A 54,641-nucleotide genomic window follows, 5' to 3' on the forward strand; every position below is an offset into this window, starting at 1 on the left:
CGGGCTCAGGCGCGCCCGGCGGCGGCGCTCCAGCTCGGCCTCGGAGGGAGGGGCGCGGTGCGGGTCCAGCGTCTCGACCACCTCGGCGGCGAGGCGCGCCAGCGGCGTCGCATCGCCCTCGATGGTGAGCGCGAGGAAACTGCCGATGCGCGTGAGCGCGAGGCCGGAAAGGGTCACCGGCTTCAGCCGCGCCGCCAGCGCCGCGAGATCGGCCTGCAGCGCCTTGATGTCGCCGGTCAGCCGCATCGGCGGCTTGAGGGTGCCATGGAAGCCGTACTTGCGCGGCGTCTCGGTGATCTCGGCGATCGGGCGCGGCAGGCCCGGCAGCGGCGGATGGGCAACGAAGGCACCGCGCGCGGGGTCCCAGCCCAGCCAGGCGGCGGCGAACTCGGCCAGCGGCCCCGGTGGCGGGGCGACGTAGATGGCGTAACGGGAATAATCATGCATGGCGCGCGTCATGACAGCGTCATGTCACAGAAGCATGACGGCGCAAAGAGCGCCAAGAGAAAGAGGTAGACCATGGCACGGACCATCCTGAGCAATGCGCGGATCGTGCTCGAAGACGAGGTCATCGCCGGCACGCTGGTGATGCATGAGGGGCGCATAGAGGCGATCGATACGGGCCATGCCACCGTGGCCGGGGCCGAGGACTGCGACGGCGATCTGCTGATCCCCGGACTGATCGAGTTGCACACCGACAACCTCGAGCGTCACATGCAGCCGCGCCCCAAGGTGACCTGGCCGCATGCGGCGGCGATCCTTGCGCATGATGCCGAGCTGGCGGCCTGCGGCATCACTACGGTCTTCGATGCCATGCGCGTCGGATCGGTGGTGACCGATGCCAAGTCGAAATACGGAAAATATGCCCGCGCGCTGGCCGGAGAGCTGCTCGAGGCGCGCCGCCGCGACATGCTCAAGATCAGCCACTTCCTGCATCTGCGCGCCGAGACCTGCTCGGAAACACTGCTCGAGGAACTTGCCGAATTCGGTGCCGAGGACCGCGTGGGCATCCTGTCGCTGATGGACCACACGCCCGGACAGCGCCAGTTCCGCGATATCGAGAAGTACCGCGACTACATGTGCGGCAAGCACGGGTTGAGCGCCGAGGACTTCGACGCCCATGTGGACAATCTCACCCGGCTGCGCGGCACGCTCGGCGCGGCCCATGAGGCCGGCGCGGTGGCGGCGGCGCGGCGTCTCGGCGCGGTGCTGGCCAGCCATGATGACACCACTGCCGAGCATGTGGCGGTCAGCAAGGGGCACGGCGCGCGCCTTGCCGAGTTCCCCACCACGGTCGAGGCGGCGCGGGCCTGCAAGCAGATGGGCATCGCGGTGATGATGGGCGCGCCAAACCTCATCCGGGGCGGCTCGCATTCCGGCAACGTCGCGGCGGAAGAGCTGGCGCGGCACGATCTTCTGGACATCGTGTCGTCGGATTACGTGCCGGCGGCGCTGATGGGCGCGGCCTTCCTGCTCGCGGATCTCTGGGACGACCTGCCGCGCGGACTCGCCACGGTGAGCGCCGCGCCCGCCGCTGCCGCGGGGCTCGTCGATCGCGGCCGGCTCGCGCCGGGGCTGCTTGCCGACGTGGTGCGGCTGCGCCGGATCGAGGGCCAGCCCTGTCTGCGCGGCGTCTGGAGCCACGGGCGGCGCGTCGCCTGACGCGCGCCGGATATGCGTATTTGAAAAGAGAAGAAGGGTAGGGGCGCGGCCCCTGCCTTTCATCTTCCCGCAAATGCTCGGGGGCGAGGCGCACGGCGCCGAGGGGGCAGCGCACGAAAAAGGGGCCCCGCAGGGCCCCTTCGTCTTGTCCCGGATCAGCGGGATCAGCCGTCGTAATCGACCTCTTCCACCAGCCGCAGCGCCGCGCCGCGCTGTTCGGCAAGGGTCATCAGGTTGGTGTCGTCGGCGGTGAAGCTGCCCCAGCCCTTGACCAGATCGTCGGCCTCGGTGCCGGGCGCGATCGGGTACTCATAGTTGGCGTGGGCGTAGATCTCCTGCGCCTCGGGGGAGGTCAGGTATTCCATCATCTTCAGCGCGTTCTCGCGGTTCGGCGCTGATTTGGTCATCGCGACGCCGGAGATGTTCACATGGGTGCCGCCGTTCTCGAAGACCGGGAAGAGCACGTTGACCGAGTCGGCCCATTCCACCTGCTCGGGATCGTTCAGCATCTGGCCCATGTAGTAGGTGTTGCCGAGGCTGATGTCGCATTCGCCGGCCCAGATCGCCTTGACCTGCGCGCGGTCGTTGCCCTGCGGGCGACGGGCGAGGTTGTCCTTCAGACCCTGCAGCCACTCATTGGCATATTCCTCGCCGTGGTGGTGGATCATCGCCGCCACCAGCGCGACGTTGTAGTCATGCGTGCCGGAACGGGTGCAGATGCGGCCCTTCCACTTGGGGTCGGCGAGGTCCTCGTAGGTGGTGATCTCCGACGGATCGACGCGGTCCTTCGAGGCATAGACGATGCGCGCGCGCGTGGTCAGGCCGAACCACTGTCCGTCGGGGTCGCGGTACTGCGCCGGCACGTTCTCTTCGAGCACGGCGCTCTCCACCGGCTGGGTGACGCCGGCCTGCACGGCGGCGGCGAGGCGCGAGATGTCGACGGTGAAGATGAGATCCGCGGGCGAGCGGTCGCCCTCGGCGACGAGGCGCTCTTCGAGGCCCTTGTCGATATAGGCGACGTTCACGTCGATGCCGGTGGCTTCGGTGAAGGCGTCGGTCAGCGGCTGCAGCAGCTCGGGCTGACGGTAGGAGTAGAGATTCACCTCTTCGGCCAGCGCGGGTGCGGCAGTGGCGATCAGGGCGAGGGCGGTTCCGAGACGCAGCATCAAAGTCCTCCGGTCATGCAAGTCGGGTTTGGCTATTCGCGAGGGGCCAATTACCCGAGCGAAATTATCAGATCAATGCCCTATCGGAAAGATCAGGAATTGCTCTCCGGCTGCGTCCCGTTGGCGCGGGCGGATTTCTGCGCCTTCTCCGCGGCCTTGGCCTCGTCCCAGAGCGCATCCATCTCTGCGAGATCACTGTCCTCGGGGCGCTTGCCGCGGGTTTCGAGCGCTGCCTCGATCGACTTGAAGCGGCGGGTGAACTTGGCATTGGCGCGGCGCAGCGCCTGCTCGGGGTCGATCTTCATGTGCCGGGCGAGGTTGGCCATGACGAAGAGCAGGTCGCCGAATTCCTCCTCGGCGTGGTCGGGGTCGGTGGCCTCGCGCAGCTCCTGCGTTTCCTCGATCAGCTTGTCGATGACCTCGTCGGTCGAGGGCCAGTCGAAGCCGACGCGCGCCGCGCGGTTCTGCAGCTTCACCGCGCGCAGCAGCGCCGGGAGACCCAGGGCCACGCCGTCCAGCACGCCCTTTTCCGCCTTGGCGGCGCGTTCGGCGGCCTTGATCTTTTCCCAGTCGGCGGTCTGCTGCTCGGGGGATTTCTCGTTGCTCTCGTCGCCGAAGACATGCGGGTGGCGGGTGACCATCTTGTCGGACATGGTGTTGGCCACGTCTTCGAAGCTGAAGAGGCCGCGCTCCTCGGCCATCTGCGCGTGGAAGACCGACTGGAAGAGCAGGTCGCCGAGCTCGCCCTTCAGCTCGGCCCAGGCTTCGCGCTCGATGGCGTCGGCGACCTCGTAGGCTTCCTCGATCGTGTAGGGGGCGATGGTGCCGAAATCCTGTTCCAGGTCCCAGGGGCAGCCGGTCTCGGGGTGCCGCAGGCGGCGCATGATTTCCAGCAGGCGCGGCATGCCGCCCCTGGGATCGTGGATCAGGTCGTCACGCGGATCGAGGGTCATGGACATCTCCGGCAAATCGGTATTTGACCTTTTCCTGCTGCAAAGACCTTCAGGAGTCCACCCATGCCCATCGTGAACCGGATCGCGGATTACGCCGACGAGATGCGTACCTGGCGCCGTCATCTGCACCAGAATCCCGAGCTGAGCCTCGATTGCCACGGCACCGCGGCCTTCGTCGTGGCACGGCTGCGCGAGTTCGGGATCACCGAGATTCACGAGGGCATCGCCCAATCCGGCGTCGTGGCCATCATCGAGGGGCAGGGCGAGGGCCCAGTGACCGCGCTGCGTGCCGACATGGACGCGCTGCCGATGGACGAGGAGACCGGCGCGGAGCACGCCAGCCTCGTGCCCGGCAAGATGCACGCCTGCGGCCATGACGGGCATACCGCCATGCTGCTGGGCGCGGCGAAGTACCTGTCCGAGACGCGCAACTTCGCGGGCAAGGTGGCGCTGATCTTCCAGCCCGCCGAAGAGACCATCGGCGGCGGCCGGATCATGGTCGAAGAGGGCATCATGGACCGCTTCGGCGTTTCCGAGGTCTATGCCATCCACACCGACCCCTCGCTGCCGCTGGGCACCATGGCGACCACCCGCGGACCGATCATGGCGGCGGTCGACGATTTCGAGCTGGTGCTGACCGGCAAGGGCGGCCACGCGGCGCATCCCGACCTCTGCATCGACCCCGTGCCCTGCGCGTTGGCGATTGGACAGGCGCTGCTCTCGGTGCCGTCGCGCAATGCCGATCCGCTGAAGTCTCTGGTGGTCTCGCTGACCACGGTGCAGGGCGGCTCGGCGACCAATGTGATCCCCGAGACGATGCGGCTTGCCGGGACGATCCGCAGCTTCGATCCCGAGATTCGCGCCATGGCCGAACGCCGCCTGCGCGAGATCGTCGAGGGTCAGGCCATGGCCTATGGCGTCACCGCGGCGCTGGATTTCCAGCCGAACTATCCGCCGACCGTCAACCACGCCGCGCAGACCGATTTCGCGGTGAAGGTCGCCCAGGGCGTTGTCCCCGAGGTGCTTGACGAGATCGCGCCCTCGATGGGGGCCGAGGATTTCTCCTACATGCTCGAGGCGCGGCCGGGCTCCTTCCTCTACCTCGGACAGGGCATCGGTCCGTCGGTGCACCATCCGAAGTTCGATTTCAACGACGAGGCAGCGCCGCTTGGCGCCTCCTATTTCGTGAAGCTGATCGAAACTCGGCAACCCTTGCGGGCGTAAGGCTTTTCGGTCTTCATTGCGGGCAAGACCCCCCGGCCACTCCGGCCGGGGCGCGACCCGAGGAAAGACCGCGAATGCCCGTCATCAATTCCATCGCCGCCGACGCCGAGACGCTGAAGGCATGGCGCCGTCACCTGCACCAGCATCCCGAGCTGCAGTACGACTGCCACGAGACGGCGAAATTCGTGGTGGAAAAGCTCAAGGGGTTCGGCATCACCGAGATCCACGAGGGCATCGCGCAATCGGGCGTGGTGGCGATCATCGAGGGCCGAGGCACCGGGCGCACCATCGCGCTGCGCGCCGACATGGACGCGCTGCCGATGGAGGATCTGTCTGGCACCGATTATGCCTCGAAGGTTCCGGGTGTGGCGCATACCTGCGGCCATGACGGTCATACCACCATGCTGCTCGCCGCCGCCAAGTACCTTGCCGAGACGCGCAAGTTCGCCGGCCGCGTGGCGCTGATCTTCCAGCCCGCCGAAGAGGGCGGGGCCGGGGCCAAGGCGATGATCGACGAGGGGATCATGGACCGCTTCGACGTCTCCGAGGTCTATGGCATGCACAATGCGCCGGGCGACGCGCAGGGCCACTTCCTGACCACCGCCGGTCCGCTGCAGGCCTCGGCCGACGAGTTCCGCATCGACATCACCGGCAAGGGCGGCCACGGCGCCTCGCCGCAGGAGTGCATCGACCCGATCCCGGCGGGGGCGGCCATCGTGCAGGCGATGCAGACGATTGTCAGCCGCAACGTCAACGCGCTCGACCGGCTGGTGGTCTCGGTGACCGAATTCCACGCCGGCACCACCTTCAACATCATCCCCGGCACCGCCTACCTGACCGGCACCGTCCGCTGCTTCTCGCCCGAGACGCGCGACCTTGCCGAGCGCCGCATCCGCGAGATCGTCGATCTTCAGGCGCAGGTCTACGGCTGCACCGCCGAGCTGACCTACGATCGCGGCTACCCGGTCACTGTGAACCACCCCGAGCAGGCGGCCTTTGCCGCGGCGGTGGCGCGCGAGGTCGTGGGCGTCGACAAGGTTACCGACGATTGCGATCCGATCATGCCTGCCGAGGACTTCTCCTATATGCTCGAGGCGCGCCCCGGCGCGTACCTGTTCCTCGGGCAGGGCGACACTTTCGGCTGCCACCATCCGAAGTACGACTTCAACGACGAGATCGCGCCGATCGGCGCCAGCTTCTTCGCGCGGCTGATCGAGACCGCGCTGCCGCTTCAGGAGTGATCCCATGGCCCTCGAGGACGCGAAATCCCAGATCGACCATGCCTTCACCCGCGCCGAGCTGAAGGGGCCGAGTTTCGAGAACGTCTTCGGAGGCGCGGCCTCCTTCCTGCGCCGGCGCTACACCAAGGACCTTGCGGCGGCCGACATCGCGGTGACCGGCGTGCCCTTCGACCAGGCGGTGACCAACCGCACCGGCACCCGCTTCGGCCCGCGGGCGATCCGCGAGGCTTCGCTGCTGCAGCCCTGCGACGCGCCCTATGGCTGGGGATTCGACGTGCTGTCGGAGTTCGCCATCGCCGACTACGGCGATCTTGCCTTCGACTATGCCAACGTTCCGGCCTTTCCGGCGACGCTGGAGGCGCATGTTTCGGGCATCCTCGCAACGGACACCGCGGTGGTGACGCTGGGCGGCGATCATTCGATCACCCTGCCGATCCTCAAGGCCCATGCGGCCAAGTACGGGCCGCTTTCGGTGATCCAGTTCGATGCCCATACCGATACCTGGGCGGACGATGACTTCGGTCGGATCGACCACGGCACCTTCCTGTACAAGGCGGTGAAGCTGGGCCTCGTGGACCCTGCGCGCTCGGTGCAGATCGGCATCCGCACCGACAACCCCGACACGCTGGGTTTCAATATCATCGACGCCCGCACCCTGCACCGCATCGGCCCCGAGGCGGCGGCAGCCCGCGCGCGCGAGATCGTGCGCGGCCATCCGGTCTACCTGACCTTCGACATCGACGCGCTCGATCCGGCCTTTGCGCCGGGCACCGGTACGCCGGTCTGGGGTGGGCTGACGAGCCATCAGGCGGCGGTCTGCCTGCGCGAGTTGGCGGGGATCAACATGGTGGGGGGCGATGTCGTCGAGGTCTCGCCGCCCTTCGACACGACCGGCGCAACGGCCATCGCCGGGGCGCATGTGGCGACCGAACTGCTGTGCCTCTGGGGCTGGACCCGGCGCGGAACGACGGGCGCTGCATAGGCACAATCTTGCGAGCCGGGCGTGATGTGCTTTGATCGCGCGCGGAATTCGTGAAAACAGGACCCATCCGCCGTCCTAGGCGCGGCGGGCGGACAATGACGAAAGGAACGCGTGGTGCGCATGATATTCTGGGCTGTGCTTCTGCTGGGGATTGCCGGGCTGGCATGGATTAGGCTCGCACCCTCGGACCCCGCGGTCTGGAACGTCGATCCGCAGGTGAGCGCCGATCAGGATCTCGCCAGCGGCGTGCGCCGCCGCATTCAGGGGGGCACGGAAACCTTCGAACGGCTGCATCGGATCATCCTCGAGAGCCCGCGCACCGAGGTGCTGGCGGGCAGTCCCGGCGAAGGGCGCGCGACCTACGTGTCGCGCTCCAAATGGATGGGCTTTCCCGATTACACCACCGTGCAGCAGAACGAGGGCCAACTCGGGCTCTACGCGCGCCAGCGTTTCGGCCAGTCCGACATGGGGGTGAACAAGACCCGCGTCGATGGCTGGCTGGCGCGGCTGGCGGCGCAACAGGACTGAGGCGGCAAGGTCCTTCGAAGGACCTTGCAAATCTCTTTCAAGAGATTTGCTCCCGCGCTTGCCGCGGGAGCGTTCCGGGTGCCGGTCACTCCGCTGCGTAGCGCGCGGCGTTCTCGGCAAAGGGTGCCATCTGCTCTGCGAGCGCCTCGGTGAAGGCCGGTCGGGCCGTGCAGTCGGAGAGAAAGACGTCCAGCTTCGGGAATTGCGAGACGATCGGCGTGTCGCGCAGCCCTCGCAACACCGTGGCCATCAGCAGATCGGCGACGGTGAACTGCGCGCCGGCGAGCCAGTCCCGCCCTTCCATCGCTGCCTGAAGCTGCCCCAGCCGTCGCTCGACCGCCTTGCGGACCTCGCGTTCGATCGTCTCGGCCGCGGCCTTGTCGACCGGCAGGCGGTTCAACTGCTGGTACATCAGGATCGGCGGCTCGACGGTGTTCAGCGCGGCAAAGACCCAGCTCAGAGTGCGGGTCCGCCCGGCGGCATCCTCGGGAAGCAGCGCGCCGCCGCTGGCCTCGGCGATGCGCCACAGGATCGCGCCGCTTTCGAACATCGGCGTGTCGGCTGTGGTGAGCACCGGCACCTGGCCGAAAGGCTGGCGCGCCAGATGCGCGGGCGCGCCTTGGGTGCCCATGGCGAGCAGTTCCACCTCGTAGGGCAGGGCGGCTTCCTTCAGCGCCCAGCGGACGCGCAGGTCTCGCACCAGGCCCTGGGCAAACGGTGGAACCCAGTCGAAGGCGGTGACGGTCAGCGGGGCATCGGTCAAATCGGCGGGCATCGGGGCGACCCTTTCAGAAAGCTTGCGGGAGAAGAGAGCGAGTATCAATGCTTACGTTGATATCAACATATGTGGCCCCGGTCAAATCTTCCCGTCCCCGAGGGGGGCGGTCCGGCGATTGCCCGCTCTTGACCGCCGCGCGGCAATCGGGAAAGGAGGTCGGCATGATCCCCGCAGACCGCCTTCACCAGATCCGTGACCGTTTCGAGTATGTCCAGGCCTGCATGGCCGAGGGCCGCGGCGACATTGCCGCGCTGGGGCGGGAGTATGCAGACCTCAAGCCCGTGGTTGACCAGATCGCCGAGTGGGAGACGCTCCAGGCCGATCTCGCCGAGGCCGAGGAGATGCTCTCCGATCCCGAGATGAAGGCGCTGGCCGAGGAGGAGCTGCCGCAGCTGCGCGCCCGCATCCCCGAGGCCGAGCACGCGCTGCAACTGGCGCTGCTGCCGCGCGATGCCGCCGACGCCCGGCCCGCCATCCTCGAGATCCGCCCCGGCACCGGCGGCGACGAGGCGGCGCTCTTCGCCGGCGATCTCGCCCGCATGTACCAGCGCTACGCCGAGACCCGCGGCTGGCGCTGGGAGGTGATCGAGGAGCAGATGTCCGAGCTGGGCGGCATCAAGGAACTGGTGGTGCGGATCGAGGGCGAGAACGTCTTTGCCCGGCTGAAGTTCGAAAGCGGCGTGCACCGCGTCCAGCGTGTGCCCGAGACCGAGAGCGGCGGGCGCATCCATACCTCGGCGGCGACCGTGGCGGTGCTGCCCGAGGCCGAGGCGGTGGACATCGAAATCAACGCAAACGACATCCGCATCGACACCATGCGCAGCTCGGGGGCGGGCGGCCAGCACGTCAACACCACCGATTCCGCCGTGCGCATCACCCACATCCCGACGGGCCTCGTGGTGACTTCCTCGGAGAAGTCCCAGCACCGCAACCGCGAGATCGCCATGAACGTGCTGCGCGCGCGGCTCTACGACATGGAGCGGCAGAAGGCTGCCGACAGCCGTGCCTCGGACCGCAAGGCGCAGGTGGGCTCGGGCGACCGCTCGGAGCGCATCCGCACCTACAATTTTCCGCAGGGCCGGATGACCGATCACCGCATCGGCCTGACGCTGTACCGGCTCGAGTCGATCCTCGGCGGCGATCTCGACGAGATCATCGACGCGCTGACCGCCGATGCGCAGGCGGCGCTGCTGGCGGAGATGGCATGACCACGGGCTCGGCACTGCTTGCCCGCGCCACCGCGCGGCTGGTCGAGGCGGGGGTGGCCGACCCCGGCCGCGACGCCCGGCGGCTGATGGCGCATGTGCTGAAGGTGCCGCCGGGGCGGCTGACGCTGTTCCTGCCCGAGCCGATCGCGCCCGAGCACGCGGTGATCTTCGACGCGCTGATCGACCGCCGCGCGGCGCGCGTGCCGGTCTCGCACCTGATCGGGCGGCGGCAGTTCTACGGTCGTGAGTTCCTCGTCACGCCCGAAGTGCTCGACCCGCGCCCCGAGACCGAAATCCTGATCGAGGCGGCGCTTTCCGGCACCTTTGCGCGCGTGCTTGATCTCGGCACCGGCTCGGGCTGCATCCTGCTGACGCTGCTGGCCGAACGCGAGGGGGCCTCGGGCATCGGCACCGATCTCAGCGAGAAGGCGCTCGAGGTGGCCTTCTGGAACCGCAACGCGCTGTCGCTCGAGCCGCGCGCCGCGCTGGCGCAGGGCGACTGGTGGGGCGCTCTGGGGCGGGCGCCCGAGCGCTTTGACCTGATCGTCTCGAACCCGCCCTACATCGCGCTGTCCGAGATGGCAGAGCTGTCGCCGGAGGTGCGCGACCACGAGCCGCGCATGGCCCTGACCGACGAGGGCGACGGGCTCGCCGCCTACCGCGCCATCGCCGCCGGGGCCTTGGAACATTTGCTTCCGGGCGGACGGCTGCTGGTCGAGATCGGCCCTGCGCAGGGGGCAGATGTGGCGGCGCTCTTCGAAGCGGAGGGGCTTTGCGACGTCGCGGTCATCACCGATCTGGACGGGCGCGATCGGGTCGTCAGCGGGCGGCGTCAGGCGCTTTGAGCGGTCATTTCGCCGCTCGTGCGGGGAAATCGGCCGGAGCAACGTGATTTTTCTCTTGTAACGCCGGTCGTGAAATGGTTAGCAGGAGGGGTCGGAGCGGTGGATGCCTCACAGCGGTCCCGCTCGACGTTAACCCGACATTGGAGTGATCACGGTCAAGACCGCGCCGAAAAGGTGCAGCGCCGCGATCACAGGGACAGTCAGACACAAGGCTGATAGCAGACAAGATGCGATCCTCGAAATCCCGCTCGCGGTCGAAGAACAACCGCAACCGCAATACTCTTGGGAACGTCGTCAACCGCGTGTTCGACAGTTCGGGCCCGGAGGGCAAGGTGCGCGGCACGCCGCAGCAGATCATCGACAAGTACAACCAGCTTGCCCGCGACGCGGCGCTCGGCAACGACCGTGTCGCCGCCGAGAACTTCCAGCAGCACGCCGAACACTACATGCGCCTTCTCTCCGAAGCGCAGAAAGAGGCCGACCAGCGCCGCGAGCAGCAGGAACGCGAGAACCGCGAGCGTCAGGCGCAGCGTGATCGTGACCGCTCGGACCGGGACCAGCCGCGCGGCGAAGGCCGGGGCGAGGGCGGGCAGTCGGGTGGCAGCCAGCAGCCGGAGGTCAGCTTCGACGCACCGCCGCCGCGCCAGCCCGAGGTCGAGCAATCCGGGCTGCCGGGCATGGGGGACCAGCCCGACGTTCTCGGCGGCAGCAGCGAAGACGAGGACGACAGCGGCCTTGTCGAGACGCCGGAAAGCCGGGCCGAGACCAAGCCCAAGCCGCGCGCCCGCCGCGCCAAGAAGGACGAGGGCGGTGCCGCCCCCGCCGACGCAGGTGCCGAGACGCAACCGGCCGAGAAGCCCAAGCGTCCGCGCAAGCCGCGCAAGAAGCCCGAGGAAGCCGCGACCGACGGCGGTTCGGCGTCCGGCGCGGCCGAGTGATCCGGGGCTGATGGCCCTGTATGCAAGACTTCTGAAGGCCCCGCCGCATGGACGGGGCCTTTTGCTTGCGCCGCGTGGACCGGGCGCAGGGACGCGGGGGCCGGCATGACGCTGCACGTGGCGCTGCTGCGCGGGCTGAACGTCGGCGGTGCCAACGCGCTGCCGATGGCCGAGCTGCGGGCGCTCTGCGAGGGGCTGGGCTGGCGCAACGTGCAGAGCCACCTGGCCTCGGGCAATCTGATCTTCGAGGCAGAGGGAACGCGGGACGAGCTTGCCGCCCGCCTGCGCACCGCGCTGGCGGGGCGGGGGCTCGATGTGCCGGTGCTCGTGCTGCCACCCGCCGAGCTCCGTCGCGCGGTGACCGGATGCCCCTTTTCCCCGGCCGCGCCGAAGCTGGTCCACGCGGGTTTCCTGTACGGGCAGGCGGCAATCGATCGCGACCTCTTCGCGCGGCTCGCGGAACCGGGCGACGGACTGGAAGAGTCGGGCGGTCTTCTCTGGCTGCACACGCCCGGCGGCTTTGGCCGCTCGAAGCTGGCGCAGCGGCTCGAGGCGATTGCCGGTGTGCCGCTCACCGCGCGCAATCTGTCGTCGCTCGGCAAGCTCGTGCTGATGCTGGACGCTAGGGAAGAGACGCGCTAGAAGCCTTGCATGACCCTGCGCATCACCACCCTGATTTGCTGCATTACCCGCTGATTTCTTCGGCGGGCCGGTCTTCTATTCCAATCGAGAGACGAAGTTGCTAATCCCGCCGCGACCGCCGCGAAGGAGCGCGACATGACCATCTCGCTGACCAACACGAAGACCCGCCGCAAGGAGGTCTTCACGCCGATCGATCCCAGCAATGTCCGCATGTATGTCTGCGGGCCCACGGTCTACGACCGCGCGCACCTCGGCAACGCCCGCCCGGCCATCGTCTTCGACGTGCTGGCGCGGCTGCTGCGCCACGAATACGGCGCGGATCACGTGACCTACGTGCGCAACTTCACCGACGTCGACGACAAGATCAATGCCACCGCGCAGGCGCGCAAGGCGGCGGGCGATGCGCGCAGCCTCGAGGCGCTGATCGCCGAGCGGACGGAAGAGACGATCGGCTGGTACCTGCAGGACATGGGCGCGGTCGGTGTGGCCGAGCCCGACCACATGCCGCGCGCGACGCAGTTCATCCCGCAGATGGTCGCGATGATCGAGGGGCTGATCGCGGACGGGCATGCCTACGAGGCCGAGGGTCACGTGCTCTTCGCCGTCGAGAGCTACAAGAATTATGGCGCGCTGTCCGGCCGCTCGGTGGACGACATGATCGCCGGGGCGCGGGTCGAGGTCGCGCCCTACAAGCGCAACCCGATGGATTTCGTGCTGTGGAAGCCCTCTGCGGATGACTTGCCGGGCTGGGACTCGCCTTGGGGCCGGGGCCGTCCGGGCTGGCACATCGAGTGCTCGGCCATGTCCTTTGAACTGCTCGGCGAGAGCTTCGACATCCACGGCGGCGGCAACGACCTGATGTTCCCGCACCACGAGAACGAGATCGCCCAAAGCTGCTGCGCCCACCCGCATGGCGACTTCGCCAAGGTCTGGCTGCACAATGAGATGCTGCAGGTCGAGGGCAAGAAGATGTCGAAGTCGCTCGGCAACTTCTTCACCGTGCGCGACCTGCTCGACGGCCACGACGGGCAACCGGCGGTGCCGGGCGAGGTGATCCGCTTCGTCATGCTCTCGACCCATTACCGCAAGCCGATGGACTGGACCGCCGAGAAGGCGGCGCAGGCCGAGGCGACGCTACGTGGCTGGCGCTCTGTGACCGAGGGCGCCGTTCCGGGCGCGGCGGATGGCGAACTGGTGGCGCTGCTGTCGGACGACCTGAACACCTCGGGAGCGCTGACGCGGCTGCACAAGCTGGCCAAGGACGCGGCGGGCGATGCCGGCGCGGCAGGCGCGCTGCTGGCCTCGGCGCAGCTGCTGGGCCTGCTGACCGACGAGCTGGGCGATTGGGTCAGCGCCGGGCCGGACCTCTCCGGCCTCGCCGACCACCTCGCGGGGGTGCGCGCGAACGCCATGGAAACCAAGGATTTCTCCGAGGTCGACCGGCTCAAGACTGCGCTGATCGAAGCCGGGGTCGAGGTGCGCATGTCGAAGGCGGGGGTCGAGCTTCTGCCCGGCGCCGGCTTCGACGCCGCCAAGCTGGAGGGTCTGCTGTGAGCAAGGAACGTCTCTACATCTACGACACCACGCTGCGCGACGGGCAGCAGACGCAGGGTGTGCAGTTCTCCACCGCCGAGAAGCACCGCATCGTCGCGGCGCTCGACTCGCTGGGGGTGGACTACATCGAGGGTGGCTGGCCCGGCGCCAACCCCACGGACAGCGCCTTCTTCGACGAGGTGGGCCAGACCCGTGCCACTGTCACCGCCTTCGGCATGACCAAGCGGGCGGGGCGCTCGGCGGCCAATGACGACGTGCTGGCGGCGGTGCTGAATGCCGGCACGCCCTCGGTCTGCCTTGTCGGCAAGACCCACGAGTTCCATGTCACCACCGCGCTCGGCATCACGCTGCCGGAGAACCTCGAGGCGATCTCGGCCTCGGTGGCGCATTGCGTGGGGCTCGGGCGCGAGGCGCTGTTCGACGCGGAGCATTTCTTCGACGGCTACAAGGCCAACCCCGGCTATGCGCTGGACTGCGTGAAGGCCGCGCTGGACAATGGCGCGCGCTGGGTGGTGCTTTGCGACACCAACGGCGGCACGCTGCCCGAGGAGCTGGGCCGCATCGTGCGCGAGGTGATCGCCGCGGGCGTGCCCGGAGACAAGCTCGGCATCCACACCCACAACGACACCGAGAACGCCGTGGCCTGCACGCTGGCGGCGGTTGATGCGGGGGTGCGGCAGTTGCAGGGCACATTGAACGGCCTCGGCGAGCGCTGCGGCAATGCCAACCTCACGACGCTGATCCCGACGCTGCTGCTGAAGGAGCCCTATGCGTCGCACTACGAGACCGGGGTGAGCCTTGACGCCGTCGAGGGCATCACGCAGGTCAGCCGGATGCTCGACGAGATCCTCAACCGCGTGCCGATGCGGCAGGCGCCCTACGTCGGCAGTTCCGCCTTCGCCCACAAGGCGGGGCTGCACGCCAGCGCGATCCTCAAGGACCCCACCACCTACGAACACATCGATCCGGGCGTGGTGGGCAACCGCCGGGTCATCCCGATGTCGAACCAGGCCGGGCAGTCCAACCTGCGCCGCCGCCTCGCCGAGGCGGGGCTGGAGGTCGAGACGGGGGATCCGGCGCTGGGGCGCATCCTCGAACGGATCAAGGCCAAGGAGGCCGAGGGCTACACCTATGACACCGCGCAGGCGAGCTTCGAGCTGCTGGCGCGCGAGGAGCTGGGTTGCCTGCCCGAGTTCTTCGAGGTGAAGCGCTACCGGGTGACCATCGAACGCCGCAAGAACAAGTACGACAAGATGGTCTCGCTTTCGGAAGCGGTTGTGGTGGTCAAGATCGGCGGTGAGAAGAAGCTGTCGGTCTCGGACAGCCTCGACACCGAGGGGCACGACCGCGGCCCGGTCAACGCGCTGTCGAAGGCGCTGGCCAAGGACCTCGGTCCCTACCAGTCGGTGATCGACGACATGCGGCTGGTGGATTTCAAGGTGCGCATCACCCAGGGCGGCACCGAGGCGGTCACCCGCGTGATCATCGACAGCGAGGATGGCTCGGGACGGCGTTGGCAGACCGTCGGGGTCAGCGCCAACATAGTGGATGCCTCCTTCGAGGCGCTGCTCGATGCGGTGCGCTGGAAACTGATCCGCGATTGCGACGGGGCGGTGTGTGCAGCTCAGTGACGACCTGATCGCCTGCGCCGGGCTGATCGAGCGCGGCGACCCTGACCGGTTCGCCGCCGCCATGGCCGCGCCGCCCGAGGCGCGGCGCGTGCTCTTCCCGCTCTATGCCTTCAACCTCGAGGTCGCCCGCGCGCCCTGGGTGACGCAGGAGACGATGATCGCCGAGATGCGCCTGCAATGGTGGCGCGACGCCCTGGACGAGATCGCCAAGGGCGGCGAGGTGCGGCGGCACGAGGTGGTGACGCCGCTCTCGCAGGTGCTCGACCGGGACATGGCGACGCGCCTCGACTTGCTTGTCGGCGCGCGGCGCTGGGACATCTACCGCGACCCCTTCGAGGACCAGGAACACTTGGCGCGCTACCTCGAGGAGACCTCGGGGCTGCTGCTGCTGGCGGCGGGTCGGGCGCTGGGGGGGATCGACGAGCAGGTGGCGCTGGACGCGGGGTACGCCTTCGGCCTCGCCGCCTTCCTGCGCGCGGTGCCGGAGCTGGAGAGCAAGGGCCGGGTGCCGCTGCTTGACGGCCGACCCGAGGGCGTATCGGCGCTGGCGCGCGGCGGGCTCGAACGGCTGAAGCGGGCACGAAGGGGCTTTGGCGCAGTGCCGAAACCCGCTCGCCCCGCGCTTCTCGCCGGATGGCAGGCCGGGCCGCTGCTGGCGCTGGCGGCGAAGGAGCCGCAGCGCGTGGCCGAGGGGGCGCTGGACCTGTCCGAGTTTTCCAGGCGCGCGCGGCTCATGGCGGCGGCCTTCACCGGGCGGGTCTGAGCCGCCGGTCCCGTCCTGCCCCGTGATGTGCTATGATGCGGGGGTAGGGGAAGCGCATGAACCTTCCAGCGATCACCCTTGCCGTCGTCGCGACGGCCGCCGCTGCGCATGACTGGTACGAGCCGGTCTTTTGCAGCGGCAGGGACTGTGTCCCGATCCGCGCCAGCGACGCCCGTGCAAACGGCGGCTGGATCGTGACGCTCGGGCCGGAGGACCACCCGATGCTCTAGGGTCCCGGCGTCTATTACGTGCCCTATGAAGACTTCAGAATCCGGCCGTCGCAGGACGACCTGTTCCACCTGTGCATCAGCAATGTCCAGATGTGCCTCTACGTGCCGGATGGCGAGGGCTGAGAGGTGCAACTCCCTTCGGGGGAGCTTGCCTCATTCCGCCGGTTGCTCCGTGGGGCGCAGCACCAGCCAGATCAGCGCACCGCCCGCGAGCACAAGGAAGGGCGCCATCGCCATGACCACGGCGCTCCAGCCCTGCTGCGGCGTGCCGCCCGAGCAGTTCATCAGCCCGCCCGAGGCCAGCGAGGCGAAGGTCACCCCCCCGAAGACCAGCAGATCGTTCAGCCCCTGCATGCGGCCGCGCTCCTCGGCGCTATGCGCGCCGGCGAGCATGGTGGTGGCGCCGATGAAGCCGAAGTTCCAGCCGATGCCGAGCAGGACCAGCGCAAGGAAGAAGTTCTCCAGCTCGACCCCGGACATCGCCACGGCCCCGGCGCCGGCGAGGATGAAGAGGCCTAGTCCCATGACCTTCTCGACGCCGAAGCGGTTGATGATCTGGCCGGTGAAGAAGGACGGCGCGAACATCGCCAGCACATGGGCGCTCACGACGTTGGCGGCATCCGAGGTCTCGTAGCCGCAGCCGACCACCGCCAGCGGCGTGGAGGTCATCACGAGGTTCATCAGCGCGTAGCTCACCATGCCGCAGATCACCGCCACGGCGATGCGCGGGGTGGTCAGCAGGTGCCAGCGGGTGCGGCCGTACGGGCTGCCCTCCGCAGGGGCCGGGGGCTTCGGGATATCGAGGAAGAGAAACAGAAGCGCGCCCAACAGGTTGATGGCGATCACCGTGGCGTAGGTGCCGAAGAAGGGGACCACGTAGGCATTGGCGGTCAGCTTCACCAGCTGCGGGCCGATGAGGGCCGAGACCAGACCGCCCGCCATCACGTAGGAGATCGCCTTGGGCCGGAAGGCCGGGCTGGCGGTGTCGGCGGCGGCGAAGCGGTAGAAGCCCTGCGCCGACATGTAGAGCCCCGTCAGCAGGCTGCCGAGCAGGAAGATCGGGAAGGACTGCAGGTAGAGCCCCGTCGCCCCCACGATGCCCCCGAGCGTGCCGCCGAAAGTGCCGAGGAAGAACCCCGCGCGGCGACCGAAGCGCTGCATGAAGGCCGAGACCGGGGTGGCCGAGAGCATCGAGCCGAGCACGATCAGCGAGATCGGCAGCGTCGCGAAGCAGGGGTTCGGCGCCAGCGACTGGCCGGCGAGCCCGCCGATGGTGAAGATCATCGGCATCTGCGCGCCGAGGAAGGCCTGCGCGAGAACCAGAACGGTGACGTTGCGCCGGGCGCGGGAAGCGGAGGATGCCTGCATGGCGTTATCGGTAGGGTGGGGCGCGTGCCAACGCAAGGGCCTGCAGACGCGGCTTGGCGTCGCTCCTCGCAACGGTGGCCAGTGCGCCGCGACTGCGTTAGGACAGGGGAGCATGAAAGGCGGGGCGCAGATGGCACAGAGCGAGACTTTAGCGGTCGGACGGATCATCCATTCGGATGCCTGCGTGACCGAGGGCTGCGATTGGCTGGCGGCGGCCGAGCCGCGCTTTGCCCATGCGCTGGAACTGACCGGCCCGCTGCCGCTGCGGCGGCGCGAGGACGGTTTCGGGCAGCTCCTGTCGGCGATCGTCAGCCAGCAGGTCAGCGTCGCCTCGGCGCGGGCGATCTGGGCGCGGCTCGAGGCGGCGGAGATGATCACCCCCGAGGCGATCCGCGGCACCGATCTCGAGGGGCTGCGGGCGCTCGGCCTGTCGCGGCAGAAGGCCACCTATGCGCAGGCGCTGGCCGCCGAGGGCATCGACTTCGACGCGCTGCGCGACGCGCCCACGCCGGTGGTGGTCGAGACGCTGACGGCGGTGAAGGGCATCGGCGTCTGGACCGCCGAGATCTACGCCATGTTCTCGCTCGGCCATGCGGATGTCTTCGCGCCGGGGGATCTGGCGTTGCAGGAGGCGGCGCGGCTGCTTTTCGAGCTGGACGACCGGCCGAAGGAACGCGCCCTGCGGCAGATGGCCGAGGCCTGGAGTCCCTGGCGGGCAGTTGCGGCGCGCGCGCTCTGGGCCTACTACCATGTGCGTAAGCAACGAGAAGGTATTGCATGACCCGCGTTCTCCAGGCCGGCCGCAAGGGCCCCGCATCGGGCGAGACCCGTTCCTGCGTCGTCTTCCTGCACGGCTATGGCGCCAATGGTGCCGACCTCTTGGGCCTCGCCGATCCGCTGGCCGAGCACCTGCCCGACACGATGTTTGTCGCTCCCGACGCGCCCGAGGATTGTGCCGGCTCGCCGATGGGCTTCCAATGGTTCCCGATCCCCTGGATCGACGGCTCGTCGGAAGAGGAATCCATGCAGGGCATGGCCCGTGCAGTCGAGGACCTGAACGCCTTTCTCGATGCGCTGATGGTCGACGAGGACCTGCTGCCAGAGCAGGTGGCGCTCTTCGGTTTCTCGCAGGGCTCGATGATGTCCCTGCATGTCGCGCCCCGGCGCGAGGACGAGGTCGCTGGGGTGGTGGCCTTCTCGGGGCGGCTGATCTCGCCCGAGCTTCTGGCCGACGAGGTGGTGAGCCGCCCGCCCGTGCTGCTGGTGCATGGCGATCAGGACGAGGTGGTGCCGCCCGAGTCGCTGCCCGCTGCCGCCGAGGCGTTGCAGGGTGCCGGCTGGAAGGAAGTCTATGCCCACGTCATGAAGGGCACCGGTCACGGCATCGACCCCGAGGGTCTGGGCGTGGCACTGGCCTTCCTGCGCGACAAGTGCGGGTTCTAGGTCGCGCTTTGCGCGACCCGCGCGTGTAGCGGGTCCGCTTAGCGGACCTGCGGCTGCGCCCATCAGGGTGCGGCGGGGACTGGCGCGCGTCAGAGCCCGCCGAGCAAGACGTTGACCCGTTACGCCCAGAGCTTCGGCTCGGCCAGCTCCACCGAGTTTCCGGCCGGGTCGCGGAAGTAGATCGAGCGCGCGCCGTTCGGCCATGTGAAATCCGCCTCTATCGGCACCTCTGCCTGCTGCAACCGCTTGCGCCAGCGCTCCAGCGCCGCACCGGGCATGGCCAGGCAGACATGGCCCGGCCCGCGCGCCCCGTGACCGGGCACCGGCAGCGCGGGGTTGCGCGGCGGCTTCTCGGTTTCCTCGGGATTGAAGATCAGCAGGACGCCGGTGCCGACGCGGAAGAAGACGTGGCGCCGGTCCATTCGTTGCAGCTTCTCCAGACCCAGTATCCCACCATAGAAGGTCTCGGCGGCGTCGAGATCGGCGCAATAGAGCGCGGCTTCGAGCAGGAACGGGGGCGGGGCCGCATCGGCCAGGGGCAGGTCACTCATGCGAGAAGACTAGCCGATGACGCGCCGTGGTGTCATGCTCATGTCATGAGCATCACCTATCCACAGGGGCATCAGGGCAGATAGCGAGGCTTGCCAGAGCCTTTACACGATATATAGTGGTTTTGTAGCTGGGGCGGGGTGTCCCGCTCTGGTGCCCTTACGAGCAGACAGAGCGGGGGACGACTCACTCATGGACGGCGACTTCAGGACCCATTTCGTTCGAGAGCCCTCGGCGCTCCGCCAGCATCCGGCGCTGGTGCTGAACGCGGATTACCGCCCGCTCTCCTACTACCCTCTGTCGCTCTGGCCATGGCAGGAAGCGGTGAAAGCAGCCTTCCTCGACAGGGTGGATATCATCGCCGAATACGACGAAGAGGTCCGAAGCCCCTCGATGGTGATTAAGATACCCAGTGTCGTGGTGCTAAAAGATTACGTAAAACCGAGAAAGCGCGTGGCCTTCACGCGCTTTAATCTTTTTCTGAGGGATGAATTCCGCTGCCAGTACTGCGGCAGCAAGGGCGATCTGACCTTCGATCACGTGGTGCCGCGCGCCTCGGGTGGGATCACCAGCTGGGAGAACGTGGTGGCGGCCTGTTCGCCCTGCAACCTGCGCAAGGGCTCGAAGAGCCTGCGCCGGGCCGGCATGTCGCTCTACCGCGCGCCGCGACAGCCCACCGCGGGCGAGTTGCTGAACGTCGGGCGGAAATTCCCGCCAAACCACCTGCATGAGAGCTGGCTGGACTTTCTCTACTGGGACGCCGAACTGGACGCCTGAGCCGGGCGGCGGCAGGGCAGGCGCCGAAAACGAAAACGCCGGGCGAAGGCCCGGCGTTCCTGTGTGATGCGGTGGCGCAAGGACTCAGCCGGCGGTGGGCTCGGCGGTGGGCGCTGCCGCCACCTTGCCCTTGCCGGTCGAGAGCGGATCGTCGGCGCGCTGCACGGAGCCTTCGAAATGCGCACCGGACTCGATGGCGATTGTCTTGTGGATGATGTCACCCTCGACGCGGGCGGTGGCGGTCAGGCGCACCTTGAGGCCGCGCACGCGGCCGACGATGCGGCCGTTGATCACCACGTCATCGGCAATGATCTCGCCTTTGATGGTGGCGGTCTCGCCGACGGTCAGCAGGTGCGCGCGGATGTCACCCTCGATGGTGCCCTCGACCTGGATGTCGCCGGTGGTCTTGATGTTGCCGGTGATGTGCAGATCGCTCGACAGGACCGAAGCCGGCGGTTTGGCCTTCGGTGCGGTCGGTTTGAACTCGGTCGACCGGGGCGCATCGGAAACAGCGGGTTTCGCCGCGGCATCCTCGGCCTTGGGCCCGGGTTCATTGATCTTGCTCTTAGAAAACATCGTTGGCAGCCTTGATGTAGATCATGGGATTGACGGGTTCCCCACCAACGCGCACTTCATAGTGCAGGTGCGTGCCGGTCGACCGTCCTGTATTTCCCATAGCACCAACCTGCTGTCCGCGCGAGACCCTTTGGCCGACCTTCACGTTGATTTTGGACATGTGGGCGTAACGCGTCTCGATCCCGAACTCGTGCTGGACCTTCACCAGACGGCCGTAGCCCGACATCCAGCCCGCGTGGGTGACCACGCCATCGGCGGTGGCATAGATCGCCGTTCCATGCGGGGCGGCGAAATCGGTGCCGGCGTGCAGCCGGCCCCAGCGGCGGCCGAAGCCCGAGGTGAAGCGGAAGGGATCCTTCAGCGGCACCGAGAAGGGGGCCTTTTCGGCGGCGATGCGGTAGATGTTCAGCTTGTCCATCTCGCCGAGGATGCGGTTGGCGCGCTCGGTGCTCGCCGAGGGTGCCTGGCCGCGGGTGCTGAAGGTCAGCGGGGTCAGCGGGCCGCCCTGGCCCGAGTAGCCCTTGCGCACCTGCTTGATCAGCGTGTCGGGGTTCATGCCGGCGGCCTTGAACATCTTGTCGAGCGGCTCGACCGAGATGGTCATCGCATCCTCGAGCTGCCGGAAGATGATGTCATTCTGCTCTTCCAGGAGCCGCATCTCGGTGGCGATCTCGTCGGCGCGGACCAGGGCATCCTGCGCGTCGACGACCACCTGGTCGCGTTCCGCGGCGGTGCGGGCGAGCATATCGGTCAGCAGATCGAGCGTGCCATCGCCCTCGCCGCCGGCAGAGGCGATCGCGGTGCCGCCCTCGGTCATCTGCTGCTCGAGCATGGTGAGGCGTGTGGCTGCCTCTTCGCGCTGCTTCATCGTGGTGCCGAGGGTGGACTGGATGACGTCGATGCCGGTTTCCAGCTCGCGGCGGCGGGTCTCGCTGTCGAGAAGCTGGGACTGCATCTCGGAAACCTGGGCGAGCGCGGTGTTGAAGCGTTCCTGTGCGGCCTTGGCTTCGGCGGCGCGGATGTCGCGTTCACGCGAAAGCTCGTTGAGGCGCTGCTGGTAGGTGGTCTGGTCGCGGCGGGACTGCTCGCGGAAGTTGCCGGCGCTGATGCTGTCCATCAGCAGGATCGAGGTGGCGACGATGGTCCAGCCGACGGTCAGGGCGATGCCGAGCATCGCGATGGCCTGCGTTCCGGATCGGAGCCGGATGAACCGCGTGTCGGTGTCCGATCGGAGAAATAGCCGACGTTCCGGAAAATAGCGCTCAAGAAGCGCGTGCCATTTTATCGCAAGCCGCGTCCGCACGTGTCTGTCCCTCGTTCCGTCCCAATTCCGGTCCGGGTCCCCTAGCTCCCAAACCTGCAAAGGGACTAACAGACCCCCTCGAAATCGCAACAATTTTGGGCTTGCGATTCGTGGTGGAAGGCGGATGGGCGCGCAAGCGGCGAAAACTCGCCGATCTCAGATACTTCTTTAGGATAGGTTCTGCCCGGTTTCGCGTCGCTTTTGTGGGCAGCGCGTGACGCAGCGGCAGGAGGGGCGCCGCGCTGCGACCCTCCTGCGGAGTTCCGGGGCCGGGCCCAACGTCCTTCGAAGGACGTTGCAACTCCCTTTGAAGGGAGTTGGCGCCGCTCAGAGATCCTTGGTCGCGGCCAGGACCTCATCGGCGTGTCCGGGCACCTTCACCTTGCGCCATTCGCGCAGGATGCGACCGTCACCGCCGATCAGGAAGGTGCTGCGCTCGATGCCCATGAAGGTCTTGCCGTACATCTTCTTTTCCTTCCACACGCCGAAGGCGGCGCAGGTCTGTGCCGTCTCATCCGACAGCAGCGGCACGGCGAGGGCCTTCTTGCGCATGAATTTCTCGTGGCTCTCCATGGCATCTGCCGAGATGCCGAAGACCTTCACGCCAAGCGCCTCGAACTCGGGCATCAGGCGCGAGAAATCCTGGTTTTCGACCGTGCAGCCCGAAGTGTCGTCGCGCGGATAGAAGAAAAGCACGACCTTCTCGGGACGCAGGGCGGACAGGGTGATCTCTCCGCCGCCGGTGACGGGAAGGGTGAAATCGGGGGCCATGTCGGACATCGTGCAGCTCCTTTGGACGGTTCGCTTTGTTCGGTACTTGGGCTAGAACGCAAATCAGGACAATAGCCAGATGAGAGCGCGCTTCCAGTGACAGAGGGCCCGACCCAGAGAAAACGACGCTCGCGCCGGCGCCGCGTGGTGATCTGGGGGTGTGGTTGCGGGCTTGGGGCCGTGCTGCTGGTCGCGCTGCTTCTGGCCGGTGGCATCTGGTACGCGATGGGGCGCTCGGTCTCGGCCCCGGTCTGGCTGCGCACGGCGATCGAGGCGCGCCTGGCCGAGGCGTTGCCCGGCACGCGGGTGGATTTCGGTGACCTGCGGCTGCGGTTGCAACCCGACTGGCTGGCGCGCATCGCGCTCACCGATGTCGAGCTGCGCGGCGAGGATGGCGCGCAGCTGGCGACGCTGGGGTTGATCGAGGCGGGGCTGGTGCCGACCAAGCTGCTGCGCGGCGAGTACGCGCTGCGCGCGGTGCGGGTCTCGGGGGTGCAGCTGATCGTCCGCCGGGATGCCGAGGGGCGGCTGACCATGGGCTTCGAGGGGGTTCTCGGCTCGGGCGGGTCGGCCCCCGATCTGCCGACCATCATGGCGCAGATCGACGCACTGACCGAGGATCCCCGCCTTTCCGGCCTGCGCGCGGTCGAGGCGGATGCGCTGACGCTGCGCTACGAGGATGCCCGCGCCGGTCGCGCCTGGACGGCCGACGGCGGGCGCATCGGGCTGCACCGCGAGGCGCAGGTGCTGCGGCTCTCGGGGGATGTTGCGCTGCTCGGACGCGGCGATGTGCCGGCCACGCTTTCGGTGAACGCCGAAAGCCCGATCGGCAGCGGCTCGGCCAGTTTCGGCGTGACGCTCGGCAGCCTCGACGCGCAGGACATCGCGACGCAGGCGCCGGCGCTGGCCTGGCTCAACGGCCTGCGCGCGCCCATCTCGGGCGCCTTGCGCGGCGCGATCACCGGCGCCGGGGACCTTGGCGAACTTTCGGCGACGTTGCAGATCGGCGCCGGCGTCCTGCAACCGCGCGCCGACACCCAGCCGATCCCCTTCGAGGACGCGCGCACCTATTTTTCCTTCGATCCAGCGACCGGGACGTTGAATTTCGACGAGATCTCGGTGACCAGCGCGCTTGGCACCGTGGTCTCGGATGGGCGGGCGGTGCTCGAGGGGCTGTCGCGCGGCATGCCGGGGGCGATGGTCGGTCAGTTCCGCTTCACCCGGCTCGAGGCCGACCCGGAGGGCTTCTTCGACGACAAGCTCAAGCTGGCCGGGGCCGAAACCGACTGGCGGCTCAGTTTCAACCCGTTCCGCTTCGAGTTGGGGCGGCTGCGGGTCACCGACCCGGCGCTGCCGCTCAGGGCCAGCGGCGCGCTCTCGGCCGAGGAGGGCGGCTGGCGCTTCGCGCTTGATGCCCAGCTCGACACGCTGACCCCCGAGACACTGCTGGCCTACTGGCCGCGCGCCGCCGCCGAAAAGGCCCGCGAGTGGGTCGAGAAGAACATCTACGCCGGCACGTTCCAGAATGTCCGCGCCGCGCTTCGGCTGGAGCCGGGCGGCAAGCTCGTCCCCTATCTGCAGAGCGATTTCAGCGGTGTCGAGCTGACCTATTCCCGCACGCTTCCGCGGCTCTACGAGGGGGTGGGGCAGCTCACCTTCCTGCGCAATCGGCTGACCGTGGCGCTCGACAGCGGCGAGGTGCGGCCGCGGCAGGGGGGCTTGCTTCATGGCAAGGGGTCGAGTTTTGTCATCCCCGACCTGACCGCGCGGCCGATGACCGGTGAGGTGATGGTGCGTGCCAAGGGCAGCCTCGAGGCGGCGCTCTCCTATCTCGACGAGGCACCGCTCGAGGTCATGAAAAAGGCCAACAAGCCGGTGGCGCTCGGCACCGGCGAGGTCGCGGCGGATGTGCGTGTGGTGACCCCGCTCAAGCGCGGCGTGCAGCGCGAGGAGATCACGGTGATCGCCGACGCCACGGTGACCGGCGTCGAGAGCAGCGAGATCGTGCCGGGCAAGGTGCTGACCTCGGACGAGCTCTACGTGGCGGTGGATGACACCGGCGTGAGCGTCGGCGGCAAGGGCGCCCTGTCGGGCGCACCCTTCGACGGGGCCTGGACGCAATCCTTCACCCCGGACGCGCCGGGCAGCGTCGAGGGCGAGGTGGTGCTCTCGGAGGCGGTGGCGCAGGCGCTGGGGATCGGCCTGCCGAAAGGCACGTTCTCGGGCGAAGGGCGCGGCCGTATCGAGATCACGCTGCCGAAGGGCCAGCCGCCGCGCTTCGCGCTGACCTCGGACATGGCGGGGCTGGGTGTCTCGCTGCCGCAGCTCGGCTGGCGGCTGTCGCAGGGCGGCACCGGCGCGCTTGAAGTCGCCGGCACCCTTGGCGCCCCGGTGTCGGTCGAGAAGCTGGCGGTCACGGCGCCGGGGCTGACGGCACAGGGCTCGGTGGATCTCAACGAAAACGGCACGCTGCGGCGGTTGTCGCTGCCGGTGCTGCGCGCCGGGGGGTGGCTTGACGGCGCGGCGGTGTTGACCGGGCGCGGACGCAACGCCGCTCCAGCCATGCGCATCACCGGCAATGCGCTCGACATGCGCGGCGCGCCGCTCGGCGGGTCCGGAGGCAGCGGCGGCGGGGGCGGGCCGATCGAGGTCGCGGTGAACCGTCTGCAGGTTACCGACAAGATCGCCGTCAACAATTTCCAGGGCAAGTTCGACACCCGTCGCGGGATCAACGGCTCGTTCACCGGCGCCGTCGGTGGCCGTGCCGCCGTACAGGGGGACGTGGTGCCGCAGAACGGCGGCACGGCGATCCGCATCCGCGCCCGCGATGCCGGTGATGTGCTCAAGGGTGCGGGCGTCATGCAGAACATCCAGGACGGCACCTTCGACCTCACCCTCGTGCCGGTGAAGGGCAAGAGCGGCGAGTACGATGGCTTGCTGAAGATCGAGGGCACCCGGATGCAGAAGAACCCGGCGGTGGTGCAACTGCTCGACGGCATCAGCGTGGTCGGCATCATCGACCAGCTGAACGGGCCGGGCATCTTCTTTTCCGAGGTCGAGGCACGGTTCCGTATGACGCCGCAACAGATCATCCTGACCCGGTCGAGCGCCATCGGACCCTCGATGGGCATCTCGATGGACGGTTACGCCAACCTCGCTTCCGGCATGATGGACATGCAGGGGGTGCTCTCGCCGATCTACGTGATCAACGGCATCGGCCAGCTGTTCTCGCGCAAGGGGGAGGGGCTGATCGGCTTCAACTTCAACCTGCGCGGCCCGGTGGCCGATCCGGCGGTCAGCGTGAACCCGCTTTCGGTCTTCACTCCGGGCATGTTCCGTGACATTTTCCGCCGCCCGCCCCCGCAGGTGAGCCAGTAGCGCCCCAGACCCTGACAAGCCCTCCAAGAGTTCCGAAGATCCCATGCAGCTTTCCGATTTCGACTTCCCTCTGCCCGAGGATCTCATCGCCACGCGCCCGGCGCACCCCCGCTCCTCGGCGCGGCTGCTGGTCGCCGAGGGCGAGGCGATCACCGATACCATCGTGCGCGACCTGACCGGGTGGCTGCGCCCCGGTGACCGGCTTGTGCTGAACGACACCAAGGTGATCCCGGCGCGTCTTTCCGGCCTGCGGCACCGGTCGAGCGCTCAGGGCGAGACCGAGGCGCGGATCGAGATCACCCTGCTGGAGCCGCGCGCGGGCGGGCTCTGGGCGGCGCTGGTGAAGCCGCTGAAGAAGCTGCGCGAGGGCGAGACGGTGGTGCTCTCGGAACGGCTCTCGGCGACGCTGGAGGCGCGCGAGGAGGGGCAGGGGCTGTTCCGCTTCAACCTCACCGGCGAGGATTTCGACGCCGCGCTGGCCGAGGCCGGGGCGATGCCGCTGCCGCCCTACATCGCCGCCAAGCGCGCAGCCGACGCGCAGGACAAGGAAGACTACCAGACGGTCTGGGCGAAACGCTCGGGCGCGGTCGCCGCGCCAACGGCTTCGCTGCATTTCGACGAACCGCTGCTGGCGGCGCTGGCCGACTTGGGCGTCGGGTTCTCCCATGTCACGCTGCACGTGGGGGCGGGCACCTTCCTGCCGGTGAAGGTGGATGACGTGACCACCCACAAGATGCATGGCGAGTGGGGCGAGGTGACCGCCGAGGCCGCCGCCGAGATCGCCGCGACCAAGGCGGCGGGCGGACGGGTGATCCCGGTCGGCACCACGGCCCTGCGTCTGATCGAGACCGCCGCGCGCGAGACCGGCGCGATCGCGCCCTGGACCGGGGTCACCGACATCTTCATCTACCCCGGCTTCACCTTCCACGTCGCCGACGCGCTGATGACCAACTTCCACCTGCCCAAATCGACGCTGATGATGCTGGTCGCGGCCTTCATGGGCAAGGACCGGATGGACCGCGTCTATGCCCACGCGCTGGCCGAACGCTACCGATTCTTTTCCTACGGTGACGCGTCGCTGCTGATCCCCTGACCCGATGCGCGGCGCGGTCGCGGCTTCGGCGGTTTCACAATGCCGCCGTATCCCGGTGGCACGATGTGCGTGTTTCCGCGCCATTTTGTGAATCCCCTTGCGCCGGAAGCCCGGCACGGGCAGGGCAGGGCAAGGCGGAATCACCGCGGCGTGACGCTGCGGAATTCGGACGGAACGACGGAAAGAGGGATCTGAGCGATGGGCGAGGTTCTGAAACACTCCTGGGCGCTTCTTCTGGGGGTCATGCTGCTGATGGTCGGCAACGGCCTGCAAGGTTCGCTTCTGGGCGTGCGCGGCAACGGTGCGGGGTTCTCGGCCTTTTCCATGTCGGTGGTCATGGCGGGCTATTTCGCCGGCTTCCTGCTCGCCTCGCGCGTCACCCCCGGCATGATCCGGCGGGTGGGCCACGTGCGGGTCTTCGCCGCGCTCGGCTCGTTCATCTCGGCCGTGCTGATCCTCTACCCGGCTTTTCCGCATCCGATCGTCTGGACCATCGAGCGCATGGTCATCGGCTTTTGCTACTGCGGCGTCTACGTGACCGCCGAGAGCTGGCTCAACAACGCCTCGTCGAACGAGAACCGCGGGCAGGCGCTCTCGGCCTACATGATCGTGCAGATGGTCGGCATCATCGCCGCGCAGATGCTGCTGCTGGTGCCGGACCCCTCGGGTTTCCTGCTCTTTGTCATTCCCTCGGTGCTGGTCTCGATCGCCTTTGCCCCGATCCTGCTGTCGATCTCGCCGACCCCGGCCTTCGACACCACCCGCCCGATGAGCCTGCGCGAGCTTTACCACGTCTCGCCGCTCGGCATGGTCGGCATGTTCCTGCTCGGCGGGGTCTTCGCCTCGCAGTTCGGCATGGCGGCGGTTTACGGCTCCGAGGCAGGGCTGACGCTGGCGCAGATCTCGACCTTCGTCGCGGCCTTCTACGTCGGCGCGCTGGTCACGCAATACCCGCTCGGCTGGGTCTCGGACCGGATGGACCGGCGCCTGCTGGTGGTCATCGTGGCGCTGGTCGGCGGGCTTGCCGCAGCGGTGGCAGTGACGCTCTCGGGCAATTTCACCGTGTTGCTGGCCGCCGCCTTCCTGATCGGCGGGGCGTCGAACCCGCTTTATTCGATCCTCATTGCGCACACCAACGACTACCTCGGCACCGACCGCATGGCGGCGGGCTCGGCGGGGCTGCTGTTCATCAACGGGCTCGGCGCCATCGCCGGTCCGCTGATCTCCGGCTACGCGATGGAGGTGATGGGGCCGGGGGGCTTCTTCGTGCTGATCGCGGCGCTGATGCTTGGCCTCACCGCCTATGCCGGTTGGCGCATGACCCGCCGCCCGGCGCCGGTCTCCGACGATGCCGCCAGCGTGACCGCGGTTGGCCCGGTGTCGTCGCCGGTGGCGGTGGAACTGGCGCAGGAAGTCGCGATCGAGGCGCAGGAGGCGGCCGAGGCGGAAGCGGTGGAAGCCGCGCGCCTCGAGGCCGAAAGCGACGGCGCGGCGCGCTGAGTGCCCGTTTCATGAGCGTTGCGTGAATGAAGCAGGGAATGTCGTAATTGACAGAATTTGTGACTTCGCCTTGCGGCAGAAGCGCATGTAACCTTTCAGTGACAACGGAGCGGCACGTAAGGATGGAACGATGAAAGCCCCCGAAGACATTCTCACATTCTGGCTCGACGAGACCGCGCCGGAAAAACGCTACAACGCGGACGCGGCGCTTGATGCCGAGATCCGCTCCCGGTTCGAGGAAACTTGGAGCGCGGCGATGGAGGGACGGTTCGGCCTCTGGCTGACCTATCCCAGCGGCGCGCTGGCCTATGTCATCCTGCTGGACCAGTTCTCGCGCAACATGTTCCGCGGCACGGCCAAGGCCTTTGCCTCGGACGAGATCGCGCTGGCGGCAGCCAAGCAGGCGATCTGGCGCGGCTGGGACCTGAAGATCGACGAGCCCGCGCGGCAGTTCTTCTACGTTCCGCTGATGCACTCCGAGAACCTCTGCGACCAGGAGCGCTGCATCCGCCTGATGAAGGAGCGCCTGCCCGAGACCGGCGCGAACAACCTTCTGCATGCGCGCGCCCACCGCGAGGTGATCCGCGAGTACGGCCGGTTCCCGACTCGCAACGAGGCACTGTCGCGCGCCACCACCACGCCCGAGCATGGCTATCTTCACGGCGGCGGTTACGGTGGTGTCCTGCGTCGGCTTCAGGCGGCTCAGGCGGCCTGAGGCCGGCCTCTGCGCCAGCAAGACCCGGACGAGCTCTTCCAGGGGCCCGCGCGATACGCTCGCGCGGGCCCCTGCGTTTGCGGCCGCCTGCCGATGCCTCGCGGCGGGTTGCGCATTCCGCGCGGTGCGGCCACCTTGCTCGCAGCCCGATGGTGCCCTAGCTGACCGTGGGGAAGGCAATCTTTCGCAGGTGGCGTTGAAGCCCCTCGGGGGATGGTTTAATATCAAACTAATTTGACTCGGCGGGAGAGAGCCATGGCTTCGCAAAGCTTCGACATGATCGTCATCGGTGCAGGACCCGGGGGCTATGTCGCCGCCATCCGCGGCGCGCAGCTCGGCCTGAAGGTGGCCGTGGTGGAGCGCGAGCACATGGGTGGCATCTGCCTCAACTGGGGCTGCATTCCGACCAAGGCGCTGCTGCGCAGCTCGGAGATCTACCACTTCATGCAGCGCGCCAAGGACTACGGTCTCACCGCCGAGAAGATCGGCTATGACCTCGACGCGGTGGTCAAGCGCTCGCGCGGCGTGGCCAAGCAGCTGAACTCGGGCGTCACCCACCTGCTGAAGAAGAACAAGGTCACCGCTTTCATGGGCGAGGCGACCATCCCCGCCAAGGGCAAGGTCACCGTCAAGACCGACAAGGGCACCGAGGAGCTGACCGCGAAGAACATCGTGATCGCCACCGGTGCCCGCGCCCGCGAGCTGCCGGGGCTGGAGGCCGACGGCGATTGCGTCTGGACCTACAAGCACGCGCTGGTGCCGTCGCGCATGCCCAAGAAGCTGCTGGTCATCGGCTCGGGCGCCATCGGCATCGAGTTCGCCAGCTTCTACAACACGCTCGGCGCCGATACGACGGTGGTCGAGGTGATGGACCGCATCCTGCCGGTGGAGGACGAGGAGATCTCGAAATTCGCCAAGAAGCAGTTCGAGAAGCAGGGCATGACCATCCGCGAGAAGACCATGGTCAAGCAGCTCGACCGCGCCAAGGGCAAGGTCACCGCGCATATCGAGCAGAACGGCAAGACCACCAAGGAAGAGTTCGACACGGTGATCTCGGCGGTCGGCATCGTCGGCAACACCGAGGGGCTGGGCCTCGAGGCGCTCGGCGTGAAGGTCGAGCGCACCCATGTGGTGGTGGACAAGCACTGCCGCACGGGCATCGAGGGTGTCTACGCCATCGGCGACATCGCCGGCGCGCCCTGGCTGGCACACAAGGCATCGCATGAAGGCGTCATGGTGGCCGAGCTGATCGCCGGCGGCCACCCGCACGCAGTCGAGCCCTCGTCGATCGCCGGCTGCACCTATTGCCACCCGCAGGTTGCCTCGGTTGGCCTGACCGAGGCCAAGGCCAAGGAAGCCGGCTACAAGATCAAGGTCGGCCGCTTCCCCTTCATCGGCAACGGCAAGGCGATCGCGCTCGGCGAGCCCGAGGGCCTGGTCAAGACGATCTTCGACGAGAAGACCGGCGAGCTGCTCGGCGCGCACATGGTCGGCGCGGAAGTCACCGAGCTGATCCAGGGCTACGTGGTGGGCCGCCAGCTCGAGACCACCGAGGAGGACCTGATGAACACCGTCTTCCCGCACCCGACGCTGTCGGAGATGATGCACGAGAGCGTGCTCGACGCCTACGGCCGGGCGATCCACTTCTGAGATCGACGCAGGATCAAAGACACGAAAGGGCGCCCGCGAGAGGCGCCCTTTTTCATGGGCCGTTTTTCCGGGGAAGGAGGCGAGGGGGCGCCGCCCCCGTCCGCTGGCGCGGACTCCCCCGGGATATTTGGACCTAGAAGAAGTCGGCAGGTCCGCGTTTCTTCTAGGTCCAAATATCCCGGGGGTGAATTCGCCAACGGCGAAGAAGGGGCAGCGCCCCCTTTCGGCGCTGTCAGTGCGAGAGGCGCGCGAGGAAGGCCTCGACCTTGGGTGCCAGCCAGTCCCAGAGCTTGGGTGCGCCGCTCTGGATCTTCGGGGCCATCTTGCGCTCGAAGACCGGCCAGGTGACCTTGTAGTCGACCCAGGAGCCGCCCTCGGTGACGAGGTTCATGTTTGGCGGCTGGAAGCGGTCCACCGACTTGGCGAAGCGCGCGTCGGGGGTCGCATTGGCCTCGAACTCGTCCCAGAGCGCGCGCAGAGCGGCCCCCTGGTCGGCGGGGAGCAGTCCGAACAGCCGGTCCGCGGCGGCGGCTTCCTCGGCCTCCTTGGCGGCTTCGTCGACCTCGCCGAAAAACGGGTTGTCGCCGGCGTCGATCTCGACGAGGTCATGCAGCAGCAGCATCTTGATGACCCGCTCGATGGTCACCCCCTCCGGGGCGTGCTCGCCCAGCACCAGCGCGAAGAGTGCGAGGTGCCAGCTGTGCTCGGCGGAATTCTCGAAGCGCGCGCCATCCGAGGTCTTGGTGGCGCGGGTCACCGCCGAGAGCCTGCCGGCTTCGATGAGGAAGGCCATCTGCGCGTCGAGACGGCGGCTCGTGTCGGCGGGGCTCATGCTTCGGGTGTCCCGCTGGCGGCCGCCTTCGCCGCGGTCAACCGCTCGACGAGGAAGGCCCGCGCCCGGCGCTCGGCGAGGCGGACACGGATCGAGGTGAGAAAGGCCTCTTCGAGCGTGGTGGAGGAGGCGCCGATGACCTTTGCCACCTCCATGAAGAAACGCTCGTCGCCGGTGAGCGACATCACCTTGAACGTGTCCTCGGCCAGCTTGTCGGCAAGCTCGGTGGTCAGGCTCATGGGCTGCAACTCCCCGGCAGGCGCGTCAGCGCGTGGTCTCGGTCAGGCGACGCTTCACGTAGCCTGTGACATTGTCGATCATCGTGCCCATGTGCGGCTCTTCGAAGAAGTGGCCGGCCCCCTCGATCTGCTCGTGGGTGATGGTGATGCCCTTCTGCTCCTTGAGCTTGTTGACCAGCGTCGTGGTGTCCGCCGGCGGCGCAACGCGGTCGCTCGTGCCGTTGATGATCAGCCCCGAGGAGGGGCAGGGCGCGAGGAAGGAGAAGTCGTACATGTTGGCCGGCGGCGAGACCGAGACGAAGCCGGTGATCTCGGGGCGGCGCATCAACAGCTGCATGCCGATCCAGGCGCCGAAGGAGAAGCCCGCGACCCAGCAATGCTTGGAGTTGTTGTTCATCGACTGCAGGTAGTCGAGCGCCGAGGCGGCATCGGAAAGCTCGCCGATGCCCTGGTCGTACTCGCCCTGGCTGCGCCCCACGCCGCGGAAGTTGAACCGCAGCACGGTGAATCCCATGTTGTAGAAGGCGTAGTGAAGGTTATAGACGACCTTGTTGTTCATCGTCCCGCCGAACTGAGGGTGCGGGTGAAGGACGATGGCAATCGGGGCGTCATTGTCTTTTTGCGGATGATAGCGGCCTTCGAGGCGGCCTTCGGGTCCGGGAAAAATGACCTCGGGCATCGGGCGGAAGTGCTCCTGATCGGTGTGCGCGAAATTGTTGACGAAATTTCCGCGGCACTTTAGAACGTTTCTAAATCCCGTGCGGGCACGGGAGAGGGCTTGATTGCAGATATGCAATTGCCCGGTCAAGGTCAATCGGTTGGGCGCGAAGGCGTCCGGGAGGCATGCGTGAAGCTGAGCACCAAGGGACGCTACGCGATGGTCGCGCTGGTCGATATCGCCCTTCAGCCCGAGGGCGACCTGGTGACGCTGGGGGATATCTCGAAGCGTCAGGACATCTCGCTGCCCTATCTCGAGCAGCTTTTCGTGAAGCTGCGGCGGGCGGGGCTGGTGGCCTCGGTGCGCGGACCGGGAGGCGGCTACCGCCTGGCGCGGACCACCGACCAGATCCGCGTGGTGGACGTGCTGGCGGCGGTCGACGAGACGGTGGACGCGATGCACAAGGGGGCGGGCGCCTCGGGCGGGGCCTCGGGCAGCCGCGCGCAGTCGCTGTCGAACCGGCTCTGGCAGTCGCTTTCGGCGCATGTCTACGTCTACCTGCACCAGGCGCGGCTGTCGGATGTGGTGGGCAATGCGCTGGCCCCCTGTCCGGCGGTGCCCTCGCTCTTTGCCGTGGTCGATGAGCCGGTCTCGGAGGACGAGCACGAGGACATCCTCTCCGACGAGGCGTGAGCGCAAGGCGCCGCGCGGGACGAAACCTTAGCAAGATGAAAGAGGGGGCGGCGTGACGCGGGCCTATCTCGACTGGAATGCCACGGCGCCGCTACGGGCCGAGGCGCGGGACGCGATGATCGCGGCGATGGATCTGGTGGGCAATCCGTCCTCGGTCCATGCCGAAGGGCGTGCGGCCAAGAGCCTGATGGAGACGGCGCGGGCGCAGGTCGCCTCGGCCCTCGGGGCGGATGGGGCGGATGTGGTCTTCGTGTCCGGTGCGACCGAGGCGGCGGCGCTGGCCTGTGCCGGGCGCGGTCTGCAAGGTGCCGACATCGAGCATGACGCCCTGGCGGCCTGGCTTACCTGCGACCTGCCGGTGGACCGGCAGGGGCGCGTCACGGTCGCCGATGCGGCGATCACCGCCCTGCAGGCGGCGAACTCGGAAACCGGCGTGGTGCAGGAGTTGCCGCAGGGGCTGGCGGTGATCGACGCCACGCAGATCTTTGGCAAGTTGCCCTTCGCCTTCAACTGGTCCGGCGCGCAGATGGCCATCGTCTCGGCGCACAAGCTGGGCGGGCCCAAGGGAATCGGCGCGCTGGTGATGAAGCGCGGCACCGACCTTCCGCCACAGTTGCGCGGCGGCGGCCAGGAGATGGGCCGCCGCGCCGGCACCGAGAACCTGCTCGGCATAGCGGGATTTGGCGCAGCCGCTGAGGCAGCCGCGCGCGATTTGGCCGATGACGTATGGACAGGAATCGAAAAACTTAGAACTATTCTAGAAAATGCTATTGCGGCTGCCGCTCCAGAGACTATTTTTGTCGGGAATGGTGCGCCGCGCCTGCCGAACACCTCGTGCTTTGCCCTGCCGGGGTGGAAGGGCGAGACGCAGGTGATGCAGATGGACCTCGCCGGGTTCGCGATCTCGGCGGGCTCGGCCTGTTCAAGCGGCAAGGTCCGCGCCTCCCGCGTGTTGCGGGCAATGGGATTCGACGACGACGTGGCCGGCAGCGCGATCCGCGTGAGCCTCGGTCCGACGACACGGGAAGAGGACGTGCTGCGCTTCGCCGAGGCCTGGGCACGTCAGTATCGGAAGAAATACGCGCCGGGGCTCTGAGCCGGGTGCATGACCGGAAACGCAGGGTGGCGCGCGGCGCTTGCCCCGGGACGACAGGAGATAAAGGCTGATGGCAGCTTTTGACAACATCACCGTGAAGGAAGGCGTCGAGCAGGAGACCGTGGACGCGGTCGAAGCTGTTTCGACCTACAAATACGGCTGGGACACCGACATCGAGATGGAATACGCGCCGATGGGCCTCAACGAGGACATCGTGCGTCTGATCTCGGAGAAGAACGAAGAGCCCGAGTGGATGACCGAGTGGCGGCTCGAGGCCTACCGCCGTTGGCTCAACAAGGAAGAGCCGACCTGGGCGATGGTCAACTACCCCAAGATCGACTTCCAGAAGCAGTATTATTACGCCCGTCCGAAAAGCTTCGAGACCAAGCCGCAGTCGCTGGACGAGGTCGATCCCAAGCTGCTGGCGACCTATGAAAAGCTGGGCATCCCGCTCAAGGAGCAGATGATCCTCGCGGGCGTCGAGGGTGCCGAAGATGCGCCCGCCGAGGGCCGCAAGGTCGCGGTGGACGCGGTCTTCGACTCCGTCTCGGTCGGCACCACCTTCCAGAAGGAACTCGAGAAGGCGGGGGTGATCTTCTGCTCGATCTCCGAGGCGATCAAGAAGCACCCCGAGCTGGTCAAGAAGTACCTCGGCTCGGTCGTGCCGGTGTCGGACAACTTCTATGCCACGCTGAACTCGGCGGTCTTCTCGGACGGCTCGTTCGTCTACGTGCCGCCCGGCGTGCGCTGCCCGATGGAGCTGTCGACCTATTTCCGCATCAACGCCGAGAACACCGGCCAGTTCGAGCGCACGCTGATCATCGCGGACAAGGGCTCCTACGTGTCCTACCTCGAGGGCTGCACCGCGCCGAAGCGGGACACCGCGCAGCTGCACGCGGCCGTGGTCGAGATCATCGTCGAGGAAGACGCCGAGGTGAAATATTCCACGGTGCAGAACTGGTTCCCCGGCGACGAGGAAGGCCGTGGCGGCATCTACAACTTCGTCACCAAGCGTGCCGACTGCCGTGGCGACCGTGCCAAGGTGATGTGGACCCAGGTGGAAACCGGCTCTGCCGTGACCTGGAAATACCCGTCCTGCATCCTGCGTGGCAATGAGAGCCAGGGCGAGTTCTACTCGATCGCCATCGCCAACAACCACCAGCAGGCCGACACCGGCACCAAGATGATCCACCTGGGCAAGGATACCAAGAGCCGGATCGTCTCGAAGGGCATCTCGGCCGGCGTGGCGCAGAACACCTATCGCGGTCTCGTGTCGATGCACCCGAAGGCGAAGAACTCGCGCAACTACACGCAGTGCGACAGCCTGCTGATCGGCGACAAGTGCGGGGCCCACACGGTTCCCTACATCGAGGTGAAGAACAACTCCTCGCGCTGCGAGCACGAGGCGACCACCTCGAAGGTGGACGACGAGCAGCTCTTCTACTGCCGCCAGCGCGGCATGGACGAGGAAGAGGCGGTGGCCCTGGTGGTCAACGGCTTCTGCAAGGAAGTGCTGCAGGCGCTGCCCATGGAGTTCGCCATGGAAGCCCAGCAGCTCGTCGCCATCTCGCTCGAAGGCTCGGTGGGCTAAGGCCCGCCGCGAAGGAGACGTCCGATGCTGCAACAGCTGGTCATGGACTCCGCCGGAGCAGCGGTCGGCGTCTTCCTGGGCGTGCTGATCGGGCTCGGCATGCGCAAGCGCAAGGGCAACACCGAGGGGCTTCTGGCCGACTCGGTGCTGCTTACCGCAAGCGCCGCCGCCGGGCTCGCGCTGCTTGTCATGATGGCGTTCCGCTATTTCCTGAACTGAGGCGCGGCCGATGATCATCACCACCACTCCCAGCATCGAAGGCCATCGCATCACGTCCTACAAGGGCGTGGTCGTGGGCGAGGCGATCATGGGCGCCAACGTGGTGCGCGATCTCTTCGCGCGGGTCACCGACGTCATCGGCGGTCGCTCGGGTGCCTATGAGGCCAAGCTGCAGGATGCCCGCGACGTGGCCATGCGCGAGCTCAAGGACCGCGCCGTCGCGCTCGGGGCGAACGCGGTGGTCGGTGTCGATCTCGACTACGAGGTGGTGGGCGACTCGATGCTCATGGTCTCGGTGTCGGGCACGGCGGTGGTGATCACGCCATGACCGAGGCGCTGGCTCGGCCCGAGCTGACACTGCCCGAGGCGGAGGCGGCGCTGCTGCGTGCGGAATACGCGCGTGCGGCGGTGATCCTCGAATACGGCTCGGGCGGCTCGACCGTGCAGGCCGGCGAGATGCCCGGCAAGACCGTCTTCTCGGTCGAGTCGGACAAGGACTGGGCGCAGATGATGCGTCGCTGGTTCACCGAGACCCCGCCCGCCGAGGGGACCGAGGTGGATGTCATCTGGTCCGACATCGGGCCGACCAAGGAATGGGGCCACCCGGTCGACGAGATCGAGTGGCGCAGCTTCCCGGAGTACCCGCTGAAGGTCTGGGAGCTGCCCGAGTTCCGCCAGCCCGACGTGGTGCTGGTGGATGGCCGCTTTCGCGAAGGCTGCGCGCTTGCCGCGGCCTTCCTGACCGAGAAACCGCTGGTGCTGCTCTTCGACGACTACGCACCGCGGGCGCACTATCACAAGGTCGAGCACTGGCTCGGCCGACCGCAAATGACCGGCCGCATGGCCCGGTTCGAGATCGTCCCACAGGCCTTCCCGGTGAAGGACCTGCTGCGGATCATGAAACTGACCGTGCGGCCCTGACCGCACCCCCAAGGAGGGAAACCTATGCTGGAAATCAAGAACCTTCAGGTGAAGCTGGAAGAAGAGGACAAGCAGATCCTCAAGGGTGTGGATCTGACCGTCGAGGCGGGCAAGGTGCATGCGATCATGGGCCCGAACGGCTCGGGCAAGTCGACCCTGTCCTATGTCCTGTCGGGCAAGGACGGCTACGAGGTGACGGGCGGCGCAGCCACGCTCGAAGGTCAGGACATCCTCGAGATGGAACCCGAGGAGCGCGCCGCGGCGGGTCTCTTCCTGGCGTTCCAGTACCCGGTGGAAATCCCCGGCGTCGGCAACATGACCTTCCTGCGCACCGCGGTGAACGCACAGCGCAAGGCCCGCGGCGAGGAGGAAATGTCCTCGACCGAGTTCCTCAAGGTCGTGCGCGAGAAGGCGAAATCGCTGAAGATCGACGCCGAGATGCTCAAGCGCCCGGTCAACGTCGGCTTCTCCGGCGGTGAGAAGAAGCGCAACGAGATCCTGCAGATGGCGATGCTCGAGCCGAAGATGTGCATCCTCGACGAGACCGACTCCGGCCTCGACGTCGATGCGATGAAGCTGGTCGCCGACGGCGTGAACGCGCTGCGCGGCGAGGGCCGGTCCTTCCTGGTGATCACCCACTACCAGCGCCTGCTCGACCACATCAAACCGGACGTGGTGCACATCATGGCCAACGGCCGCATCATCAAGACCGGTGGCCCCGAGCTGGCGCTCGAGGTCGAGAACAACGGCTACGCAGACCTGATCGAGGAGGAGGCGTAATGGCACTTCCCCAAGTCAAGCAGACCGCGACCGACGCGCGTCTGGCCGCGCTCAGCCTGCCCGAGGGCGGCTGGTCGCGCCCGGCCCGCGAGTCGGCGCTGGCGCGCGTGCAGGCCATGGGCCTGCCCGGCGGCCGTGACGAGTACTGGAAATACACCCGCCCCGACACGCTGACCGCCGTCGAGGCGCCCTCGGCCGCGGTGCTCAACGTCACCGACGAGGCGCCGGTCTTCGGCGCGCGCGACCGGCTCAAGGTCGTCTTCGTCGACGGCGTGTTCAGCGCCGAAGAATCCGACGAGCTGGCCCTCGAGGGGCTGACCATCGAGCGTCTTGCCGAGGCTTCGGACATCCACTGGGCCAAGGACCTCTACGGCACGCTGGAAACCAATGGCCAGACCCCGGTCGAGCGCCCGCTCGCCGCGCTCAACACCGCCTTCGCCACCGACGGCCTGCTGATCCGCGTGACCGGCAAGGTCGAAAAGCCCGTGCACCTGCTCTATCGCCACGAGAGCGACAGCTCCGACGCGATCCTGCACCACGTGGTGAAGGTCGAAGAGGGCGGCGATGTGACGTTGCTCGAATCCGGCCCCGCCGCCGCGCGCTTCAACAAGGTGATCGAAGTCGACGTCGCCGATGGCGCCGGTTTCCACCATGTGCGCGTGCAGGGCCGCGACCACGAGCGCCGCGCCGCGACGCATATCTTCGGCCGCCTCGGCACCGAGAGCACCTTCAAGACCTTCACCCTCACGGTGAACGGCGTGCTGACCCGCAACGAGGCGGTGATCGAGCTGACCGGCGACGATGCCGCGGTGCATATCGCGGGCGCCTGCATGGGCGACGGCGATTTCCACCACGACGACACGGTGTTTGTCACCCATGACGCGGTGAACTGCGAAAGCCGGCAGATCTTCAAGAAGGTGCTGCGCAACGGCGCGACCGGCGTCTTCCAGGGCAAGATCCTGGTCAAGCCCGGCGCGCAGAAGACCGACGGCTACCAGATCAGCCAGTCGCTGCTGCTGGACGAGGACAGCCAGTTCCTCGCCAAGCCGGAGCTCGAGATCTACGCCGACGACGTGGCCTGCTCGCACGGCTCGACCTCGGGCGCGATCGACGAAGACGGTCTTTTCTACCTGCGCGCCCGCGGCGTGCCGCGCGGCACCGCCGAGGACCTGCTGACCATCGCCTTCATCGCGGAAGCGGTGCAGGAGGTCGAGGACGAGAGCATCCAGGAAGAGATCAACGAGCTGGTCGCGGCCTGGCTGGGCCGGCGCCGCGGCTGATGTCGCTCTCGCGCGAGATCGCCGCGACCTACCGGGGGCCGGGCGCGGTGATGCGCCGCCTGCTGTCGCAGGGCCCCCGCGAGGACCGGGCGCTGATGCTCGTCATGGCAGCCTGCGCGATGTTCTTCGTCGCGCAAATGCCGGCGCTCGCGCGGCAGGCCTATCTTTCGGGCGCCGAGCTCAACCCGCTCATGGGGGCCTCGCTGCTGGCCTGCATGGTGATCCTGCCGCTCGCGCTCTACGTGCTGGCGGCGCTGAGCCACCTGGTGGCCAAGCTCTTCCGTGGCCGGGGCACCGGCTACGGCGCGCGGCTGGCGCTGTTCTGGGCGCTGCTGGCGGCAAGCCCGCTGGCGCTGCTCAACGGGCTGGTGGCGGGGTTCGTGGGGCAGGGCGTGCAGCTCTCGCTCGTCGGGCTCCTGTGGTTCGCGGTCTTCCTGTGGTTCTGGATCAGCGGCCTCAGGGCCGTCGAATGGCCCGGCGACCGGATGGCCGAACGGCCCGCTGCATGAGTGTGGCGGGCCTTCTTTCGCTGGCGTGGCAGACCGTCCTCGCCCCGCGCGACGTGGCGCGGACGCTGCTGGACCTGCGCCTGTCGCGCGAGGCGCTGCTGACCGGCTTTGGGCTGGTGGTGGCGCTGAACGCGCTGCTCGTCGGGCTGATGCAGCTCGGCGGCGAGCTGGGGTCCGTGGCCGGGCTGATGCCGGTGCCGATGGCGCTGTTTCTGGCGGTGATGCTGGCGGGCTCGATCGCCGCGCTGACCTGGGCCGGGCGCAGCTTCGGCGGCCGCGCGCGGCTCGAAGATGTGGCGGTGCTGCTGATCTGGCTGCAGGGGCTGCGGGCGCTGGCGCAGCTCGGCGTGGCGCTGGTCGGCGCGGTCTCGGGCGGCCTTGCGGTGCTGCTGGTGCTGGCCGCGCTGCTGGTCGGCCTGTGGATCCTCGTCGCCTTCCTCGACGAGGCGCATGGCTTCGGCAGCCCTTTAAAGGCGCTGCTGGTGCTGATACTCGCGACCCTGGCGCTGCTCGCGGCGCTGATGATGATACTCTCCCTGCTGGGAGCGGGCCCGAACGGGATGGCTAGCTATGTATGACGTGCAGAAAATCCGCGAAGACTTTCCGATCCTCGCCCGCGAGGTGAACGGCAAGCCGCTGGTCTACCTCGACAATGGCGCCTCGGCGCAGAAGCCGCAGGTGGTGATCGACGCGGTGACCCGCGGCTATGCCGAGGAATATTCCAACGTCCACCGCGGGCTGCACTACCTGTCGAGCCTTGCCACCGAGAAATACGAAGGCGTGCGCGGCACGATCGCGCGCTTCCTCGGCGCGAAGGACGAGGAAGAGGTGGTCTTCACCAACGGCTCGACCATGGGCATCAACCTCGTCGCCTACGGCTGGGCGATGCCGCGCCTGCAGGCCGGGGACGAGATCATCCTGTCGGTCATGGAGCATCACGCCAACATCGTGCCCTGGCACTTCCTGCGCGAGCGCCAGGGCGTGGTGATCAAATGGGTCGACGTCGACGCTTCGGGCGCGCTCGACCCGCAGGCGGTGCTCGACGCGATCACCCCGCGGACCAAGCTCATCGCGGTGACGCAGGTGTCGAACGTGCTGGGGACGGTCGTCGACATCAAGGCGATCTCGGCGGGCGCGCGCGAGAAGGGCGTTCCGGTGCTGGTCGACGGCTCGCAAGGCGCCGTCCACATGCCGGTCAATGTCGAGGATCTCGGCTGCGACTTCTATGCCATCACCGGCCACAAGCTCTACGGCCCCTCGGGCTCCGGCGCGATCTGGATCCGCCGCGAGCGGCAGGCCGAGATGCGCCCCTTCCTCGGCGGCGGCGACATGATCCGCGAGGTCCACAAGGACGGCATCACCTATGCCGAGCCGCCGATGAAGTTCGAGGCCGGCACTCCCGGCATCGTGCAGCAGATCGGGCTTGGCGTGGCGCTCGAGTACATGATGGGCCTCGGCATGGAGAACATCGCCGCCCATGAGGCGAAGCTGGCCAAATATGCCGCCTCGAGGCTGCAGGGGCTGAACTGGCTCAACGTGCAGGGCACGACGCCCGGCAAGGCCGCGATCTTCTCCTTCACCCTCGACGGCGCGGCGCATGCGCATGACATCTCGACGATTCTCGACAAGAAGGGCGTCGCCGTGCGTGCCGGCCACCATTGCGCCGGTCCGCTGATGGACCACCTCGGCGTCTCGGCGACCTGCCGCGCGTCCTTTGGCCTCTACAACACCGAGGCCGAGGTCGACACGCTGGTCGAAGCGCTGGAGCTGGCGCACGAGCTCTTCGCCTGACCCCGGCAACGCACCCGGCTCCGCCGCCGGATTTGCGTATTTGCAAAGAGAAGAAGCCCCGGAGGTCGCGCGGACCGCCGGGGCTTTCTTCTAGGTCCAAATATCCCGGGGGAGGCCGCGCAGCGGACGGGGGCGGAGCCCCCTCCGTGACCTGCGGGCCTATTCCACCGTCACCGATTTCGCGAGGTTGCGCGGCTGGTCCACGTCGGTGCCCTTGGCGATCGCGGCGTGATAGGCCAGAAGCTGCGCCGGCAGCGCGTAGAGCAACGGAGCAAGGCGCTCGTCGACCTCGGGCAGGGCGATGCTCTGCCAGATGCCGTCCCCGGCCTCCTCGATGCCGCGCGCGTCGGAGATCAGGCAGACCTTGCCGCCGCGCGCCATGACCTCCTGCATGTTCGACACGGTCTTGTCGAAGAGCCCGTCGCGGGGGGCCATGACGATCACCGGCACCGACTTGTCGATCAGCGCGATCGGCCCGTGCTTGAGTTCTCCGCTGGCATAGGCCTCGGCGTGGATGTAGCTGATTTCCTTGAGCTTCAATGCGCCTTCGAGGGCCAGCGGGTACATCATGCCACGCCCCAGGAAGAGCACGTCGCGGGCCTCGGAGACCTTGCGGGCCGCCTCGGCGATGGTGCCGTCGCGGTCGAGCGCGGCGTTGAACAGGCCGGGCAGGGCGCGCAGCTGCGCGAGCAGCTCGGCTTTCTCCGCGGTCGCCATCCGTCCGCGGACCTCGGCCGCCTTGATGGCGAGCAGCAAGAGCACGTTGAGCTGGCAGGTGAAGGCCTTGGTCGAGGCGACGCCGACCTCCACTCCGGCGTGGATCGGCAGCGCCAGATCGCTCTCGCGGGCGATGGTCGAGGTCTCGACGTTGACCACCGAGACGATCCGGTCGGCCCGCCCGGCGCAGTAGCGCAGCGCCGCCAGCGTGTCGGCGGTTTCGCCCGACTGGCTGACGAAGAGCGCCACGGTGCCCTTGGTGATCGGCGGCTCGCGGTAGCGGAACTCCGAGGCGATATCGACCTCGACGGGGATGCGCGCCAGCTTCTCGAACCAGTATTTCGCGGTCAGGCAGGCGTAATAGGCGGTGCCGCAGGCAACCAGCACCAGCCGGTCGACCTCGGCGAAGTCCAGCCCGGGAGCGGGCAGTTCGATCTCGTCGCCCTTGAGGTAGGCCCCGAGCGCCTCGGCCAGCACGGTCGGCTGCTGGGCGATCTCCTTGGCCATGAAGTGCTTGTAGCCGGCCTTGTCGACCTGCGCCTGGTCGAGCCGCACGCGCTTTTCCTCGCGCCTAACCGGCGCGCCGGTCTCGTCGAAGATCTCGGCGCCGGCGCGGGTGACCACGGCCCAGTCGCCCTCTTCGAGGTAGGTGATGCGGTCGGTCATCGGGGCGAGCGCGATGGCGTCGCTGCCCACGAACATCTCGCCGCTGCCGTGGCCGATGGCCAGCGGCGAGCCCTTGCGGGCGGCGACGATGAGATCTTCCTCGCCGTCGAAGAGGAAGGCGAGGGCAAAGGCGCCCTCAAGCCGTCCCAGCGCCTTGGAGGCGGCCTCGACCGGCGGCAGGCCCTGATCGAGGTGATGCGCGACCAGCATGGCGACGGTCTCGGTGTCGGTCTCGGTCTCGGGCGCGAGGCCCTGCTCGGCCAGCTCGGCGCGCAGCTCGCGGAAGTTCTCGATGATGCCGTTGTGCACGACCGAGACCTTGCCCGCCCGGTGCGGGTGGGCGTTGCGTTCGGTGGGGGCGCCATGGGTGGCCCAGCGGGTGTGACCGATCCCGGCCTTGCCCGCCAGTGGCTCGTGCACCAGCAGGTCCTGCAGGTTCACCAGCTTGCCGACGGCGCGGCGGCGGTCGAGCCTGCCGTTCTGCACGGTGGCGATGCCCGCGCTGTCATAGCCGCGGTACTCGAGGCGTTTCAGCGCCTCGACCAGCATGGGGGCAACCTCGTGCTTGCCCAGGACGCCGACGATTCCGCACATGGTCTTATCCTTCCTTGGCGTCTTGGGCGGCTTTCTGTGCCGCCTTCCGGGCGCGGAGCATCTCGCGCAGCTTGGTCGCGAAGCCCGGCTTGGTCACCTGTTTCGTGCGCCCCAGCGCCAGCGCGCCGGCGGGCACGTCCTCGGTCACCACCGAGCCGGAGCCGGTCATCGCGCCGTCGCCGACGGTGACCGGGGCAACCAGCATGGTGTCGGAGCCGATGAAGGCGTCCTTGCCGATGGTGGTGCGGTGCTTGAAGAAGCCGTCGTAGTTGCAGGTGATCGTGCCCGCGCCGATGTTCGTGCGCTCGCCGATATCGGCATCGCCGATGTAGGTCAGGTGGTTGGCCTTCACGCCCTCGGCAAGGTAGGCGTTCTTCACCTCGACGAAGTTGCCGACGTGGACCTCCTCGGCCAGCTCGGCGCCGGGGCGCAGGCGGGCGTAGGGGCCGACGATGGCGCCGCGGCTGACGTGGCAGCCCTCGAGGTGGCTGAACGCCCGGATGCGGGCGCCGGTCTCGATGGTCACGCCGGGGCCGAAGACCACGTTGGGTTCGATCTCGGCGTCGCGGCCGATGTAGGTGTCCCAGGCGAGGAAGACCGTCTCGGGAGCGGTCATCTGCACGCCCTCGTCCAGCAGTTCGGCGCGCTTGCGGGCCTGGAAGGCGGCCTCGGCGGCGCGCAGCTCGGCGCGGGAGTTGATGCCCAGCGTCTCGGCCTCGTCGCAGCGCACGACGCCCGCCGAAAGGCCACGGGAGCGGGCGATCTCGACGATGTCGGTGAGATAGTATTCACCCGAGGCATTGTCGTTGCCCACCGCGTCGATCAGCTCGAAGAGAGTCCTGCTTCCGGCGCAGACGACGCCAGAGTTGCATAGCGTGATGGCGCGCTCGGCGTCGGAGGCATCCTTGAACTCGACGATCCGTTCCAGCGCGTCACCTTCGGCGATCAGCCGGCCGTAGCGGCCCGGATCCGCAGCCTCGAAACCCAGCACCACCACGTCATGCCGCGCGCGGGCGTCGCGCATCGCCTCGAGCGTCGCTTCGGTGATGAAGGGCGTATCGCCGTAGAGCACCAGCGCGTCGCCGTCGAACCCGTCAAGCGCGGGACGCGCCTGCGCGACCGCATGGGCGGTGCCGAGCTGCTCTTCCTGGAGCACCACCTGCGCCTCCGGGGCAAACTCGGCGGTCGAGGCCTCGACCTCGGCCGCGCCATGGCCAGCCACCACGACCGAGCGGGACGGCTCCAGCGCCTGACCGGCGCGCAGCGCGTGCCACAGCAGCGGGGCCTGGGCGAGGCGGTGGAGGACCTTGGGGAGATCGGACTCCATGCGGGTGCCCTTGCCTGCGGCAAGGAGGATCAGAGCAAGGCTCATGCGGTTTCCTGTTTGTCTTCTGCCTGCGCCCGTTTTATCCGCTTGGGGCAGGGGGGCAAGGGACCCCGTTTCACGTTGGATTTCAGCCTGTGACAGGGCCGGGCGGAAGGGACAAGCCAGAATGCGTACGGTGGTCTTCGATCTCGACGGCACGCTTGCCGACACCAGTGGTGACCTGATCGCCGCGGCCAACGCCTGTTTCGAGGGCATGGGGCTGGAGGTGCGGCTCGATCCGCTGGCCGACGCGGGCATCGCGGTGAAGGGCGGGCGCGCCATGCTGACCGCCGGGCTCGATCGCGCCGGAGCCTTTTCCGAGGAGCTGATCGCGCGCTGGTATCCCGAGCTGCTGTCGGTCTACGGCGAGGCGATCGACCGCTACACCCGCTTCTACCCCGGCGCGCTCGAGGCTGTCGCGGGGCTGCGCGACGCGGGCTACAGGGTCAGCATCTGCACCAACAAGCCCGAGGGCCTGGCCGAGACGCTGATGCAGCGCATGGGCGCGCGCGGGCACTTCGACGCCCTGATCGGCGCCGACACGCTGCCGGTGCGCAAGCCCGATCCCGCGCCCTATGTCGCGGCGGTGGAACGCGCGGGCGGGCAGGTGGCGCAGAGCCTGCTGGTCGGCGACACTGCGACCGACCGCAACACCGCGCGGGCGGCGGGCGTGCCCTGCATCCTCGTCGGCTTCGGCCCCGATGGCACGGCGGTCTCGGCGCTGGAACCCGAAGCGATGATCGGGCATTTCGACGAGCTGGCCGGGGCGGTGGCGCGGCTGATCGGCTGAAGGGCGCGTCGGAGCGGCGCGCACATCGCTGTGTGCCCTTGCGCATTGACCGCGCGGCAGCGCGGGCGCATCAATGCCCCATGACCGAGCACCCGAAGACCGAGACCCTCACCGCCGAACGCTTCACCGGCAGCTTCACCCAGCAGGAGCCGATCCCCGAGGCGGGCATCGCCGCCGCGCTCGAGGTGCTGCGCCACGGCCGCCTGCACCGCTACAACACTGCCCCCGGCGAGACCGCCGAGACCGCGCTCTTGGAGCAGGAATTTGCCGCCTTCACCGGCGCGCGCTACTGCGTCGCCGTGGCCTCGGGCGGCTACGCGCTCGGCTGCGCCCTGCGCGCGCTCGGGGTGCAGCCCGGCGAGACGGTGCTGACCAATGCCTTCACCCTCGCGCCGGTGCCGGGTGCGATTGCTTCTCTCGGCGCGGTGCCGGCCTTTGTCGGGGTCACCGAGGATCTGGTGATCGACCTCGACGATCTTGCCGCCAAGCTGCCGCAGGCGCGGGTGCTGATGCTCAGTCACATGCGTGGGCATCTGTGCGACATGGACCGGCTCATGGCGCTCTGTGACGCCGCCGGAGTTCAGGTGATCGAGGATTGCGCCCACACCATGGGCGCGGCTTGGAACGGCACCCCCTCGGGGCGGCACGGGGCGATCGGCTGCTATTCGACGCAGACCTACAAGCACATGAACTCGGGCGAGGGCGGTTTTCTGGTCACCGACGACGCGGACCTTGCCGCCCGCGCGGTGATGCTCTCGGGCAGCTACATGCTCTACGAGCGCCACCTTGCCGCGCCGGGACCCGAGGCCTTCGAGCGGGTGAAATACGTCACCCCCAACGTCTCGGGACGGATGGACAACCTGCGCGCCGCGTTGCTGCGTCCGCAGCTCGCCGATCTTCCCGCGCAGATCGACCGCTGGAATGACCGATACCGCGCGGTCGAGGCGGGGCTGCGTGGCACACCCGGCCTCACGCTGATCGAACGCCCCGCGGCCGAGCGCTTCGTCGGCTCCTCGATCCAGGCACTGGTCCTCGACTGGTCGCCCGAGGCGATCCGGCAATTGCTGGCACGCTGCGCTGCCCGAGGCGTCGAGCTGAAATGGTTCGGCGGCCGGGAACCCGTCGCCTTCACCTCGCGTTACGACAGCTGGCGCTATGCGCCTTCCGAGCCCATGCCGGCCACCGACCGCATCCTGACCGGCATTCTTGACATGCGCCTGCCGCTGACCTTCAGCCTCGACGATTGCGCGCTGATCGCAAGGATCATCCGCGCCGAGGTCTCGGCGGTCTACCAGCAGGCAGCCTGACCTTCCGGGCAACCGGCCCGTTCCCAGTTCCAGACGCGGAGGAGCGTCCGACATGACCGACAGCACGACCGATCCCAAGCCCGCGGCAGCCCGCGCGTTCGACGCCATCCCCGAAACCGCGCTCGCCTGGCATCGTGCGGGGCGCGGGGCAGCGTTGGCGACGGTGATCCAGACCTGGGGCTCCGCCCCGCGCCGCACCGGCGCGCAACTCGCCATCTCGGGCGACGGCGAGATCGAGGGCTCGGTCTCGGGCGGCTGCGTCGAGGGGGCGGTGATCACCGAGGCGCTCGAGGCACTGGCCGAGGGCAAGGCGCGGGAGCTGGAGTTCGGCGTCTCGGACGATGACGCCTTTGCCGTTGGCCTCGCCTGCGGCGGCACCATCCGCGTGCTGGTCGAGCCGGTGGGCTCGGCGCTGCCCGAAGCGCTGCTGGCCGAGCTTTGCGAGGCCCGCGCCGCGCGCACCCCCGTGGCCTATGTGGCCGATCTGGACAGCGACGCACGGGCGCTGGCCTACGACGGGCACGAGACCGCCTTCCGCATGGACCGTTCGGGCTTCGTCGAGGAAAGTCGCAGCTTCGTCGCCATCCACAACCCGCCGCTGCGGCTCCTGGTGGTCGGCGCGGTGCATATCGCGCAGGCGCTGTTGCCGATGGCGCGCATCGCCGGTTACGACCCGGTGCTGATCGACCCGCGCGGCGCCTTCGGCTCCACGGCGCGCTTCCCCGGTGAGACCATCCTCGACGACTGGCCCGACGAGGCGGTGACGAAGCTGGGGCTCGACACCCGCACCGCGCTGGTGCTGCTCACCCATGACCCCAAGCTCGACGATCCCGCCATCGAGGCGGCGCTGCGCTCCCGGGTTTTCTACATCGGCGCGCTCGGCTCCAGCCGCACCCATGCCAAGCGCGTGGCGCGGCTGACCGAGGCGGGTTTCACCGAAGCCGAGATCGCGTTCATCCACGGCCCCATCGGCCTCGACATCGGCGCGTCCGGCCCGGCCGAGATCGCCGTGTCGATCCTCGCCGAGATGACCCGCGTGCTGAGGCAGGGCGCATGAAGTTCGGCCCGCTGCCGCTGGCCGGGGCAGAGGGGGCGGTGCTCGCCCATTCGGTCGCGATGCCCGGCGCGCGGCTGAAGAAGGGGCACGTGCTGACGGCCGGCGACCTCGACGCGCTGCGCGCGGCGGGTCTGTCGGAGGTCGTCGCGGCACGGCTCGAGCCGGGGGACGTGTCCGAGGATGCGGCGGCCCGGCACCTGGCGGAAGCGCTGCTGCCCGACCCGGAAGCCGCGCATCTGCGCATCGGCCCGGCGACCACCGGCCGGGTCAACCTGCATGCGCTCGGCCCCGGTGTGATCGAGGTCGACGCGGCGCGCATCAACGCGGTCAACGCCGTGCATCCGATGATCACCGTGGCGACGCTACGACCCTGGCAGCGCTGCGCGCCGCGCGCCATGGTCGCGACGGTCAAGATCATCTCCTACGCCGTGCCCGAGGCGGCGCTTGCGGCCGCTTGCGCCGCGGCGCAGGGCGGCGCGCTGCGCCTGCACCGGCCGGTGGCACGGACCGCCACGCTGATCGAGACCGACGTCGCCAACGATCCCGCCGCGCTCGGCGACAAGGGCCGCCGCGCCACCCGCGCAAGGCTTGAGCGTTTCGGCACCGAGCTCGGCCCGCGCGTGCTGGTGCCGCATCGCACCGCGCCGCTGGCGGCGGCGATCCGCAAGGCGCCGGGTGACATCATCCTCATTCTCACAGGCTCGGCCACCTCGGACCTGCACGACGTCGCGCCCGAGGCGCTGCGCGCGGCCGGCGGCGAGGTCAGCCATTTCGGCATGCCGGTCGATCCGGGCAACCTGCTGTTCTACGGTCGCCTCGGCACGCGGCCGGTGATCGGCCTGCCGGGCTGCGCCCGCTCGCCGGCGATCAACGGCGCGGACTGGGTGCTGGAGCGGCTGATCTGCGGCCGCGAGGTTAGCCCGTCCGAGATCGCCGCGATGGGCGTCGGCGGGCTGCTGAAGGAGCCGCCGTCGCGCCCGCGCCCGCGCGAGGGATGAGCGCGTCGGCTTCCGAGACGCTGCCCCGGCCATTCTTCTAGGCAGAAATATCCCGGGGGGACCGCCGCAGGCGGGCGGGGGCGGAGCCCCCAACTTCCCCGCCTCCAAAAGCAAAACCCGCCGGCGGCAGCGCGGCGGGTTTTCCTCAGCGGATCCGCGAAGGGATCACTTGGAATGTCTTACTTGACGGCCGGCCCGATCATCATGACCATCTGGCGGCCTTCCATCTTGGGCATGTTCTCGACCTTGCCCACTTCCTTGACGTCTTCCGCCACGCGCTCGAGCAGTTCGCGGCCAAGGTTCTGGTGGGCCATTTCGCGGCCACGGAAGCGCAGGGTAATCTTCACCTTGTCGCCACCTTCGAGGAACTTCAGCACGTTGCGCATCTTGACATCATAGTCGTGCGTGTCGGTGCCGGGGCGGAATTTGACTTCCTTGACCTCGATGGTCTTCTGCTTCTTCCGCGCTTCGCTCTCACGCTTCTGCTGTTCGTACTTGAACTTGCCGAAGTCCATGATCTTGCAGACGGGCGGCTTGGCGTTGGGCGAGATCTCGACCAGATCGAGCCCCGCTTCCTCTGCCATCTCCATCGCGCGAGCGGGAGTCTGCACACCGAGGTTTTCACCTTCGGCGCCGATCAGGCGGATTTCAGGAGCCCGGATGCGATCGTTGACGCGGGGGCCGGTGTCGCGCGTCGGGGGCGCGTTGTGAGGTCTGCGAGCTATGGTTTTCGTCCTTTGTTGCCGTGTCTCGTAGGCGCGCAAAGTAGTGCTCTGGGCGGGGTGTTTCAAGCGACAATTGGCCGAAACGGCGCATAGGCGAGCCTCAACCCGCTCATCCGGTGCGCGAGGCCCCGCGGATGACCCGAGGTGCGGGTGATCATGCGAAGCTGAGTGCCTATCTCACATCGACGCGACCTCACGCGAGACTGGAGACATTTGAGATGAGACAAGCGATTCTGATCGTCGGGGCCATCGTGCTGCTCGGCGTCCTGGTGTTCGGCATGCGCGGCGGGCAGGAGCCCGTGCCCGCCCCGATGGAAAACGCGGGGGCAGAAGCCGATGCGGCCGCCGAAAGCGCGGGAGACACGCTCGAGCGGGCCGCGGATGACGCCGCCGCCGCCGGCCGCGAGGCGATGGACCAGGCGGGCGAAGCCGCGGGCACCGCGATGGATGCGATCTCGGACGCGGCCGGCAAGGCCGCCGAGACAGTGGAAGGCGCGGCAGAGGCGGTGTCGGATGTCGCCAAAGACGCAATGGCCTCGGCCGAAGGTGCGGTTGAAGAGGCCCACGCCGCGGCGGATGCCGCCGCGCAGAACGCCGCCGGCACCGGTGCCGAGGTGGCGCGGCTGAGCGATGAGGAACTGCGCGAATTGTTCACGGTCGAAGGCTTCGACTACGACAGGGCCGTTGCCTACATCGAGCAGTCCGACCTTGGTTTCGCGGCCAAGGAGGCCACCAAATCCGCACTCGCCTCGGTAAAGGATGCGCCGGACCAGCTTGCCGCCGTGCTCGAGGAAGCACGCGAACGGCTCGGGCTCTGAGCGGGACCGGCGCTGTCACGAATTACCTGTGCCCGCGCGCGTTTTTTTGCGCGCGGGCGTGATCCGGAGCATGTAGGCTGCCGTAGCTGTCTCATGTTGAGGCCGATCATTCCGGATTTACGACAATGGCGATTTCGAAAGCGGAGCTGCTTCACCGCCAGCTTCCGCTGCTACTGACAATTGTATGCCTCGTGCTGGTTGCCGCGGTCCTGCTGGGCTGGGGACTGGGGGTCGAGGTTCTGGTGCGCGGCGCGTCCGGCCGGGCGGCGATGGTTCCAGGCACGGCAATCGCGCTGGCGCTGCTCTTCCTGGGGTTGCTGCTGCACCTGATGCAGGAGCACGCGCAGGACAAGGTGATCTTTTGCGCCGCCGCCGCCGCGATGGTGGTGCTGACCAATTCCGTCGTGGTCGCGCTCGATCCCGCGGGGCTTGACGCGCTGCTGAAAAGCCGCGCGCCACGCGACCGCATGTCACCGGGCACGATGACGGGCCTGCTGTCCGGGGCGCTGGGGCTGGCCGGACTGGGCAGCGCGCGGCTCTTGCGGCGCGAGGTGCCGATGCTTGCGGCGCTCTCCGGTCTGTCGGGGATCATCGCGGTGCTTGCGGTGCATAATTTCCGCCTTGGGGCACCCCTGTCGCTGCCCTTCGTCTCAGCGATGTCGATCTACACGGCGCTGTGCCTGCTGGCCTTCAATGCGGCGCTGTTGCTGGTTTCTCTGGCGCCCTCGGCGTCCAGCCGGGTCCCGGAGAGCCACGCGGACGGCTGACGCCCGCCCTTCGCGGCGGAGCGGGAAAAGAAAAAGCCCCGGCCGGGCCGGGGCTTTTCGCGATTTCGCGGCAGCGCGATCCTCAGTCGAGGAAGGCCTTTTCCACCACGTAGTGCTTGGGGTCCGAATTCGCGCCCTCTTCGAGGCCGTAATCCTCGAACATCTGCTTCAGCTCGAGGTTGAAAGCGAGGTTGCCGCAGATCATCGCGCGGTCGGTCTCGGCGTTCAGCGGCGGCACGCCCAGATCGGCAAAGGCCTCGCCCGAGCGCATCAGGTCGGTGATGCGGCCCATTTTCGGGCTCTCTTCGCGGGTGGTCGTCGGGTAGTACTTGATCTTCTTCCAGAAGCCCTCGCCGATCAGCTCGTTGAGCAGCTCGTCGGTTTTCAGGCTCTCGATCAGCGCGGCACCATACTCCAGCTCGCCGACCTCACGGCAGGTGTGGGTGATGATCACCTCGTCGTAGTCCTCGTAGGTCTGCGGTTCGCGCAGCAGCGAGGCGAAGGGCGCAAAGCCGGTGCCGGTGGCGAAGAACCACAGCCGCTTGCCGGGCAGCAGCGCGTCATGCACCAGCGTACCGACGGGCTTGGGCCGCAGGATCAGCTCGTCACCGACCTGGATGTGCTGCAGCTTCGAGGTGAGCGGGCCATCCTGCACCTTGATCGAGTAGAACTCGAGCTCCTCGTCCCAGCTGGGCGAGGCGATGGAATAGGCGCGCAGCAGCGGCTTCTGCTTGCCGGTCTTGGGGTCCGGATCGCCCATCAGGCCGATCATCACGAACTCGCCCGAGCGGAAGCGCAGGCTGGAAGGGCGGGTGACGCGGAAGGAGAACAGCCGGTCGGTCCAGTGCTTCACGTAGGTGATCGTCTGGGCGTCGGGAAGCACCATCTTCTTCGGCGCATCGGCTTTCGCTGCGGTGGCTTCGTTCACGGGTTTCATCTCTGTCATGATGTCTCTCGCCGGCGCGGGGCCGGTCCCTTGGCTATATCGGTGATGCAGGTCAGGGGAAAGGCGTCTTAGCCGCGCATCCGCGACTGGTAATCGTGCTGCTGCCAGTTGGCGCGGAATTTCCACTCGTCCTCGGGCTGGCGGGCGGCCAGCTCGTCCGAGATCTCGACCTCGTCGAAGCCCGAGCGGCGGGCCATGGCGTATTGGTCCGAGATCACGTGGCCGGCGGCGCGCAGCGTGCCGGTGTAGCCGCGCAGGCGCAGCAGGCGCGCCAGCGTGAAGCCACGTCCATCGGCGAAGCTGGGGAAGGCGATGCGCACGTGGATGGCGTTGTGCGGCACTTCCAGCGTCGCGGGGTCGGTGTCGGAGGGCAGGTCCAGCACGGGGGCGTCCTGAGCTTCCCAGGTGTCGGGGCCGAAGCCCTCGTCGGTCACGATGACGGTCATTGGCTCTGTCCTTCTCTCACGGCCTGGCCATTCACGAAATGGATGCCGCATTCAACCTTGTCTTCGCCGCGCCAGCGTCCGGCGCGGGGGTCCTCTCCGGGCGCGACCTTGCTGGTGCAGGGCGCGCAGCCGATGGAGGGGTAGCCCTGCTCTACCAGCGGGTGCCGGGGCAGGCGGTTCTCGTCCATGTAGGCGCCGATGTCCTCGGGCGCCCAATGCGCCATGGGGTTCACCTTGATGCGCCCGGTTTCCTCTTCGAGCTCGAAGAACTCGAGGCCCGCGCGGGTCTTCGACTGATAGCGCTTGCGTCCGGTGATCCAGCCGTCGAAACCGCCGAGCGCCTGTTCGAGCGGGAAGGTCTTGCGCAGGGCGCAGCAGGCGTCCTTGTCGGAGAACCGCAGCGCGCCGTAGGGGTCGCGCGATTGCAGCAGCGCCTCGTCGGTGCGGATGATCCGCACGTCCGAGAGGCGCAGCCGCTCGGCCACTTCGAGCTGGTAGTCCAGCGTCTCGGCAAACAGCAGCCGCGTGTCGATGAAGAGAACGGGGGTCGTCCGCTCCACCACTGCCACGAGGTGCAGCAGCGCCACAGATTCCGCCCCGAAGGACGAGACCATGGCGATGCGCCCCGCCTCGGGATCGCGCAGGGCCCCCTCCAGCACCGCGGTCGCGCCGTGATGCCGGTAGCGCGCGTTCAGCGCGTCGACCCGCGCGCGCAGCTCTGCCAGCTCATCCGGCAGCAGAGCCTTCGCGCCTGTCTCGGGCGTGTTGGGAGGGAGTTGAAGGGTCATCGGCTCAGGCCGCTTCCGCTTCTTCCGTCTCGTAGAGCGCCGTCTTGAACGGCGCCATGCCGAGCCGGCGATAGGCCTGCAGGAAGGTCTCCTCGGCGCTCTCGCGCTGGTCGAGATAAGCGTCGACCAGCCGCTCGATGGCCGGCACGATCTCCTCGTAGGAGAAGCCCGGACCGGTGCGCTCGCCGAGCGCGGCGGTCTCGGTGGCGTCGCCCCCGAGGGTGATCTGGTAGGTTTCGACGCCGCCGCGATCCAGTCCGAGGATGCCGATATGGCCCACGTGGTGGTGGCCGCAGGCGTTGATGCAGCCCGAGATCTTGATCTTCAGGTCGCCGATCTCGTGCTCGGTCTTGAGCTCGTCGAAACGGGTGGCGATCTGCGTGGCGATCGGGATCGAGCGGGCCGTCGCCAGCGCGCAGTAGTCCATGCCGGGGCAGGCGATGATGTCAGAGATCTTGCCGATGTTGGCGGTGGCAAGGCCATGCGCCTTCAGGATCTTGTGCAGCTCCGGCAGGTCCGACTTGTGGACATGCGGCAGGATCACGTTCTGCTCGTGGGAGATGCGCAGCTCGTCGTGGC

General features: G+C 67.9%; 57 protein-coding genes (2 of these 57 running past the window's edge). 38 read left to right on the forward strand and 19 right to left on the reverse strand.

What is annotated here, in order from left to right; translation table 11 throughout:
* Positions 1-447: the 5' portion of a DUF1045 domain-containing protein gene (locus tag IQ782_RS00530; RefSeq protein WP_194132662.1), read on the reverse strand. It extends 237 nt beyond the left edge of the window; only the first 447 of its 684 coding nucleotides appear in the window; its start codon is at positions 445-447; its stop codon lies beyond the left edge, outside the window.
* A 72-nt stretch (positions 448-519) separates the two neighbouring features.
* On the opposite strand from IQ782_RS00530, the gene IQ782_RS00535 reads away from it, so the two are divergent.
* Entirely contained in the window at positions 520-1,662 is a 1,143-nt protein-coding gene (locus IQ782_RS00535) for an alpha-D-ribose 1-methylphosphonate 5-triphosphate diphosphatase (RefSeq protein WP_194132663.1), read from the forward strand.
* 164 nt (positions 1,663-1,826) lie between these two features.
* Here IQ782_RS00535 and IQ782_RS00540 read toward each other — a convergent pair whose 3' ends face one another.
* Positions 1,827-2,828: a Fe(3+) ABC transporter substrate-binding protein gene (locus tag IQ782_RS00540; RefSeq protein ID WP_194132664.1), complete on the reverse strand. Its 1,002-nt coding sequence runs from the start codon at positions 2,826-2,828 to the stop codon at positions 1,827-1,829.
* A 92-nt stretch (positions 2,829-2,920) separates the two neighbouring features.
* Positions 2,921-3,781, reverse strand: a complete 861-nt coding sequence (gene mazG, locus IQ782_RS00545) for a nucleoside triphosphate pyrophosphohydrolase (RefSeq protein ID WP_194132665.1) — start codon at positions 3,779-3,781, stop codon at positions 2,921-2,923.
* Between the two features lie 63 nt (positions 3,782-3,844).
* Here mazG and IQ782_RS00550 point away from each other — a divergent pair, with 63 nt between their 5' ends.
* The 4 genes from IQ782_RS00550 (at position 3,845) to IQ782_RS00565 (ending at position 7,756) form a co-directional block, all read left to right on the forward strand.
* Positions 3,845-5,005 (forward strand): M20 aminoacylase family protein, encoded by a 1,161-nt coding sequence (locus tag IQ782_RS00550; RefSeq protein WP_194132666.1) that lies wholly within the window; start codon positions 3,845-3,847, stop codon positions 5,003-5,005.
* Positions 5,006-5,079: 74 nt separating this feature from the next.
* Entirely contained in the window at positions 5,080-6,246 is a 1,167-nt protein-coding gene (locus IQ782_RS00555) for a M20 aminoacylase family protein (protein ID WP_194132667.1), read from the forward strand.
* 4 nt (positions 6,247-6,250) lie between these two features.
* Positions 6,251-7,228: an agmatinase gene (speB, locus tag IQ782_RS00560; RefSeq protein WP_194132668.1), complete on the forward strand. Its 978-nt coding sequence runs from the start codon at positions 6,251-6,253 to the stop codon at positions 7,226-7,228.
* Between the two features lie 120 nt (positions 7,229-7,348).
* Positions 7,349-7,756 (forward strand): DUF1499 domain-containing protein, encoded by a 408-nt coding sequence (locus IQ782_RS00565; protein ID WP_194133184.1) that lies wholly within the window; start codon positions 7,349-7,351, stop codon positions 7,754-7,756.
* Between the two features lie 85 nt (positions 7,757-7,841).
* Here IQ782_RS00565 and IQ782_RS00570 read toward each other — a convergent pair whose 3' ends face one another.
* A complete protein-coding gene (locus IQ782_RS00570) occupies positions 7,842-8,531 on the reverse strand; it encodes a glutathione S-transferase family protein (RefSeq protein ID WP_194132669.1) in 690 nt (229 codons plus the stop codon).
* 164 nt (positions 8,532-8,695) lie between these two features.
* Here IQ782_RS00570 and prfA point away from each other — a divergent pair, with 164 nt between their 5' ends.
* The 8 genes from prfA (at position 8,696) to IQ782_RS00610 (ending at position 16,345) form a co-directional block, all read left to right on the forward strand.
* A complete protein-coding gene (prfA, locus tag IQ782_RS00575; RefSeq protein ID WP_194132670.1) occupies positions 8,696-9,742 on the forward strand; it encodes a peptide chain release factor 1 in 1,047 nt (348 codons plus the stop codon).
* Complete coding sequence (gene prmC, locus IQ782_RS00580; protein WP_194132671.1) at positions 9,739-10,587, forward strand: peptide chain release factor N(5)-glutamine methyltransferase; 849 nt, start codon at positions 9,739-9,741, stop codon at positions 10,585-10,587. Before prfA ends, prmC begins: the two co-directional genes overlap by 4 nt.
* Before the next feature lie 227 nt (positions 10,588-10,814).
* On the forward strand, positions 10,815-11,525 hold the full coding sequence (locus IQ782_RS00585; protein WP_194132672.1) for a DUF4167 domain-containing protein: 711 nt from the start codon (positions 10,815-10,817) through the stop codon (positions 11,523-11,525).
* A 105-nt stretch (positions 11,526-11,630) separates the two neighbouring features.
* Positions 11,631-12,167, forward strand: a complete 537-nt coding sequence (locus IQ782_RS00590; RefSeq protein WP_194132673.1) for a DUF1697 domain-containing protein — start codon at positions 11,631-11,633, stop codon at positions 12,165-12,167.
* Positions 12,168-12,302: 135 nt separating this feature from the next.
* Complete coding sequence (cysS, locus tag IQ782_RS00595; RefSeq protein WP_194132674.1) at positions 12,303-13,721, forward strand: cysteine--tRNA ligase; 1,419 nt, start codon at positions 12,303-12,305, stop codon at positions 13,719-13,721.
* Positions 13,718-15,352, forward strand: a complete 1,635-nt coding sequence (gene cimA / locus IQ782_RS00600; protein WP_194132675.1) for a citramalate synthase — start codon at positions 13,718-13,720, stop codon at positions 15,350-15,352. Before cysS ends, cimA begins: the two co-directional genes overlap by 4 nt.
* A complete protein-coding gene (locus IQ782_RS00605) occupies positions 15,339-16,115 on the forward strand; it encodes a squalene/phytoene synthase family protein (protein ID WP_194132676.1) in 777 nt (258 codons plus the stop codon). Before cimA ends, IQ782_RS00605 begins: the two co-directional genes overlap by 14 nt.
* A 56-nt stretch (positions 16,116-16,171) precedes the next feature.
* Positions 16,172-16,345: a hypothetical protein gene (locus IQ782_RS00610; protein WP_194132677.1), complete on the forward strand. Its 174-nt coding sequence runs from the start codon at positions 16,172-16,174 to the stop codon at positions 16,343-16,345.
* 153 nt (positions 16,346-16,498) lie between these two features.
* On the opposite strand, the gene IQ782_RS00615 is transcribed toward IQ782_RS00610, so the two are convergent.
* Entirely contained in the window at positions 16,499-17,713 is a 1,215-nt protein-coding gene (locus tag IQ782_RS00615; protein WP_194132678.1) for an MFS transporter, read from the reverse strand.
* 112 nt (positions 17,714-17,825) lie between these two features.
* Here IQ782_RS00615 and IQ782_RS00620 point away from each other — a divergent pair, with 112 nt between their 5' ends.
* Together IQ782_RS00620 and IQ782_RS00625 are read left to right on the forward strand one after the other, a co-directional pair.
* The gene (locus tag IQ782_RS00620; protein WP_240989013.1) at positions 17,826-18,494 is read left to right on the forward strand and encodes a DNA-3-methyladenine glycosylase family protein; all 669 of its coding nucleotides are present in this window, start codon (positions 17,826-17,828) and stop codon (positions 18,492-18,494) included.
* On the forward strand, positions 18,491-19,156 hold the full coding sequence (locus IQ782_RS00625; protein ID WP_194132679.1) for an alpha/beta hydrolase: 666 nt from the start codon (positions 18,491-18,493) through the stop codon (positions 19,154-19,156). The genes IQ782_RS00620 and IQ782_RS00625 overlap by 4 nt, the downstream gene beginning before the upstream one ends.
* A 119-nt stretch (positions 19,157-19,275) precedes the next feature.
* Here the strand turns inward: IQ782_RS00625 and IQ782_RS00630 are convergent, their stop codons facing one another.
* The gene (locus tag IQ782_RS00630) at positions 19,276-19,707 is read right to left on the reverse strand and encodes a VOC family protein (RefSeq protein ID WP_194132680.1); all 432 of its coding nucleotides are present in this window, start codon (positions 19,705-19,707) and stop codon (positions 19,276-19,278) included.
* 190 nt (positions 19,708-19,897) lie between these two features.
* On the opposite strand from IQ782_RS00630, the gene IQ782_RS00635 reads away from it, so the two are divergent.
* Positions 19,898-20,482, forward strand: a complete 585-nt coding sequence (locus IQ782_RS00635) for an HNH endonuclease (RefSeq protein ID WP_194132681.1) — start codon at positions 19,898-19,900, stop codon at positions 20,480-20,482.
* 84 nt (positions 20,483-20,566) lie between these two features.
* Here IQ782_RS00635 and IQ782_RS00640 read toward each other — a convergent pair whose 3' ends face one another.
* The 3 genes from IQ782_RS00640 to IQ782_RS00650 all read right to left on the reverse strand — a co-directional run bounded on the left by IQ782_RS00640 (position 20,567) and on the right by IQ782_RS00650 (position 23,141).
* The gene (locus IQ782_RS00640) at positions 20,567-21,058 is read right to left on the reverse strand and encodes a bactofilin family protein (protein WP_194132682.1); all 492 of its coding nucleotides are present in this window, start codon (positions 21,056-21,058) and stop codon (positions 20,567-20,569) included.
* Positions 21,048-22,361, reverse strand: coding sequence for a DUF5930 domain-containing protein (locus IQ782_RS00645; RefSeq protein ID WP_194132683.1), 1,314 nt, complete (start codon positions 22,359-22,361; stop codon positions 21,048-21,050). Before IQ782_RS00645 ends, IQ782_RS00640 begins: the two co-directional genes overlap by 11 nt.
* Positions 22,362-22,688: 327 nt before the next feature.
* The gene (locus tag IQ782_RS00650) at positions 22,689-23,141 is read right to left on the reverse strand and encodes a peroxiredoxin (RefSeq protein ID WP_194132684.1); all 453 of its coding nucleotides are present in this window, start codon (positions 23,139-23,141) and stop codon (positions 22,689-22,691) included.
* A gap of 87 nt (positions 23,142-23,228) precedes the next feature.
* Between IQ782_RS00650 and IQ782_RS00655 the strand changes: the two genes are divergently transcribed.
* From IQ782_RS00655 to lpdA, 5 genes are all read left to right on the forward strand, one after another.
* Complete coding sequence (locus tag IQ782_RS00655; RefSeq protein WP_194132685.1) at positions 23,229-26,510, forward strand: YhdP family protein; 3,282 nt, start codon at positions 23,229-23,231, stop codon at positions 26,508-26,510.
* 43 nt (positions 26,511-26,553) lie between these two features.
* Positions 26,554-27,603: a tRNA preQ1(34) S-adenosylmethionine ribosyltransferase-isomerase QueA gene (gene queA, locus IQ782_RS00660; protein WP_194132686.1), complete on the forward strand. Its 1,050-nt coding sequence runs from the start codon at positions 26,554-26,556 to the stop codon at positions 27,601-27,603.
* 198 nt (positions 27,604-27,801) lie between these two features.
* Positions 27,802-29,103, forward strand: coding sequence for an MFS transporter (locus tag IQ782_RS00665; protein WP_194132687.1), 1,302 nt, complete (start codon positions 27,802-27,804; stop codon positions 29,101-29,103).
* Positions 29,104-29,233: 130 nt separating this feature from the next.
* Positions 29,234-29,818 carry a DUF924 family protein gene (locus tag IQ782_RS00670; RefSeq protein ID WP_194132688.1) on the forward strand — a complete coding sequence of 195 codons (585 nt, stop codon included), beginning with the start codon at positions 29,234-29,236 and terminating at the stop codon, positions 29,816-29,818.
* A gap of 255 nt (positions 29,819-30,073) precedes the next feature.
* A complete protein-coding gene (lpdA, locus tag IQ782_RS00675) occupies positions 30,074-31,468 on the forward strand; it encodes a dihydrolipoyl dehydrogenase (protein WP_194132689.1) in 1,395 nt (464 codons plus the stop codon).
* 232 nt (positions 31,469-31,700) lie between these two features.
* Here the strand turns inward: lpdA and IQ782_RS00680 are convergent, their stop codons facing one another.
* The 3 genes from IQ782_RS00680 to IQ782_RS00690 are packed head-to-tail and all read right to left on the reverse strand — an operon-like array spanning position 31,701 to position 33,218.
* Positions 31,701-32,300, reverse strand: a complete 600-nt coding sequence (locus IQ782_RS00680; RefSeq protein ID WP_194132690.1) for an HD domain-containing protein — start codon at positions 32,298-32,300, stop codon at positions 31,701-31,703.
* Positions 32,297-32,539 carry a hypothetical protein gene (locus IQ782_RS00685; protein WP_194132691.1) on the reverse strand — a complete coding sequence of 81 codons (243 nt, stop codon included), beginning with the start codon at positions 32,537-32,539 and terminating at the stop codon, positions 32,297-32,299. Before IQ782_RS00685 ends, IQ782_RS00680 begins: the two co-directional genes overlap by 4 nt.
* A 25-nt stretch (positions 32,540-32,564) precedes the next feature.
* Positions 32,565-33,218 carry an alpha/beta hydrolase gene (locus IQ782_RS00690; RefSeq protein WP_194132692.1) on the reverse strand — a complete coding sequence of 218 codons (654 nt, stop codon included), beginning with the start codon at positions 33,216-33,218 and terminating at the stop codon, positions 32,565-32,567.
* A 168-nt stretch (positions 33,219-33,386) separates the two neighbouring features.
* Between IQ782_RS00690 and iscR the strand changes: the two genes are divergently transcribed.
* The 11 genes from iscR (at position 33,387) to IQ782_RS00745 (ending at position 42,077) form a co-directional block, all read left to right on the forward strand.
* Complete coding sequence (iscR, locus tag IQ782_RS00695) at positions 33,387-33,890, forward strand: Fe-S cluster assembly transcriptional regulator IscR (protein WP_194132693.1); 504 nt, start codon at positions 33,387-33,389, stop codon at positions 33,888-33,890.
* Between the two features lie 52 nt (positions 33,891-33,942).
* The gene (locus tag IQ782_RS00700) at positions 33,943-34,986 is read left to right on the forward strand and encodes an aminotransferase class V-fold PLP-dependent enzyme (protein WP_194132694.1); all 1,044 of its coding nucleotides are present in this window, start codon (positions 33,943-33,945) and stop codon (positions 34,984-34,986) included.
* A 70-nt stretch (positions 34,987-35,056) separates the two neighbouring features.
* Entirely contained in the window at positions 35,057-36,577 is a 1,521-nt protein-coding gene (gene sufB / locus IQ782_RS00705; protein ID WP_194132695.1) for a Fe-S cluster assembly protein SufB, read from the forward strand.
* A 24-nt stretch (positions 36,578-36,601) separates the two neighbouring features.
* Entirely contained in the window at positions 36,602-36,796 is a 195-nt protein-coding gene (locus IQ782_RS00710; protein WP_194132696.1) for a hypothetical protein, read from the forward strand.
* Positions 36,797-36,806: 10 nt separating this feature from the next.
* On the forward strand, positions 36,807-37,124 hold the full coding sequence (locus IQ782_RS00715; RefSeq protein ID WP_194132697.1) for a heavy metal-binding domain-containing protein: 318 nt from the start codon (positions 36,807-36,809) through the stop codon (positions 37,122-37,124).
* Positions 37,121-37,717 carry a hypothetical protein gene (locus IQ782_RS00720; RefSeq protein ID WP_194132698.1) on the forward strand — a complete coding sequence of 199 codons (597 nt, stop codon included), beginning with the start codon at positions 37,121-37,123 and terminating at the stop codon, positions 37,715-37,717. The genes IQ782_RS00715 and IQ782_RS00720 overlap by 4 nt, the downstream gene beginning before the upstream one ends.
* Positions 37,718-37,741: 24 nt before the next feature.
* On the forward strand, positions 37,742-38,497 hold the full coding sequence (gene sufC / locus IQ782_RS00725) for a Fe-S cluster assembly ATPase SufC (RefSeq protein WP_194132699.1): 756 nt from the start codon (positions 37,742-37,744) through the stop codon (positions 38,495-38,497).
* Positions 38,497-39,777: a Fe-S cluster assembly protein SufD gene (gene sufD / locus IQ782_RS00730; protein ID WP_194132700.1), complete on the forward strand. Its 1,281-nt coding sequence runs from the start codon at positions 38,497-38,499 to the stop codon at positions 39,775-39,777. The genes sufC and sufD overlap by 1 nt, the downstream gene beginning before the upstream one ends.
* A complete protein-coding gene (locus IQ782_RS00735) occupies positions 39,777-40,286 on the forward strand; it encodes a YIP1 family protein (protein ID WP_194132701.1) in 510 nt (169 codons plus the stop codon). Before sufD ends, IQ782_RS00735 begins: the two co-directional genes overlap by 1 nt.
* Positions 40,283-40,864 carry a YIP1 family protein gene (locus tag IQ782_RS00740; protein ID WP_194132702.1) on the forward strand — a complete coding sequence of 194 codons (582 nt, stop codon included), beginning with the start codon at positions 40,283-40,285 and terminating at the stop codon, positions 40,862-40,864. The genes IQ782_RS00735 and IQ782_RS00740 overlap by 4 nt, the downstream gene beginning before the upstream one ends.
* A complete protein-coding gene (locus tag IQ782_RS00745; protein WP_194132703.1) occupies positions 40,857-42,077 on the forward strand; it encodes a cysteine desulfurase in 1,221 nt (406 codons plus the stop codon). Before IQ782_RS00740 ends, IQ782_RS00745 begins: the two co-directional genes overlap by 8 nt.
* Before the next feature lie 159 nt (positions 42,078-42,236).
* Here the strand turns inward: IQ782_RS00745 and glmS are convergent, their stop codons facing one another.
* Complete coding sequence (gene glmS, locus IQ782_RS00750) at positions 42,237-44,054, reverse strand: glutamine--fructose-6-phosphate transaminase (isomerizing) (RefSeq protein ID WP_194132704.1); 1,818 nt, start codon at positions 44,052-44,054, stop codon at positions 42,237-42,239.
* Between the two features lie 4 nt (positions 44,055-44,058).
* On the reverse strand, positions 44,059-45,426 hold the full coding sequence (gene glmU, locus IQ782_RS00755; RefSeq protein WP_194132705.1) for a bifunctional UDP-N-acetylglucosamine diphosphorylase/glucosamine-1-phosphate N-acetyltransferase GlmU: 1,368 nt from the start codon (positions 45,424-45,426) through the stop codon (positions 44,059-44,061).
* Positions 45,427-45,547: 121 nt separating this feature from the next.
* Here glmU and IQ782_RS00760 point away from each other — a divergent pair, with 121 nt between their 5' ends.
* The 4 genes from IQ782_RS00760 (at position 45,548) to IQ782_RS00775 (ending at position 49,572) form a co-directional block, all read left to right on the forward strand.
* The gene (locus IQ782_RS00760) at positions 45,548-46,210 is read left to right on the forward strand and encodes an HAD-IA family hydrolase (protein WP_194132706.1); all 663 of its coding nucleotides are present in this window, start codon (positions 45,548-45,550) and stop codon (positions 46,208-46,210) included.
* 80 nt (positions 46,211-46,290) lie between these two features.
* Positions 46,291-47,517, forward strand: coding sequence for a DegT/DnrJ/EryC1/StrS family aminotransferase (locus tag IQ782_RS00765; RefSeq protein WP_194132707.1), 1,227 nt, complete (start codon positions 46,291-46,293; stop codon positions 47,515-47,517).
* A 52-nt stretch (positions 47,518-47,569) separates the two neighbouring features.
* Positions 47,570-48,574: an XdhC family protein gene (locus IQ782_RS00770; RefSeq protein WP_194132708.1), complete on the forward strand. Its 1,005-nt coding sequence runs from the start codon at positions 47,570-47,572 to the stop codon at positions 48,572-48,574.
* Positions 48,571-49,572: a molybdopterin-binding protein gene (locus IQ782_RS00775; RefSeq protein ID WP_194132709.1), complete on the forward strand. Its 1,002-nt coding sequence runs from the start codon at positions 48,571-48,573 to the stop codon at positions 49,570-49,572. The genes IQ782_RS00770 and IQ782_RS00775 overlap by 4 nt, the downstream gene beginning before the upstream one ends.
* A gap of 179 nt (positions 49,573-49,751) precedes the next feature.
* Here IQ782_RS00775 and infC read toward each other — a convergent pair whose 3' ends face one another.
* Positions 49,752-50,336 (reverse strand): translation initiation factor IF-3, encoded by a 585-nt coding sequence (gene infC / locus IQ782_RS00780; RefSeq protein ID WP_338092529.1) that lies wholly within the window; start codon positions 50,334-50,336, stop codon positions 49,752-49,754.
* 179 nt (positions 50,337-50,515) lie between these two features.
* On the opposite strand from infC, the gene IQ782_RS00785 reads away from it, so the two are divergent.
* Positions 50,516-51,115 carry a hypothetical protein gene (locus IQ782_RS00785; RefSeq protein ID WP_194132710.1) on the forward strand — a complete coding sequence of 200 codons (600 nt, stop codon included), beginning with the start codon at positions 50,516-50,518 and terminating at the stop codon, positions 51,113-51,115.
* A 125-nt stretch (positions 51,116-51,240) separates the two neighbouring features.
* Complete coding sequence (locus IQ782_RS00790; RefSeq protein WP_194132711.1) at positions 51,241-51,882, forward strand: hypothetical protein; 642 nt, start codon at positions 51,241-51,243, stop codon at positions 51,880-51,882.
* An 82-nt stretch (positions 51,883-51,964) separates the two neighbouring features.
* Here the strand turns inward: IQ782_RS00790 and IQ782_RS00795 are convergent, their stop codons facing one another.
* The 4 genes from IQ782_RS00795 to IQ782_RS00810 form a co-directional block, all read right to left on the reverse strand.
* Positions 51,965-52,819 (reverse strand): ferredoxin--NADP reductase, encoded by an 855-nt coding sequence (locus tag IQ782_RS00795; RefSeq protein WP_277347828.1) that lies wholly within the window; start codon positions 52,817-52,819, stop codon positions 51,965-51,967.
* A 77-nt stretch (positions 52,820-52,896) separates the two neighbouring features.
* Positions 52,897-53,274 (reverse strand): DUF934 domain-containing protein, encoded by a 378-nt coding sequence (locus IQ782_RS00800; RefSeq protein ID WP_194132713.1) that lies wholly within the window; start codon positions 53,272-53,274, stop codon positions 52,897-52,899.
* Positions 53,271-54,062, reverse strand: a complete 792-nt coding sequence (locus tag IQ782_RS00805) for a phosphoadenylyl-sulfate reductase (RefSeq protein ID WP_194132714.1) — start codon at positions 54,060-54,062, stop codon at positions 53,271-53,273. Before IQ782_RS00805 ends, IQ782_RS00800 begins: the two co-directional genes overlap by 4 nt.
* A 4-nt stretch (positions 54,063-54,066) precedes the next feature.
* Positions 54,067-54,641, reverse strand: the 3' portion of a protein-coding gene (locus IQ782_RS00810; protein ID WP_194132715.1) for a nitrite/sulfite reductase. 1,090 nt of this gene lie beyond the right edge of the window; only the last 575 of its 1,665 coding nucleotides appear in the window; the start codon falls outside the window, past its right edge — the gene reads right to left on this strand; the stop codon is at positions 54,067-54,069.

It is taken from the genome of Salipiger mangrovisoli, from assembly GCF_015223355.1.
Lineage (GTDB): Bacteria > Pseudomonadota > Alphaproteobacteria > Rhodobacterales > Rhodobacteraceae > Salipiger > Salipiger mangrovisoli.

Coding starts and splice junctions, on each gene's coding strand:
- lpdA (WP_194132689.1), top strand. CDS start 30,074: ATGGCTTCGCAAAGCTTCGACATGATCGTCATCGGTGCAGGACCCGGG.
- IQ782_RS00790 (WP_194132711.1), top strand. CDS start 51,241: ATGGCGATTTCGAAAGCGGAGCTGCTTCACCGCCAGCTTCCGCTGCTA.
- IQ782_RS00670 (WP_194132688.1), top strand. CDS start 29,234: ATGAAAGCCCCCGAAGACATTCTCACATTCTGGCTCGACGAGACCGCG.
- speB (WP_194132668.1), top strand. CDS start 6,251: ATGGCCCTCGAGGACGCGAAATCCCAGATCGACCATGCCTTCACCCGC.
- IQ782_RS00740 (WP_194132702.1), top strand. CDS start 40,283: ATGAGTGTGGCGGGCCTTCTTTCGCTGGCGTGGCAGACCGTCCTCGCC.
- IQ782_RS00610 (WP_194132677.1), top strand. CDS start 16,172: ATGAACCTTCCAGCGATCACCCTTGCCGTCGTCGCGACGGCCGCCGCT.
- IQ782_RS00640 (WP_194132682.1), bottom strand. CDS start 21,058: ATGTTTTCTAAGAGCAAGATCAATGAACCCGGGCCCAAGGCCGAGGAT.
- glmU (WP_194132705.1), bottom strand. CDS start 45,426: ATGAGCCTTGCTCTGATCCTCCTTGCCGCAGGCAAGGGCACCCGCATG.
- IQ782_RS00710 (WP_194132696.1), top strand. CDS start 36,602: ATGCTGCAACAGCTGGTCATGGACTCCGCCGGAGCAGCGGTCGGCGTC.
- sufB (WP_194132695.1), top strand. CDS start 35,057: ATGGCAGCTTTTGACAACATCACCGTGAAGGAAGGCGTCGAGCAGGAG.
- IQ782_RS00785 (WP_194132710.1), top strand. CDS start 50,516: ATGAGACAAGCGATTCTGATCGTCGGGGCCATCGTGCTGCTCGGCGTC.
- IQ782_RS00770 (WP_194132708.1), top strand. CDS start 47,570: ATGACCGACAGCACGACCGATCCCAAGCCCGCGGCAGCCCGCGCGTTC.
- IQ782_RS00630 (WP_194132680.1), bottom strand. CDS start 19,707: ATGAGTGACCTGCCCCTGGCCGATGCGGCCCCGCCCCCGTTCCTGCTC.
- IQ782_RS00690 (WP_194132692.1), bottom strand. CDS start 33,218: ATGCCCGAGGTCATTTTTCCCGGACCCGAAGGCCGCCTCGAAGGCCGC.
- prfA (WP_194132670.1), top strand. CDS start 8,696: ATGATCCCCGCAGACCGCCTTCACCAGATCCGTGACCGTTTCGAGTAT.
- IQ782_RS00685 (WP_194132691.1), bottom strand. CDS start 32,539: ATGAGCCTGACCACCGAGCTTGCCGACAAGCTGGCCGAGGACACGTTC.
- IQ782_RS00775 (WP_194132709.1), top strand. CDS start 48,571: ATGAAGTTCGGCCCGCTGCCGCTGGCCGGGGCAGAGGGGGCGGTGCTC.
- IQ782_RS00635 (WP_194132681.1), top strand. CDS start 19,898: ATGGACGGCGACTTCAGGACCCATTTCGTTCGAGAGCCCTCGGCGCTC.
- IQ782_RS00665 (WP_194132687.1), top strand. CDS start 27,802: ATGGGCGAGGTTCTGAAACACTCCTGGGCGCTTCTTCTGGGGGTCATG.
- IQ782_RS00765 (WP_194132707.1), top strand. CDS start 46,291: ATGACCGAGCACCCGAAGACCGAGACCCTCACCGCCGAACGCTTCACC.
- IQ782_RS00735 (WP_194132701.1), top strand. CDS start 39,777: ATGTCGCTCTCGCGCGAGATCGCCGCGACCTACCGGGGGCCGGGCGCG.
- sufD (WP_194132700.1), top strand. CDS start 38,497: ATGGCACTTCCCCAAGTCAAGCAGACCGCGACCGACGCGCGTCTGGCC.
- IQ782_RS00680 (WP_194132690.1), bottom strand. CDS start 32,300: ATGAGCCCCGCCGACACGAGCCGCCGTCTCGACGCGCAGATGGCCTTC.
- IQ782_RS00590 (WP_194132673.1), top strand. CDS start 11,631: ATGACGCTGCACGTGGCGCTGCTGCGCGGGCTGAACGTCGGCGGTGCC.
- IQ782_RS00805 (WP_194132714.1), bottom strand. CDS start 54,062: ATGACCCTTCAACTCCCTCCCAACACGCCCGAGACAGGCGCGAAGGCT.
- cysS (WP_194132674.1), top strand. CDS start 12,303: ATGACCATCTCGCTGACCAACACGAAGACCCGCCGCAAGGAGGTCTTC.
- IQ782_RS00715 (WP_194132697.1), top strand. CDS start 36,807: ATGATCATCACCACCACTCCCAGCATCGAAGGCCATCGCATCACGTCC.
- IQ782_RS00565 (WP_194133184.1), top strand. CDS start 7,349: ATGATATTCTGGGCTGTGCTTCTGCTGGGGATTGCCGGGCTGGCATGG.
- IQ782_RS00625 (WP_194132679.1), top strand. CDS start 18,491: ATGACCCGCGTTCTCCAGGCCGGCCGCAAGGGCCCCGCATCGGGCGAG.
- IQ782_RS00760 (WP_194132706.1), top strand. CDS start 45,548: ATGCGTACGGTGGTCTTCGATCTCGACGGCACGCTTGCCGACACCAGT.
- IQ782_RS00585 (WP_194132672.1), top strand. CDS start 10,815: ATGCGATCCTCGAAATCCCGCTCGCGGTCGAAGAACAACCGCAACCGC.
- IQ782_RS00720 (WP_194132698.1), top strand. CDS start 37,121: ATGACCGAGGCGCTGGCTCGGCCCGAGCTGACACTGCCCGAGGCGGAG.
- queA (WP_194132686.1), top strand. CDS start 26,554: ATGCAGCTTTCCGATTTCGACTTCCCTCTGCCCGAGGATCTCATCGCC.
- glmS (WP_194132704.1), bottom strand. CDS start 44,054: ATGTGCGGAATCGTCGGCGTCCTGGGCAAGCACGAGGTTGCCCCCATG.
- sufC (WP_194132699.1), top strand. CDS start 37,742: ATGCTGGAAATCAAGAACCTTCAGGTGAAGCTGGAAGAAGAGGACAAG.
- mazG (WP_194132665.1), bottom strand. CDS start 3,781: ATGACCCTCGATCCGCGTGACGACCTGATCCACGATCCCAGGGGCGGC.
- IQ782_RS00570 (WP_194132669.1), bottom strand. CDS start 8,531: ATGCCCGCCGATTTGACCGATGCCCCGCTGACCGTCACCGCCTTCGAC.
- IQ782_RS00555 (WP_194132667.1), top strand. CDS start 5,080: ATGCCCGTCATCAATTCCATCGCCGCCGACGCCGAGACGCTGAAGGCA.
- IQ782_RS00800 (WP_194132713.1), bottom strand. CDS start 53,274: ATGACCGTCATCGTGACCGACGAGGGCTTCGGCCCCGACACCTGGGAA.
- prmC (WP_194132671.1), top strand. CDS start 9,739: ATGACCACGGGCTCGGCACTGCTTGCCCGCGCCACCGCGCGGCTGGTC.
- IQ782_RS00535 (WP_194132663.1), top strand. CDS start 520: ATGGCACGGACCATCCTGAGCAATGCGCGGATCGTGCTCGAAGACGAG.
- IQ782_RS00615 (WP_194132678.1), bottom strand. CDS start 17,713: ATGCAGGCATCCTCCGCTTCCCGCGCCCGGCGCAACGTCACCGTTCTG.
- IQ782_RS00745 (WP_194132703.1), top strand. CDS start 40,857: ATGTATGACGTGCAGAAAATCCGCGAAGACTTTCCGATCCTCGCCCGC.
- IQ782_RS00540 (WP_194132664.1), bottom strand. CDS start 2,828: ATGCTGCGTCTCGGAACCGCCCTCGCCCTGATCGCCACTGCCGCACCC.
- IQ782_RS00650 (WP_194132684.1), bottom strand. CDS start 23,141: ATGTCCGACATGGCCCCCGATTTCACCCTTCCCGTCACCGGCGGCGGA.
- IQ782_RS00795 (WP_277347828.1), bottom strand. CDS start 52,819: ATGAAACCCGTGAACGAAGCCACCGCAGCGAAAGCCGATGCGCCGAAG.
- IQ782_RS00550 (WP_194132666.1), top strand. CDS start 3,845: ATGCCCATCGTGAACCGGATCGCGGATTACGCCGACGAGATGCGTACC.
- IQ782_RS00620 (WP_240989013.1), top strand. CDS start 17,826: ATGAAAGGCGGGGCGCAGATGGCACAGAGCGAGACTTTAGCGGTCGGA.